Here is a 56,167-nt window from a genome sequence, read left to right on the forward strand (position 1 = left end):
CTCCAGCACGTGGACGACGGCGCTGGCGACCGTCCCGCCCGCGTTGTGGGTGAGCCCGACCGTCGCGTCGGGGACGGCGTCGCTGTTCGGATGATCGCCGCGGAGTAGGCGCGTCATCTCGGCGATCTGCGAGCCGCCGGTCGCGCCGACCGGGTGACCCTTCGCCTTCAGGCCGCCCGAGAGGTTCACCGGGAGGTCGCCGTCGCGGGTGGTGTCGCCGCGGCGCGCGGCGCCGATCCCCTCGCCGGGGTCGAAGAAGTCCAGCGCCTCAAGCGCCATCACCTCCGCGATGGTGAAGCAGTCGTGCACCTCCGCGAGATCGACCTCGTCGCTGGCGACGCCGGCGTCGCCGTACGCCTCGGCGGCCGCGTCGGCGGCCGCGGGCGTCCGGGCCATGTCGGTGCGGTCCTGCAGCGCCGCGCGGTCGCCGCCCTGTCCGGTTCCGGTGATCGCGACCGGCGCGTCCAGGTCGTGCTCCGCGGCGTACTCCTCGGAGACGAGCACGACCGCGCTCGCGCCGTCGGTGATCGGACAGGCGTCGAACAGGTGCAGCGGCGAGGCCACCGGCGGCGAGTCCATCGCCTGTTCGACGGTGATCTCCCGCTGATACTGCGCGTACTCGTTGTTCACGGCGTTGGCGTGGTTCTTCGCCGCGACGTGGGCCAGGTCCTCGCGGTCGCCGCCGTACTCGTCGAAGTAGGCGCGCGCCATCAGCGCGTACGCGCCGGGGAAGGTGACGCCGGCGCGAACCTCGAACAGCTCGTCGGCGGCGACCGCCAGCGACTCGGTCACCTCCGCCGTCGAGAGGTTCGTCATCCGCTCCATCCCGCCGGCGAGCATCACGTCGTTTTCCCCGGAACGGACCGCGCGAACGGCCTCCCGGACGGCGACGCCCGCCGACGCGCACGCTTCCTCGTAGCGCGTACCGGCACACCGCAGGCCCGCCGCTTCGGTCACGATCGGCGCCTGGTGCCCCTGGCGCTCGGCGAGCGCGCCCATGAAGTTGCCGTAGTTGAGATGCTCCACGTCGTCGCCGGCGACGCCGGCGTCGGAAAGCGCCGCGAGCGCCGCCTCCGCGAACAGGTCCCGACCGGTCCGCCCGGCGTGCTCGCCGAACGGCGTCAGCCCGACCCCCGCGACTCGTACTCCGGTCATGTTCGTGGGTGCTCGCCCGCGGGGCAAAGACCTGCCGGAGTTTCGCGTCGTCGCCGTCGCTTGGCGGTGTTTTCACTCGGATACGGGTTGTCGTTTCGACGGAAGGCGGGCGTCGCGGTCGGCGGCGACACAGCTGTCGCTCGCGGGCGTGAGAACGGTGAGAACGGGGCGGAGCGTTCCGACCGCGGAGCGTCCGGGTTACCGAACGAGCAGGTCCTCGCCCGTCTCCACGACGACGCGGAACGGCGGGGACATCTTGTTGTACGCGCGACGGAACGCCTCCTTCACGGCGTCGGCCTGGTCGACGTCGACGTAGGCGGTGAAGACGGTCTCGCCGGCGTTCATGCGGGCGGCGGTCCCCACGGGCTTGCCGAACGCCTGGCGCATCCCGTCGGAGACGCGGTCCGCGCCCGCGCCGGTCGCCTGCTTGTTCTCGCGCAGGATCTGGTGCGGGAACTTGCGGAGGACCATCTTGTAGTTCCCCTCGCCGAGTTCACGGATGAGGTGACGGTTGGCCGACAGACGCGCCGACTCCAGCGAGTCGTGTCGGATCTGGACGTCCTCCTCGGTGACCAGCGAGATGTGGACCGGGTAGTCCCCGGGGTCCTTGGTCAGGTCGCCCATGTTGTGCTGTGCGATCTTCGAGCCCGGAATGCCGGTGACGTAGTCCCGCCGCGTGTACGACGGTTTGTCGATCTTCCGGTACATGGAGGCCGGTTTGTCGGACATGGTTACTTGTCCGAGTCGACGGCGGTGGCGTGGTTAAAGCCTACGTTTCGCCGGTCCGACGTGCTCGGGCCTCACAGGCCGCGTCACTCGTCGGCCGCGGGGCGGTCCGCCGTCCCCTCCGGCGGGTCGGCGGCGACGTGCTCGAGTCCCTCCTCCGCGAGCAGGTCGCGGGCGCGGTCGGTGATCGACGGCGCGAGGAGGATTCCGCGGACCGCCGTTCCGTCGGGCTCCTCGCGTTCGACGGCGCTGACGTACCGGGCGAGCTGGCCCGCCGCGTCGGGGCCGACCCGCCGCCGCTTCAGCTCGACGACGACCGGGCGTCCCTCGGCGTCGCGGCCGAACACGTCGATCGGGCCGGCGTCGGACTCGCGCTCGGTCGCCAGCGGCTCGAAGCCCGGCTCCACGAGCCCCGGGTCGGCGACCACGCGCTCCTTGAGGTCGGCCTCGCTGCCGACGACCTCGACCGACCGGCCGCCGGTGACGCCGTAGGCGGCGAGCTGATCAACCGCGGAGAACCACACGTCGAGCGTCTCCGCGGGCGACGTGCGCACGCTGCGCACGCGCAGGCGCCCGTCCCGCACCGCCGCGCGGTGTTCGCTCCCCGGCGGCTGCCAGTTCACGGGAGTGCGTCCCTCGTCGGTGTGTACCAGCGCCGAGCCGTCCGGCTTGAGCACGAGCAGCCGCGCGCCCGGTCCCAACGAGGAGGCGGCGCGGCCGTCGTACTCGACCGTACAGGTGCCGAACAGCGTGACCAAGTCGCCGCGGTCGAACGCCGACTCCAGCTCCCACAGCGCCTCGCGGTGTGCCGGCTCGTGGAGCGTCGTCGCCGTCACCCCGACCACCGCCGTCTCGTGTTCACGTTGGAGGATCCGACACGGGCGAAAATAAGCGACGCGCTGACGACCGCTGCACCACACGTCGTGCGGGTCGACGCGCCGGGGTCGCCGCCGGGGTTGTCGCTGTCGCTATCGTCCGCGCCGTCGCTGACGAGCGACCGAAGTCCCGTCGCGTTCGGACGGACCGAACGGCACGGCGGTCGCTCGCTGTCGGGTGAAAAACGGTGAAAACTGCGGTACGGTCTCTCGACCGACTCGTCGGAACCTTACAGGCGCTGCAGGTTCTTCGCGCGGGGGCCCTTCTCGGCCTCCTCGATGTCGAACTCGACTTCCTGCCCTTCCTCAAGGTCAGGACCGCCAACGTCCTCCATGTGGAAGAACACGTCCTCGTCCGCGTCCTCAGTCTCGATGAATCCGTAGCCGCCGGTGTCGTTGAAGAAGTCGACCTTCCCAGTTGCCATACACGGTACGAGCGGCGGGCAACGGTTAACCCTTCCGAGTCATCGGTGCGCGTGTGAACGACCCACTCGCGTCGGCGAATTCGCGTCCGTGCGGGACACGAACAGCCCGTTCGTTGCGATTCGGCCGGTGCCGACCCCGCGATCAGTCGACGACGACGTCCTCCTCGAGGACGACGCGCTCGGCGGCGTCCATGTCGGCGAACGTCTCGGCGTCGGCGGCGACCTCGCGGCCGAGGTCGGAGTCGAACGCCGCCGCCATCGTCTCGTCGTCCGGGAAGTACAGCTCCGCGAGCGCGTCGTACGACGCCGACTCCGGATCCGCCGGGAACGAGACGGTGTACCGCTCCAGTCCGGGGAGATCCGCTGCAAGCGACGCGTGCTCATCGCGGTAGTACTGCCGGAACTCCTCGAACGACCGGTCCGCGCTCCGACTGAGCGTGATCGCGAGCTTCGTCATAGTCCGGTTCGGCTTCGCCGAGCGGGGGCATAAGATCCGCGGGAAAAACGACTTTTCCCGACAATTAGTCCGAGACTACCGGAATCCACGAGCGGTGTCCCTTCCGAGGGGGTCGCTCGAACCGAGCTGTAGTCGGGTAACGTGGTGACTACTAAAGTCGGAACCCCGAGTACCGCCGACAGCTTGAGCCGTCGTATCCGTCGGTCGTCCGCCGACCGAGCCGACCCGTCCGCAGGCGACCCGGCCCGATCGAACGGTCGGGAGTCGGACCAGCGATCCGCTTCCGATCCCGCAACCCTGACGCTGAGCATGGAGATCGAGCTCGGCTGGGGCGTTCACGACCTCCAGGGTCACGACCACCTGTCGCCCGACGGCTCCGAGGAGCGGCGCTACCTCCGAAAGCTCCTCGCGAAAGCCGACGAGTGTGGCGTCCCCATCTCGTTCAACATCGTCGGCCATCTCCTGCTGGAGGAGTGTGACGGATACCACGCCGGCCCGTACGACGACGGGTGGTTCGCCGCGGACCCCGGCACCGACGCGGAGACCGACCCGCTGTACTACGCGCCCGACATGGCCCGCGAGGTCCGTGCCGCCGAGGTCGACCACGAGCTGTGCACCCACACCTTCTCGCATGTCCTGTGTGGAACCGAACCGCGCGAACTGGTGGACCACGAGCTCGAAACCTCGATAGCGCTCCACGAACGGCTGGGCGAGCCGGTCCGGTCCCTCGTCCCGCCGCGGCACTCGCGACCGCCGAACGGGCTCCTGTGCGAACACGGGGTTCGAGTCGCGCGGTACGCGATCCCGACCGACGACGGAAGTCGTGTGAGTCGCTTCCGAGAACTCACCGTCGGGCCCCACCCGCTCTGGGACACCGCCGTCGTCGACGGGGTCGTCGAAACGTACTGTACGACGTACCCGTCGCTGACAGCGTCGTCGTTGCCGTCGGGCCGGACCCCTGCGCCGCGACTGTTTCGCGCGTTCCCGCTGGCGGTCAGAAAGCGCGTCCACCAGTACTACCTCCGACGAAGTACCGAGCGCGCGATCGCCACCGGCGGCTCGCTCCACCTCTGGTGTCACCTTTACGATCTGAGCAACGAACACCAGTGGGCGGTAGTGTCGACGTATCTCGAGTACCTCGGATCGCTGCCGAGCGACGCCCTGGAGATCCGGCCGATGAACGCGCTCGCGGACCGAGCCGAGGCCTCCGTGCGGGTGTCTTGACGCTCGGTCCGCTCGCGATCGACCGACCCCGTACCGGGCGGGAGACCACCCAGTCAGGTCCGAGTACGCGACACCGGACGGGCACCCGCCAGGGACGGTCTCTGAACCCCGGTGTCACTCGGCGTCTTCGGGGTCGGCCCGCGCGTACCACCACGCCCACGCGATCAGCAGTCCCTGTAGCGGGAGTCGAAGCCACAGCGCCGCGTCGTAGAGTCCCTCGGCGCGCTCGGGGAGCGGGTTCCCGCCCGCGTCGCGGACGGCCATATTGACGTTCGCCGGGAACACTGCAAGCAGTAGCAGGACCAAGCCTTTCGCGGAGCGTCGGCGCGTCCGCGGAACCAGGACCCCGACACCGAGCGCGATCTCCGCCAGACCGGAGAGGTAGACGAGCGCCCGCGGAGCGGGCAACTCTCGGGGAACGATCCGTTCGAACGGCTTCGGTGCGAGGAAGTGCAGTACGCCGGCGGCGACGTAGAGAAGACTCATCAGGGGCAGGAGCGGGCGTTTGAAGCGAGCGAATCGGGACTCGGGTACGTCGGTCATTCGGATCGACGCTCGGGCACCAGTCAGATAGCGTTGGCCCTCGGCACCGGACGAGTTGCCGTGTGGAAGTCGCTACGACGTTCGGAGTGTCGTCGACGGGACGGATTCCGCCTCGCAGCATCTGAACATATCCCGCGTGAAACCAGATGGCGTTGGACAATCTATTTCCAGAGACCCGTCGTTTTCCCGCGACTGCATCCGCGTCATTTGAATATATAATTTGCACCAAATTATTTGAGCTGTCGGATCCAAGAGCCAGTACGGATGGCTCAACCTAATTCGGGGTCGTGGACGGAGCGTCTGAGCGGGCGTGAGCGCGTTCGGCACGTCGTGGAGCTGCTGGACAAGCCAACGCCGGTGCAGGAGATCGCAGATCAGGCGGACGTCTCGCGCGCGACAGCCGACGATGAACTCCAGCGACTGCAGAGTGACGACTGGGTCACGGAAACGACGGTCGACGGGACGAAAGCCTACGACCTGAACCCCGTCCGGATGCTCTTCGACGAAGTGACGGACCTGATCGAGGCTCACTCACGTGACGAACTGGAGAGCCAGCTCACGGAGCTGAAGGAGGAACAGGAAGAGCTGGCGACGGAGTACGACGTTAGTTCACTTGACGAGTTCCGGGAGCAACTCGCTGACGAGGAACTCTCGGCTGCGGAGCTTCGTGAGCGTCGCAACGTGATCGCCACGTGGGAAGCGATCAATACGGAACTCGGGCTCGTGAAACACGCCCTCCAACTGTATGATGATGTTATCGAGCTCTCTTCACCGCGGACCGACTCTCCCTCGACACTCGCCTAATGGTTGTCTTCCTCGCTAATCGAGCGAACGTGCAGAGCAAGCGGCTCCACGACCGCATCCGGAACCGACTCAGCTGTACGTTCGAGAACGTTCGACGGCGGCGTGTCGAACCCCGCGAAGCCGGCTCGTACCGGGTCGTCGCCGACGTGAACCCGCGGCAGTTCTTGGACGACGACGACGAGTACCCGGTGACGGCTGCGCGGATCGAGATCGGGTTTCAACTACAGACTGGAGAGCAGCACGAGTACTACTGGTTCAACTGGATCGAGCCAGACCGAAGTCTGCTGGTTGGTTGGCATCAGGACGACACGCACGATGACCTCGGCCCAGTGCATCTGCAAGTCAACGACGGCGCGACGCCCGTCGCCCACGAACCAGCGCAGTTCATCGACTCACATCCGCTGGACGTCGTCGAGCGCAGACCCACCTCGCTTCGAGACGCAGTCCTCGCTGTCGAGTGGGAGCAGGGACGACCCGTCGGACTTGATTCCGCTGCCACGGTACGTGAGTAGGCCCGTATTTTGGTGAGTTCTGAGTGACACCAGAAGCCAGGTAGTCACTCATGTACCTGAGTATGTACACGGGTACGTACCTGAGTACGCATTCGAGATCCACTGCGCAGTACCACCTGTGTGGATCGAAGTGCACCCACAGTCGCAGCTCGCGGTCGGTGAATCGGCTCCAAGAAACCCTGGAAAATTGCCCGCGCAGCGCCGCAGGCATTTGAACTCTGTGTCTAATGCCGCCTCCCCGATTTGAACCTCCGGAAGACGGTCGCGCTCACTTCGTTCGCGCGCTGCGACTTCCGTGCTCAAATCGGCTCGGCGTCGGTTTCTCGACGGTTCGCTCCGCTCGCCGTCTCAAAATATGCCGCCTCCCCGATTTGAACGGGGGACAGCTCGATCTTCAGTCGAGTGCTCTCCCAATCTGAGCTAAGGCGGCGCGTCTCAACGAACCTCGGCGGTATGAAAAAGCGTTTCGAATCGTACGCGGGCCCGCGGTCACAGCACCTGACGACGCTCCTTGAACGTGATCGTCACGTCGTCGGACTCAACGGTGGTGAGGATCGTGATCCACCCGTCGGCCTGCTGGATCTGATACCCCTCGGCGTACGAGAGCTCCACTCTGCTCGTCTCGGTGGTCGAAGCCCCCGGCGCGAGCGATCCCACATCGCGGGTCCCTTCCCACACCATGTCGCCGGAGTCGGTGGAGTTGCCGGCGAAGATCCGCGTGTAGACGCTGACGCCCGTCGCCGTCTCGTTGCGGTTGTTGTCGAGTTGGACGGTCACGTCCCGACAGGTCTGGCCGCACTCCTCGATGCTCTCCACGACGAACGTGTACGGCGGCACCGACTCGACGCTGGTCGTCCCGTCCGAGGTGGTCGTCTCACCGTCGCTCCCGCCGTCACTATCGCCGGACGAGCCGCCGGTATCGCCGTACACTGTCCCGGTCGACGCCGGCGTCTCGGTCACGGCGTCGGACGAGCCACCGCCGGTGTCGCCGAACGGACCGATCCCGGCGAGGAACGCCGCTGCGCCGCCGACCGCGACGGCGAGAACGACGATACCGACGACCGCGACCGCCTTCAGGTTCATCGCGACTTCCCCCCGCGAGTGCGTTCGTACATCGACGGGACGTAGCGTCCCTGTGGACAAAAGGAGACGGTGCCGTTCGTCCGGCTCGACCCGGGGTACCCCGAGTTCGGCGACTCGGGGACCGTCGGGCGTCAAGACGAGCGGACAGCGGGCACGGATCGACTATCCGAGAACGACGGGAGCCGCGAGGATCCCCGCTTTTACGAGCAGCGACTGGATCCCGAGCAACAGCGTCCCCCAGATGGCGACCGGGATCACGATCCGTATCCACCACAGCCAGACCGCCGAGAAGCCGCTCCCGAACGAGCTCCCGAGGTTCAGCTCCGCGGCCAACTGGTCGTCGGCGACCCAGCCGACGAACAGCGAGATGAACAGCACCGCAAGCGGCAACAGGAGATTGAACACGACGTCGTTGTACCAGCCGAGGGCCCCGGTGTCGAGCGCGGTCGGCACGCCGACGAGCGCGACGAACACGCCGAGGCCCACGGCCGTCGGGATCCGGTCGTATCCGGTTCGGTCGGCGAGGAACGACGTGGGAACCTCGAGGAGGCTGATCGAACTGGAGAGCGCGGCCAACAGGAGTACGACGAAGAAGCCGAGGCCGATGACCTGGCCGCCGGGAATCTGACTGAACGCGCCGGCGAGAGCCGTGAAGGCCGTGCCCGCCCCGCCGGAGGCGGGAATCGAGCCCTCGATCGCGAACAGGACCGGGAAGACGACGAAGCCCGCCAGCAGCGCGACGAACGTATTCACGACGACGATCGCCGACCCGTCGGCCGGGAGGCTGTCGTCGCGTCCGAGGTACGACGAGTAGGCGATCATCGCGCCGAACCCGAGCGAGAGGGTGAAGAACGCCTGCCCGACGGCCGGGGGTACGATCCCGGCGAGGTCGCCCGTGATCGCGCCCACGTCCGGCGAGAGGTAGTACGCGTACCCCTCGCTCGCGCCGTCGAGGGTGCTTACCCAGACGGCGAGCCCGCCCAGAAGGACGAATATCGCGGGCACCATCAGCTTCGTCGCGCGCTCGATGCCGTCGGTGACGCCGAGCGCGACGATCCCGATGGTCAGGGCCATGAACACCGCGTGGGCGGCGACCGCGATCGGACCCGCGGAGACGGTCCCGAAGTAGGCGCCGGCGTCGCCGAGGTATCCGCCGGTGACGCTGCCGACGATGTAGCTCAACACCCATCCCCCGACGACGCTGTAGAACGCGAGCGTCACGAACGACGAGAGGACACCCAGGCCACCCACGAACGACCACTCGCCGAAGCCGAGCGCCCGGAACGCCTCGACGGCGTTGCGCTCGCTTCGCCGCCCGATGACGAACTCGCCGAGCATCACGGGGAACCCGATCAGAAACACCGCCACTAGGTAGACGACGAGAAACGCGGCCCCGCCGTTGGATGCCGTCTGAAAGGGGAACGACCAGATGTTTCCGAGCCCCACCGCGCTGCCGACGGCGGCGAGAATAAAGCCGACTCGTGACGTCCACGTCTCTCGCTCACGCATGGTTCGTCCGGACGAATTCCGCTGACGCTGATGATATCCTTCGGACCGTTGTACGTCGTGTCGTAGACGAAATATGACGGAACAGCTAGCGGTTCGTGCGCAACGATCGAGAGAGCAATAACGGACGCAAAGAAGATGAGTTATTTGCTTTCGGTGTCGCAGTCGACATAGCACCCACCACAATGTCCGACACGTACGACCTCGTTATCGTCGGCGGAGGTATCAGCGGTGCCTCGCTGTTGTACACGACGGCGAAGTTCACCGACATCGAGTCGATCGCGCTGATCGAGAAAGAGCCGGAGATCGCCGCGATCAACTCCCACCACACGAACAACTCCCAGACCCTGCACTTCGGGGACATCGAGACCAACTACACCCTCGAGAAGGCGGAGGAGGTGAAGGAGGGCGCCGAGCTGCTCGCCGGCTACCTCGAGAACCACGACGCGGACCGAGAGATGCACGCCAAGCGCAGCAAGATGGTGCTCGGCGTCGGTGACGATGAAGTCGCGAAGCTGGAGCAGCGCTACCACGACAACGGGTTCGGGGACCTCTTCCCGAAGCTCCGACCGATCGGCCGCGACGAGATCGACGAGATCGAGCCGAAGGTCGTCGAGGGACGCGATCCGGACACGGAGATGCTCGCGCTGCAGACGCCCGACGGCTACGTCGTCGACTACGGGAAAACGACGAAGTCGTTTGTCGAGCAGGCCCGCGAGGAGGCGACCGTCGACGTGAAGACCGGGACCGAGGTCACTTCCGTCGAGCCGACACCCGACGGCTACACGTTCGAGACGTCCGGCGGTCGGGTCGACTCGCAGGTGGCCGTCGTCGCCGCCGGCTCGCACAGCCTCCAGATGGCGAAACGGCTCGGGTACGGCCAGAACAAGGTCCTGTTGCCCGTCGCCGGCAGCTTCTTCCTCGCCGACGACCTCCTGAACGGAAAGGTGTACACGCTGCAGATGAAGAAGCTCCCCTTCGCGGCCGTCCACGGCGACGCGGACGTGCACGACCCGAGCGTGACGCGGTTCGGTCCGACCGCGAAGCTCGTCCCCGCACTCGAACGCGGGCGCCTCTCGACGGTGTCGGACTTCCTCGACGTGTTCGGCCTCAACGCGGCGTCGTTCCTCAGCTACGCCAACATCCTCGCGGACCGGATCCTCCTGCCGTACGTGCTCCAGAACCTCGTGTACGACCTCCCGGTCGTGGGGACGAAGCAGTTCCTCCCGGAGGTCCAGAAGGTCGTCCCGAGCGTCGAACTCGACGACATCGAGCGCGCCAAGGGGTACGGCGGGGTCCGCCCGCAGATCGTCGACACCGAGAAACGGTCCCTCGACATGGGCGAGGCGAAGATCGTCGGCAAGGACATCGTCTTTAACATCACGCCGTCGCCGGGTGCCTCGACGTGCCTGAAGAACGCGATGCGTGACACCCACACGCTGATGGACTTCTTCGACGGCGAGTACTCCTTCGACGAGGAGGCGTTCCGCGAGGAGACGATCGGGAACTTCCCGTACGCGGACGCCGCTCCCGCGGAGTAACTCCTCGCTCGGTACCTCGTCGGCGACGGTCCGGAACTGACGAAGTGGGCTCGGACGGGTTGGACGCGGTCACTGTCGTTCCCTGCTCACGAGTTCGCTTCGTTCCTCTCGTGTCGGCGGCAGAACTGGGCTCGGGCGGAGTTGAACCACGCCGAGACGTTCCGGGTCGCTCGCGACGCTCACGGGTCACTTCGTTCCCCGTTCGCATCGAGGTCTCGCTTCGCTCGACCTCGTACCGCTCGCTTCCCGGGCTGCGACTCGTCTGGTTCAACACCGCTGACGCCATGCACGCGGCCACGGCTCCTCGCTTCGCTCGTCGCGGTGTGGCCGCGAGAACTGGGCTCGGGCGGAGTTGAACCACGGTCGTTCCGCTCGCGGCGCTCGCTTCACTCCCTGCTTCAGACTCCGCCTCGCAGAACGTCCCGGCCCTCGCTCCGCTCGGCACTCGACTGGGCTCGGGCGGAGTTGAACCACCGATCTCTTCCTTGTAAGGGAAGCGTCATAACCACTAGACCACGAGCCCGTACCCGGACACACCGGCCGCGCTCGAATAACGCTTACCTTTTGCCCGATACGCTTTCCAGTTCCGCGCTCGACAGTACCCGTATGACCGTCCGTCGCCGCGTCGCCCCCGCGCTCCTCGCGCTGCTGGTCGTGCTCGCCGGCTGCACCGGCACCGTCGCGAACGTCGCGAACGACGGCGAGTACGAGCGCACGACCGTCACCGTCGTCGACGGGAGCGGCACCGAACTCGGCAGCGTGGACGCGCGCGTCGCCGACACCTTCGACAAGCGCTACACCGGACTCTCCGACACCGAGTCGCTCGGGCCCGACGAGGGAATGCTGTTCGTCCACGACACCGAGGACCGGCACGCGTACGTGATGCGCGACATGGCGTTCCCGATCGACATCGTGTTCGTCGCCGCCAACGGCACGATCACCCGGATCCACCACGCGGAACTCCCGCCCGAGGGAACGAGCGGGTCCGACCTCGCGCGCTACCGCGGAACCGGGAAGTACGTGCTCGAAGTGCCGTACGGCTGGACGAACGACCACGGCGTGTGTGAGGGCGATACCGTCGAGATCGCCGGCGACTACTGAGCGTCGCCGCCGCGGGGCGTGGCGGAGGCGACCGCGCCGGACCCGGCTATGTTTCGGTTCGAAGCGAACCGTTTAGGGTGTTGGTGTCGCTGTGAATACGTAATGAGTCATCCCTCCGACGAGGACGACCCCTTCGAGGATATCCGTGAGAAGACGGATAATCCGATGAAGCGGTTGTTCTCGGAGTACGGGTCCAGGAACCTCCGGCACTTCGGGCTGGGCTTTTTCGGTAGCGTCGCCGCACGTGTGCTCGATCTGCTCCCGCCGCTTCTCCTCGGGATCGCGATCGACGCCGTGTTCGAGCAGAACATCCCGTTCGACCTCCCGTTGGTGCCCGCGAGCGTCATCCCGACGGGCCCTCGGGACCAACTGCTGTTCACCGTGGGTATCATCGCGTTCGCGTTCTTCGGCGGGTCGGTGTTCCACTGGATCCGCAACTACGGCTGGAACTCCTTCGCGCAGAACATTCAACACGACATCCGGACGGACACCTACGACAAGATGCAGCGGCTGAACATGGACTTCTTCGCCGAGAAGCAGACCGGCGAGATGATGTCCGTGCTCTCGAACGACGTGAATCGACTGGAGCGGTTCCTCAACGACGGCATGAACTCCGCGTTCCGGCTGTCGGTGATGGTGCTCGGGATCGCGGGAATCATGTTCTGGCTCAACCCCCGGCTGGCGATCATCTCGCTGCTTCCGGTACCCGTCATCGCCGTCGTGACCTGGAAGTTCATCGACGTGATCCAGCCGAAATACGCCGACGTGCGCAAGACGGTCGGCCACCTCAACTCCCGGCTGGAGAACAACCTCGGCGGCATCAAGGTGATCAAGACGTTCAACACCGAGGGGTTCGAGTCCGAGCGCGTCGACGACGTCTCGTACGACTACTACGACGCCAACTGGGACGCGATCACCACTCGGATCAAGTTCTTCCCCGCGCTGCGTGTCATCGCCGGGATCGGGTTCGTCATCACCTTCGGCGTCGGCGGCCTCTGGGTGCTCGGCGAGGCGCCGTTCTGGCTGACTGGCGGCGACGAGTTGACCGTCGGCGTGTTCACCACGTTCATCCTCTACACCCAGCGGTTCATCTGGCCGATGGCGCAGTTCGGCTCCATCATCAACATGTACCAGCGCGCCCGCGCGTCCAGCGCCCGCCTGTTCGGCCTGATGGACACGCCCTCGCGCATCGTCGAGGACCCGGCCGCCGAGGACCTCGTCGTCGACGACGGCGAGGTCGTCTACGACGACGTGACGTTCGGCTACGACGAGGAGGAGACGATCGTCGACGACATCAGCTTCGAGGTGGACGGCGGCGACACCCTCGCGCTCGTCGGCCCGACCGGGGCCGGCAAGTCGACCGTCCTCAAGCTCCTCCTCCGGATGTACGACGTGAACGAGGGCTCGATCACGATCGACGGCCAGGACATCCGCGACGTGACGATCCCGAGCCTGCGGCAGTCGCTCGGCTACGTGAGCCAGGACACGTTCATGTTCTACGGGACGGTCCGCGACAACATCGCCTACGGCACCTTCGAGGCGGACGAGGAAGCGATCGTCGAGGCCGCGAAGGCGGCGGAGGCGCACAAGTTCATCACGAACCTCCCGGAGGGGTACGACACCGAGATCGGCGAGCGCGGCGTGAAGCTCTCCGGCGGGCAGCGCCAGCGGCTCTCCATCGCCCGTGCGATGTTGAAGGACCCGGATATCCTCGTGCTCGACGAGGCGACCTCCGACGTGGACACGGAGACGGAAATGCTCATCCAGCGCTCCATCGACAAACTCACCGAGGACCGGACGACGTTCGCCATCGCCCACCGCCTCTCGACGATCAAGGACGCGGACCAGATCATCGTGCTGGAGGACGGCCGGATCGCCGAGCGCGGCAGCCACGAGGAGCTGTTGAGCGAGGACGGCCTCTACGGGCACCTGTGGGGCGTGCAGGCCGGCGAGATCGACGAACTCCCGCAGGAGTTCATCGACCGCGCGGCGGAGCGGACCTCGCGGACCGAGGCGGAAGCCAGCGACGACTGAGGCGAGGTCGAGGGAGCGGGCGCAGCGAGCGACCGAGACCTCGGAGGAACGGCGTTTACAAATCGCTCTGCGATTTGTGAGCTCACGAGACCACAGGTCTCGTGAACGGCGAGGTGTGCGCGGCGAAGCCGCGTGGCCCGAGCCGCCCACGATCGAGGCGAGGCTGACCCGCGAACCGAGCGAAGCAAGCGGGTGAACCTTCTTCAGCGATACCGCACCAGCACCGCCGATGCGCTAACCGAGACGGCGCGCCGGGACGCGGTTGCGTGGCCCGACGGCGCGTTCTGACGACCGATCCGGCATCCACACCGGCTCCGTCCCGCCCCGAGCACGGCCACCTGTTCGCCACCGTTCGAGCGACTGCGCTGGCGTCATCCGCGCCTTCTAAGTCGATCACCGTCGACGTCCCGGGTGATGAGTTCCTTCCGCACCCTCGACGACCTCCCCGCCGAGCAGCGCGTCCTCGTCCGCCTCGACCTCAACTCCCCGGTCGAGAACGGCGTCGTCCAGGACAACCGTCGGTTCTCCCGCCACGCCGAGACCGTCGCGGAACTCGCCGAGGCCGGCCACCGCGTCGCGCTCATGGCGCATCAGGGTCGCCCCGGGAGGGACACCTTCGTCTCGCTGGAGCAGCACGCCGACATCCTCGCCGATCACGCCGGCGTCCACGTGGAGTTCGTCGCCGACACCTTCCGCGATGAGGCGGTCGCCGCCGTCCGAGATCTGGACGCCGGTGACGTGCTCCTGCTGGAGAACACCCGAATGACCGACGACGAGCTGCCGGAGAAGGACCCCGAGGAACACGCCGCGAGCGACTTCGTCGGGACGCTCGCGCCCGAGTTCGACGCGTACGTCAACGACGCCTACTCGGCGGCGCACCGCAAGCACGCCTCGCTCGTCGGGTTCCCGCTGACGCTCCCGAGCTATGCGGGTCGCGTCATGGAGACGGAGTACGAAGCAAACACCGCCATCGCGGAACGGGAGTTCGACGGGAGCGTGACGATGGTCGTCGGGGGGACGAAGGCGACCGACGTGATCGGCGTGATGGAGGCGCTCGACGGGAAAGTCGACGAATTCCTCCTCGGGGGCGTCGCCGGCGAGTTGTTCCTCCGCGCGGCGGGCTACCCCGTCGGCGAGGACGTGGACACCGAGCTGTTCGACGAGCAGTGGGACGCCAACGAGGAGACGATCTGCACGGTACTCGATGAGCGCCGCGACCAGGTGATGCTCGCGTCGGATCTCGCCTACGAGGACGACGACGGCGAGCGCGCCGAGATCGCAGTCGACGATATCGTCGAGAAGACACAGTCGTTCCTCGACGTCGGCAGCGACACCGTCGCCGACTACGAGGCGATCGTCCGCGACTCCGAGGCTGTGTTCGTGAAGGGTGCGCTGGGCGTCTTCGAGGACGAGCGCTTCAGCGTCGGTACGGTGGGCGTGCTGGAGGCGATCGCCGAGACGGACTGCTTCTCGGTCGTCGGCGGCGGCGACACCTCCCGCGCCATCGGGATGTACGGAATGGACGAGGACGACTTCTCGCACGTGTCCATCGCCGGCGGCGCGTACATCCGCGCGCTCACCGGCGAGCCGTTGCCCGCGGTGGAACTGTTGATCCGAAGCGCGGAGCGCGACGCGTAGCCACGCCGAGCTCCCGCTGCGGTCGCGTCGGCGCAGGCAGATGATTGATTACGTGGCGTCGCGATCCGACGGTCATGCTCGTCGGCGTCGTCTCCGACACCCACGACAACGCACGGTACGTCGAAGCGGCGATCGAGACGTTCGAGACCGCCGGCGTCGACGCGGTGATCCACTGCGGCGACGTGGTCGCGCCGTTCTCGGCGACCCCGTTCGATCCGGATGCGGTCGACGGCTCGGACGCCGACTGGGAGTTTCACGCCGTCCGCGGCAACAACGACGGCGAGTGGGCGCTCGCCGACGTCGTCGAGACGTTCGGAACCTACCACGGCGAGTTCGCGGAGCTGACGCTCGGCGGCACCGAGTTCGCCGTCTACCACGGAACCAGCGAGCCGATCGTCGACGCCCTGCTCGCGAGCGGGAGCTACGACTACGTCTGTCGCGGGCACACCCACGAGCGCGTCCACGAGGAGCGCGACGAGACGACCCATCTCAACCCGGGCGGCGTGCCGATCCCCGGCCGGGAGGAGGAGCCCGCGGCGATGCTCGTCGACACTGCGTCCGGGGACGTGACCGTCCACAATCTGGGGTAGACAACCGCGGCACGGGGACCGCTCCGCCGTTCTTCCGTCGCCTCGTTTCGCCCGCGTCCCGCGCGTTCGTGGACGGCGGACCCCGGAGAGTCCGCCGCCGTATTCCCGAGGCCTCCACGTCGGTCGGCTTCGCTTTGTTCGTGGGCGGCTCGGCCCGCAGACCTCGCCTCAGTCGTCGCTGTTGCTTTTCGGGACCACTCGCTGCCGCTGCCCGTCGAACAGCGATTCGAGCCCGACGCCGAGCGTCTCGTCGGTCGTCGCCATGCTCGTCTCGCGGTCCTCCCAGTCGAGGAGCGCCCGGATCGCGTCGATGTTCTCCGGGATCACGTCCGACTCCTGGTGGATGGACTGGAACAGGTACAGGTCGCGGCCCTCCATCGACACCGAGTGTTCCCAGATGCAGTTCTCCCAGAGGTCGCCCCGCGGGCGGCCGGTGTCCATCGCGAACTCCTTCAGCTTCCCCGTCCCGTCGATCCCCGTCTCCTCGGGGACGAGAAACAGCCGCGGCTCCGCCGAGAGCAGGTCGCGCACCTCGTCGGCCGAGGGCGCCTCCTCGAGCGTCACGTTCACTGAGTGGAGATGCATCAGCGTCGCCGGTACCTTCACGCCGAGCGTGTCGATGTCGACGTCGGGGATGATGGTGTTCACGTCCGGTCCGTGGTGAGAGGGGATCGTCACCGGGTCCGGGAGGATGTCGTTGATCGGGCCGCGGGAGGTTTGCCCGGGGTCGCCGCCGCGACGGACCAGCGTGACGCGCGATTTCTCGACGCCGTACGACTCGACCAGCGGCGTGAGCAGCCGCGAGAGTCCGGTCGTGTTACAGGAGACGACGCGGGCGGTGTCGACGTCGTCACTCCTCGCGAGGTCGTAGTTCGAGCGGGCGTTGAAGCTCACGTCCGCCACGTCGGCGTCCTCGCCGCCCTGGAAGATGGCGGGCGTGTCGTAGCGCTCGTAGAGTTCGCGGTTGTCGGCGCCGATGCCGGAGGGTGTCGTGTCGACGATCACGTCGGCGGTCATCACCATGTCCTCGACCTCGCCGGCGAGGTCGATGCCGGCATCGTGGAACAGGTCCGCTCGCTCCGGGATCGCGGCGTACAGCGGGTACCCCTTCCGGACTGCCGCCTCCGCCTCGTAGTTCGGGCGCGTCTTCGCGACGCCCGTCAGCGCCATGTCGGGCTGTGCGGCCACCGCGTCGGCGACGCGCTTCCCGATCGTGCCGTACCCGTTGACGCCAACCTGGATCATTGTCGGATGGTCCCTCGTGGCCGAGGTTAATCGTTACGGGTCGAGTAATCAGAAAACTACTACAGAGCGAGTAAGCGCCGGAAATTCGGGGAACCGTCCGCCCTCGTGGCCGACGCCGGGTGCGGGGAGCAGCGGCTGGTGCGCCGGTCCGATCGCCGCTCCGACAGGTCCAAATCGGATCGGAGCACAGCGTCGGTATGGACGACGACCTCCGTTCCGCGGCAGAAACGGCGATCCACCAGTGTCTCGATCTGGGGGACGACGAGTCGCTCGCTGTCCTCACCGACGACAAGCGCGAATCGATCGGCGAGGCGCTGTATGCGGTCGCCAGCGACGTGACCGCCGACGCGAGTATCGTCCGCTACCCGCCCGCCGCCCAACACGGTGAGGAGCCGCCGGCTCCCGTGGCCGCCGCGATGCGGGACGCGGACGCCTTTCTCGCGCCGACGACGAAGAGCCTCAGCCACACCCGCGCCCGCGGCGCCGCCTGCGACGCCGGCGCCCGCGGCGCGACGCTGCCGGGGATCACCCGCGACGTGTTCGTCGCCGGCCTCGACGCCGATTACGAGGCTATCGCACAGCACTGCGCCGACGTGCGCGCGCAGGTCGACGGCGCCGACGAGATCCGCGTCACGACGGAGGCGGGAACGGACATCACCTTCGAACCCGGAGACCGCGAGTTCCTGTCGGACACCGGCGACGTGAGCGAGCCGGGGTCGTTCTCGAACCTCCCGGCGGGGGAGGTGTTCGTCAGTCCAGAGGACGCGAACGGAACCTACGTCGTCGACGGGACGATGATGCCCCACGGGCTGCTTGACGGGCGGGAACTCCGCTTCGAGGTCGAGGACGGCTTCGTCACCGAGATATCCGACGGCGAGGTCCGCGAGCAGGTCGATGCGGCCGCCGAGGAGGTCGGCGAGGACGCGTACAACCTCGCGGAACTGGGCATCGGAACGAACGTCGGCGTCACGGATCTGGTTGGCTCTGTGTTGCTCGACGAGAAGGCCGCCGGCACGGTACACATCGCCATCGGCGACGACGCGGGGATCGGCGGCGACACCGATGCGCCGCTGCACCTCGACGGGATCGTGACCGAGCCGACCGTGTACGCGGACGGCGAGGAAGTGGAACTTCCTCGGTGAGCGAGCGGGGCGTGGCCGACCGAAGGGAGGCCACGAGAGGCGAACGGGGAACGGAGTGACCCGTGAGCGGCGCAGCCGCGAGCAGGGGAGGCCGTAGACCTCCCGAACGTCGAGCGGTGAAACCGCAAGACGGGGAGGAAGTGGAACTTCCTCGGTGAGTGAGCGGTAGGGCTCGCGCCGAGGGAGGTCGCTGTCGACGGTGTGGACGGACGGACGCTCAGTCGTCGCGCACCCCGGCTCGCCGTCTCGCGTCGCGCCGGGCGATCCCGAGGACGAACGCGAGTTTCAGCGCCATCGAGACGGCGCCGGCGATGGTAGCTCGGACCGGCTGACGCCGGTAGGCAGCGTATACGGCGTAGGCGAACGGCGCCGCCGAGAGGCCGTTGAGCCGCTTCCACGGGCCGGGGTCGAGATCGTCGCGGAGCCAGGCGCGCTCGGCGTCGACGCCGCGGGTCATGACCGAGGGTCGGTCGGTCCCGCGGTCGACCCTCGGGAAGGCCACCGAGTTCACCACCGTCCAGCCGAGTGCAACGGCGAGGAGCCGCCCGCTTCGGCGGTACACCGCGAGAAGGATCAGCGGAGTCGCGAGCAGCCGCGACCAGCCGCTCCTCGGATCGGCGTGGCGCTCCCAGACGGCGTCGATGTCGGCGAACCGTCGTCGGAGGGTCATACTCGCCGATACGCGGGGGTGAGAAATCTGCGTATCGCGGACCGACGGCCCCAGCCGGTCAGCTGATCCGCCGGACCGCATCGAACAGTCCCTGCACCGTGGAGACCGTCCGCTCGTCGTGCGCCTTCGGGTCGAGGTAGAACTGCGCGCGGGCGCCGGCGCGGTGGACACCGGTGACGAGCGTGTGGAGGAACCGGTAGGCCACGCCGAGGTCGACGTACTGGAGGAGCGCGGTCACCGAGTCGAACGCGACGAACAGGTTCCCCCGGCCGTTGGCCTCCTCCAGCGCGTCCTGCCACTTCATGCACAGTCCGGTGAGGTCCTGCGGGTGGGCTCCCTCGACGGCGAAGGAGCCGCCGTCGGCGGCGACCCGTGGCCCGGGAACCTCGCCCGTTCCGGACGCGTCGACGACCATGTGACACGGCGGGGCGCCGACCTCGGCGCGCCAGCGTTCGTGCAGCGTGGCGGGGTCCGTGTCGTACGTGAACTCCACGACCGTGGGATGCTCGACGTACCCCGCGACCGCCTGTCGCTTCGCCGTCGTCCGTCGCTCCGGCCCCGGCGGCGTCAACACCAGCTCGGCCTTCGACGATCGCTCCCGCTCGTCCTCCCGGGGTCCCACTCCCTGTTGTGTCCCGCTCCGGCTCATCTGCGTATCCGAGGCGATGCGGAGGGAGTATTTAATCGGTCCGTCGAAGTTTTCAACACGTAGAATCGCGTGCGGGTGGAGCCGTATCGTGTCGACCGCGATCGGGGAGACAGTTCGGTTCGTTCGCGATCGCGGGTCCGAACACGGGATTGATACCCTTCGCCCCCGAGCGTTGGAGCGATGACCGGGGAGATCCGCGCGCTCGACGACCGTACCGTCCGCGAGATCGCCGCGGGCGAGGTCGTCGAGCGCCCCGCCTCCGTCGTGAAGGAACTCGTCGAGAACGCCCTCGACGCCGGCGCGTCCAGGGTCGCCGTCGCCGTCGAGAACGGCGGCATCGACGGGATCCGCGTGCGCGACGACGGCGCGGGGATCCCCCCCGAGGAGATACCGATGGCCGTGGCGAAACACGCCACCAGCAAGCTCGACGGGATGGACGACCTCGATTCGGGCGTCGCCACGCTCGGGTTCCGCGGCGAGGCGCTCTACTCCGTCGGCGCGGTCGCGGAGCTGACCGTGCGCTCGCGGACCCCGGACGCCACCACCGGTGCCGAGCTGGTCGTCGACCACGGCGACGACGGCGAGGTGAGGCCGGCGGGCTGTCCCGTTGGCACGACCGTCGAAGTCCGTGATCTGTTCGGGCGCACGCCCGCGCGTCGGAAGTTCCTCAGGACGCCGGCCACGGAGTTCGACCGCGTCAGCGCCGTCGTCTCGGCGTACGCGCTCGCGAACCCCGACGTCGCGGTGTCGCTGGAGCACGACGGCCGCGAGGTGTTCGCCTCGCCCGGCGACGGGAACCGTCGCTCGGCTGTGCTCGCGGTGTACGGCCGCGAGGTCGCCGAGTCGATGGTGGACGTGGCGTACGAGTCCGACTCCGGGGAGGTGGCCGTCTCGGGGCTCGTCTCGCACCCCGAGACCACCCGCGCGGGCCGGGAGTACCTCACCACGTACGTGAACGACCGCTGGGTGCGCGACGGCGACCTCCGCGGCGCCGTCGTCGACGCCTACGGCGGCCAACTCGCCACCGACCGCTACCCCTTCGCCGTCCTGTTCGTCGACGTGCCGGCCGTCGCCGTCGACGTGAACGTCCACCCGCGGAAGACGGAGGTGCGCTTCGACGACGACGCCGACGTTGTCGCGACCGTCCGCGAGGCCGTTCGGGCCGCGCTGCTGGAGCACGGCCTCGTTCGATCGTCGGCGCCGCGCGGGCGCTCGGCGCCCGACGAGGCCGCCGTCGACCCCGAAGTCGTCGGCGGCGCCGGCACCGACCACGAGCGCGCCGCGAGCGACCGACGGGAGGCGGACGGCACCGACGACCCGACCGACGCCGGCAACGCTGCCGACTCCGGCGACAGCCGCGACGACGGTGAAGCCGCCGACGCGACGAGCGCCGGCGCGGAGACTACCTCCTCCGTGCTCGACGCGTGGGGCGGGTCCGACGCCGCTGGTTCCGAGGATCCGGCCGACGCGCCGACCGACGGCGTGACGCCCGCCGCCGACGGCGCGGACGCCCCGAGCGACGCGGGTTCGAACGCGTCGGCCGACACGAGCGGAGCCGAGCCGACCGACACGGATACCACGGCCGACGACGACGACGCGGCGTGGCGAGTCGACATCGGCGGCGACGCGACCGACCGACCGACGGACCACCCCGAGCGCGGGCGGACGGACGCGACCGCGGGCGGGGCGCCGTCGCCGCGCGCGTGGCAGTCCGACGGCGACGAGGCGGACGACGGCGACGGAGGGGACAACGACGGGCCGACGGACGGCGTGACCGTCGACACCGGTTCCGACTCCGCGGCGTCGACGGCGCCGGACCGGAACCGGAGCCGAACGTGGGGTGCGCCCTCGCAGGCGACGCTCGCGGGCGGCACCACCGACGAGCGGACCGAACACGACCGGCTGCCGGCGATGCGCGTGCTCGGCCAGTACGACGACACCTACGTCGTCTGTGAGACCGACGCCGGCCTCGTCCTGCTCGACCAGCACGCGGCCGACGAGCGCGTCAACTACGAGCGACTCCGGGGCGCCGTCGGCGACGGGGCGCCGACACAGACGCTCGCGACGCCCGTCGAGTTGGAGCTGACCGCCCGGGAGTCGGAGCTGTTCGAGACGTTCCGCGAGGCGCTGCGCGAGGTCGGGTTCCGCGCGGAGCGGCAGAAGGGCGACGCCGACGATGGAGACGGCGCCGACGTGGGTGACCGCAGCGGGAACGACCACGCCGCTGCCCCCCCGAGCCACGCCGTCGCGGTGACGGCGGTCCCGGCGGTGTTCGACGCGACGCTGGACCCGGACCTGCTGCGGGACGTGCTCGCCGCCTTCGCCGACGAGGTAACCGCCGGCGACCGCCCCGTCTCGGAGGTCGCGGACGCGTTGCTGGCTGATCTGGCGTGTTACCCGTCGGTTACCGGCAATACCTCGCTCACCGAGGGCAGCGTGGCCGACCTGCTCGACGCGCTCGACGACTGCGAAAACCCCTACGCGTGCCCGCACGGCCGTCCGGTGATCGTGGAGTTCGGGCGCGAGGAGATCGAGGAGCGGTTCGAGCGCGACTACCCCGGCCACGGCGAACGACGCGCGGAGTAGACCCGAACGGGTCGGACCACCGCGACCGCGACGTCGACGCCGACGGCCGAACGGGGACGATTCGCGGCGAAGCGCTTCCAGACCCTTCTTGGTGGCCCCGGCCGTCGCCTCGCGCATGACCGATCTCGTCACGTTCGGGGAGACGATGCTGCGGCTCTCACCGCCGCAGGGGACCAGACTGGAGACGACCGAGGAGTTCGACGTGCGCGTCGGCGGCGCCGAGAGCAACGTCGCCGTCGCGGGCGCGTCGCTGGGGCTGGATTCGGTGTGGCTCTCGAAGCTCCCGCGGTCCCCGTTGGGACGCCGCGTCGTCGGCGCGCTACGGGCCCACGGCGTCCGCACGGGCGTCGCCTGGGACGACGACGCGCGCCTCGGTACGTACTACCTCGAACACGGCGGCGAGCCCCGCGGCACGAACGTCGTCTACGACCGCGCCGACTCGGCGGTGACGACGGTGACGCCCGAGGAGCTCCCGTTAGGCGTCCTCGACGACACGACCGCGTTCCACACCACGGGGATCACGCCGGCGCTGTCCGAGGCCGCCGCCGAGACGACGCGGGCGGTGCTCGAACGCGCGGAGACCGCGGGGGCCACGACGAGCCTCGATCTGAACTACCGGAGCAAGCTGTGGAGCCACGCGGAGGCCCGAGCGACGCTGACGGGCCTGTTCGAGCACGTCGACGCGCTGTTCGTCGCGAAGCGGGACGCCGAGACGGTGCTCGACCGCGACGGCGAGGCCGTCGAGATCGCCCACGGGCTGGCGACCGACTTCGACCTCGAGACGGTCGTCGTCACTCGGGGCGACAGCGGCGCGCTCGCGCTCCGCGACGACGAGGTGTTCGAACAACCGGTGTACGAGGCCGACACGCTCGACGCCATCGGCACCGGCGACGCGTTCGTCGGCGGCTTCCTCTCGAAGCGCTGCGATGGCGGAAGCGTCGACGAGGCGCTGGAGTGGGGCGCCGCGACCGCGTCGCTCAAGCGGACGATCGCCGGCGATCTCGCGGTCGTCACTCCGGCGGAGGTCGAGCGAGTGATCGACGAGAGGGACGGCGGCATCTCGCGGTGAAACCGACGGTCCGATCCCGGGGAGCGGACGACCGGACGGGGACTCCGACGCTCACGGGCGTCGGGAGCCGCGGCCGCGCGTCGACCGGCGTCGTGGTGCGCCCTCGGCGTCGGTCGTGCCGTCGTCGCTCGCGTGCTCCAACGCGGTCGCGTACGCCTCCCTGACCGCCGAGAACGCCTCCCGACTCCCGCCCTGGTCCGGGTGGGTCTCCTTCACCTTCTCGCGGTAGGCCCCTTCGACGGCCTCCTGGTCGGCGGTCGTCGGCAACTCGAGGGTGTCGAACGCGGCGGCGACCGCGCTCGACGCCGCCGGTTCGGGTCCGAGGTGAACGTCGGCTACCTCGAACGGGAGCCGGCGACCGAGGTGGCGCCCGGGCATCTCGTGTTCACAGAGGATCACGCGATCGGTGCGCTCCTCGTCGTCCCGGATCGTGAAGTACGCGTGCACGTCGAAGGTGAGGGCCACGTTCCGCTCGGGCAGATAGAAGGCGACACGGGTTCCGTCGAGTTCGACGTCCTCAAGGAACCGCTCGTCGATCCGGCGGAGGTACTCGCGGATCTCGGCCGCTCGGCGGAGCGACCCCTGGTCGGGGCCGCCGGAACGCGCCGGCGGATCGGGGAACAGTCGGTTCGCCGCGAGGAAGACACTCGCGACGCCGGCGGAGGCGACCACGCCGGCAGCGACGCCCCACACGAGCCACCCCGGCAGCGCCGCGAGCCACTCACCGAACACACCCGCGATTGGCGACGACCGCTATTGAACCCCTCGCCGCCGGCCGGGTCGAGCGGTCCGTCACGACCGCGATCGGACTGGACCTGGCGGATCGACCAGCTATCGCTCGGGGGACGAGCAGCGCGATCGAGAAGGGAGCGACCGGTCGTGTCGACGCGGCCGGCTTCAGATCATCCCGTTGTCCTTCAGCCCCTCGATGACGTCGTCGACGAGCGTCTCGACGTCCTCGTAAGGGAACTCCTGACTGGAGCCCAGCTTCGCGGCCAGCTCCATCGCGGTGACCGAGAAGTCGCCGGACTCGAACTTCGTCCCCGGGCCCTGCGGCAGCGCGGGCACGAGGTCCATCTGGCTCGACACCGGGAAGTCGGCGCCGGAGAACGCGTCTGTGAACTGCTCGCGGAGGTCGGCCTCGACGTCGTCGGACATACGCATACAGCGGGGCGATGGCCGCAAAAACGTTCCGGAACCACGGAGAACTCCGGGAGAGTTTTCACAGCCGGCGGTCCGGGCCGGAACCCCGGCGATTAATCCAGACCGGGCCGAACGTGCGTCCATGGCGTTCGATTTCGACTTCGACCTGCTTCGCGAGTTGACCGAGGCCAGCGGCGTGCCCGGCTACGAGGACCGCGTCCGCGACCGCGTTCGCACGGTGTTCGAGGACGCCGTCGACGAGGTCCGCACCGACGCGATGGGCAACGTGATCGGCACCGTCGAGGGCAGCGGCGACTACGAGGTCGCCGTCGCCGCCCACATGGACGAGATCGGGTTCATGGTGAAGCACGTCACCGACGACGGCTTCCTCAAGGTCGACGCGCTCGGCGGCTGGGACCCCCGCGTGCTGCGCGCCCAGCGCGTCCGCGTCCACACCCAGCAGGGCGACCTCACGGGAGTCATCGGCTCGGTGCCGCCGCACACGCTCTCCGAGGAGGAGCGCGAGAAGGACGACGCCGTCGAGGACGTCGTCATCGATCTCGGGCGCGAGGCCGAGGTGGTCGAGGAGATCGTCTCGGTCGGCGACCTCGTGACGATGGAGCAGTCGACGGTGCAGATGGGCGACACGGTCACCGGGAAGGCGCTCGACGACCGCGTGTGCCTGTTCGCGATGCTGGAGTCCGCCCGCGAGCTGGAGGACCCGGAGGCGACGGTCCACTTCTGCGCGACGGTGCAGGAGGAGGTCGGCCTGCGCGGCGCGCAGGCGCTGGGCGTCGACGTGGACCCGGACCTGGCGGTCGCGCTCGACGTGACGATCGCCTCGGACACCGCCGGCGTCGCCGAGGACAAGCAGGTGACCCGGCTGGGCGACGGCGCGGCAGTGAAACTGAAGGACAGCTCGGTGATCACGAACCCGAAGGTGACACGGCGCCTGCGCGACGTGGCCGAGGCCGAAGGGATCGAGCACCAACTCGAGGTGCTTCCCGCGGGGGGCACCGACACCGCCGCCTTCCAGAAGGCGAACGGCGCGAAGCCGGTCGGCGCCGTGTCGATCCCGACGCGGTACCTCCACACCGTCACCGAGACCGCCCACGGCGAGGACGTCCGCTCGACGATCGACCTGTTGACGGCGTTCCTCGCCAGCGAGGACGGCAGCCACGACTACTCGCTGTGAGTCGACGGCAAAGCTCGCGGTGAGACGGCTGTCGAAGGGACCAGCCCGAGGACCCGCCCGATCACGACGCGAGTTCGGAGCGGTCCCCCCTGAGGGAGCCGCTCCCGGTCGGAGAACCGACCGTCGTGTGCCTCTCGTTCCCTCCCGCTCCCCGCCTCCGAATTCGGTGTCCCGGTGTTGTATCTATCGGAACGCCGACACTATATGCCAGACGGCTATCCGGTAGATCTCGGATACCGACACGGTTCGTGTTGACCCTCCGCCGTCCCGCGAACACGCGTCGATGGTGTCGGCCCGCCGGCAGCGACGGCGAGACGCCGGTGAGAACACGGGAGGTGTCGTGGCAGTTACTTGCGAGGTGGAGCGGAACGCAACGGGGACCGAACCGGGCGCAAGCGCGAGGCGCTACTCCTCGGGCGGCTCGTAGTCGCCGCCGTACTTCGTGAAGAAGAACGCGAGGCCGAGCGTCGACACCATCGCGATGAAGGAGGCGATGCCGAGGCTCTTCGCGGAGTCGGGCACCTCCGGGGGGCCGGCGGCCGTCGGCTCGGGGGTCGGGAGCTGTTCGACGACCTCGACGGTGCCGACCATTCCGAGCGACTGGTGGGGCGCGCAGTAGTACTCGTAGGTGCCGGTCGTCTCGAAGGTGAACTCCGTCGAGAAGCCCTCGTCCTCCAGCGGCTCGTGGCCGCCCCACGAGGCGCCCTCGGGCTGGCTGTCGACGATGATGTTGTGGCCGTTCGACACCCAGTCGAACGTGACGGTCGTTCCCGGAGTCACGTACAGGGGTTCGTTAGTTCCGGGCGTGTACAGCAGCCCGTCGCTCCCGGCGCCGACCTCGACGGTTCCCTCGCCGTCCGCGGTCGCCTGTGCGGCTGCGGTTCCGGCGCCCGCCGCGACCGCGCCCGCGGCGGCGGTCGCGCCCGCCGCCCCCCGGATGAAGCTCCGGCGGCTGAGCGTGTCGTCTTCCATGCTCGCGGCTAGGCGTGTCCCGAACCTATATCCGTCGATCGAATCCGTGTCGGCGGACGGCGCGGCGGCGGTGCGGATGCGGTCGCGGGAGCGGTACAGAAGCGGTCGCTGAAGCGGTGCGGAAGTCACTGGCAGTTGTTCCGCGAGCGAGGCCGAAGGCCGAGCGAGCGGCCCTTTTGGCATGAACGGGTTTTAGGGGGGTTCGACGAGCGAGCGAACGGAGTGAGCGAGGAGGACCCCCCTAAAAGAGGTTCAGAGCCAGCCGTACCCGTCGATCGCCGCCTCGTAGCAGTCCACCCACTCGTCGAGCACCTCGTCGTGGTCGAAGCCGGCGAACCCGTCGTTCCGTTCCCACTCCGGGAGGTCGCCACAGGCGACGATCTCGTCGGCCAGTTCCTGCGGCGAGGTGACCAGCCGACCGCGGTCGAGCCCCTCGACGAGCTCGTGTGCCGAGGAGCCTGCCTGGTACTCCACGATGCCGACGCAGCCGCACGCCAACGCCCACAGCAGCTCGGTCGCGAACGGCTCGTAGGTGGCCGTCTGCGCGAACACGTGCGAGCCCTTGAGCACCGGGACGAACTCTTCGTCGTCGAGATCGCCGAGGAAGTGCACGCGGTCGTCGATCCGGAGGTCCGCGGCCATCCGCTCGGCGTCGCCGCGGGCGGGACCGTCGCCGACGACCGCCGCGCGCCAGTCGCGGTCGCGCAGCTCCGCCAGCGCGAGGAGGAACTCGCCGACGTTCGCGTCGTCGTCGAGAGCGCGCGCCCACACCATGTCGAAGCGATCGTCGGCGTCGGCCGAGCGAACCAGATCGACGTCGATGCTCTCGGGGATCACGCGGACGTTCACGTCGCTGGCGCCGTGCTCGCGAACGGCCGTGCGAACCGTCTCGGAGGGAGCGATCACGTGGTCCGCGCGCGTCGCCGCCTTTCGGTACCTGCGGCCGGAGCCGCGCTCGGGGTCCCGCTCCCACCAGTCGAGGACGAGCGGGACCCGCAGCATCGCGGCGGTCGTCTTCGCGGTCGTCGCGTGTCCCGGCGGGACGGAGACGGCGTGGACCAGATCCGGGTCGACGCGGCGGAGGACGAACGGGAGCTTCGACCGGAAGCGCCCCGGCGAGGGGCGCTCGGTGACCGCGTGGTGCTCGATCCCGTCCTGTTCGAACTGGCCGATCTCGCCGCCCCACCACTGCGCGCACAGCCAGTGGACGTCGTGGCCGCGGGCGGCGAGGTCGGCGGCGACGCGACGCGTCCGACGGACCGCGGGTGTGTCCCGCGTTGCGACCGTGTCCATCGAAACCACCGCGACGCGCATGTGCGATGGGCTACCGGTTGGTGAATAAAAAGGGAGGCGATACTCCCCGGGGTCATCGATCGCCGGCGGTGGTCGTCTCCCGGCGCGCCGCTCGCCCGTCCGAACCCCTTCGCCGACCCGAACGTTTTCGATGCGCGCCCGGGACTACTACGTCATGACCGACCCGACGTACGACATCGAGCGGTACCTGAACGTTCGCTCGGCCCACAGCGCCGCGTTCGCCCCGGACGGCACCCTCGCGTTCCTGATGGACACCACCGGCACGCCGCAGGTGTGGAGCCTCGAGGAGCCGGGCGCCTGGCCCGAGCAGCACACCTTCGACGAGGAGCGCGTCACGTTCGTGGACTGGTCGCCCGAGCGCCGCGAACTCGCCTTCGGGATGGACGAGGGCGGGAACGAACGAATGCAGTTGTTCCGGCTCGATCCCGACAGCGGAGTCGTCACCGAGCTGACCGGGATGCCCGAGGCGAAACACCGCTGGGGCGGCTGGTCCGACGACGGCGAGCGGTTCGCGTTCGCCTCGAACCGCCGCGACGAGTCCGTCTTCGACGTGTACGTACAGGAACGCGACGAGACCGGGGACGAGGCCGAGTTGGTGTACGAGGGCGACGGGTGGCTCTCGGTGGCGGGGTGGTCGCCCGACGACACGCGGCTGCTCGTCCACGAGGCTCGCGGGAGCTTCGATCACGACCTGCACGTGCTCGACATCGGGACCGGCGAACTCACCCACCTCACCCCCCACACGACCGACGCGCGCTTCCAGAGCCCGGAGTGGGCGCCCGACGGCGACAGCGTGTACGTGTGCACGGATCACGCCTCGGACACGCTCCGGCTGGAGCGCATCTCCCTCGGGAGCGGGGGCGATGGCGACGGGGACGGACCCGACGGCGACGGCGAGACGCTGGGCGACCTGTTCGTCGTCGAGGACGGCGGCGAGTGGAACGTCGACGGCGTCGTCGTCGACGAGGACACCAATCGCGTCGCCTACTCGCGCAACGTCGACGGCTACACGGAGATCACGGTCGGCGAGTTCACCGCGCGCGACCGGATCGACCCGTTCGTCGAGCCGGAGCTCCCGAAGTGCGTCGCCGGCGGCGCATCCTTCGGCCCCGACGCCGACCGACTGGCCGTCACCGTCACCGGCAGCACCGTCAACACGAACACGTACGTCGTGGACGTGACGTCCGGCGAAGCGGCGCGGTGGACCCACGCCGCGACCGCGGGGATCCCCGAGGAGACGTTCGTCGAGCCGGAGTTGGTCCACTACCCCACCTTCGACGGCCGCGAGATCCCCGCGTTCTTCTCGACCCCCGACGACGCGCCCGCGGGCGACACACCCGTCGTCGTCGACATCCACGGCGGCCCCGAAAGCCAGCGCCGCCCGTCGTTCAACGCCGTCAAGCAGTACTTCCTCAACAACGGCTACGCCGTGTTCGAGCCCAACGTCCGCGGATCCTCGGGGTACGGGAAGGCGTACGCCCACCTCGACGACGTGGAGAGCCGGATGGACTCGGTCGCGGACATCGAGGCGGCCGTCGAGTGGCTCCACGACCACCCCGCGGTCGATCCCGAGCGGATCGTCGCGATGGGCGGCAGCTACGGCGGCTTCATGGTGCTCTCGGCGATGACCGAGTACCCGGAGCTGTGGGCCGCCGGGATCGACATCGTCGGCATCGCCAGCTTCGTGACGTTCCTCGAGAACACCGGCGACTGGCGCCGCGAACTGCGCGAGGCCGAGTACGGCAGCCTGGAGGACGACCGGGAGTTCCTCGAGTCCGTCTCGCCGATCAACCACGCCCACGAGATCGCCGCGCCGCTGTTCGTCCTCCACGGCGCGAACGACCCGCGGGTTCCCGTCGGCGAGGCCGAGCAGATCGTCGAGGAGGCGAGCGAACACGTCCCCACACGGAAGCTGATCTTCGAGGACGAGGGGCACGGCTTCTCGAAGCTGGAAAACAGGATCGAGGCGTACCGCGCGATCGTCGAGTTCCTCCAGGAACACGTGTGAGCTCGACGGTGCGGGGACGTGGCAGCGACTGCGGTACGCGCAACCGGAGAGCGTCGACCGATCCGGGTCCCTTCGGGCTGTCAAACCATCGCAGGCATGCAGACGAATGAGTTATCTCTTTGCGATCCATCAGATGACTTGAACGATCGATGTCCTCCACGCACGACGCCCGCGTACTCGTTGCGGTGTCGGATCAGACGCCGAGTGACTACGGCGCGGACGTCGTCGAGGCCATCGAATCGGCGCTGAGCGCGACGGTTCTGCACAAACGCGGCGCCGTCGCCACGGAGTTCCTCCGCGAGCTCGGGCCGACGCTCGACTGCGTCGTCGTCGCCAGCCGAACGAACTGTGTGGAGACTCTCGCCGCCGCGGCGGGGGAGGTGCCGTTGATCGTCTACGGGGACGAGGTGCCGTCGGTGCCCGTGGACGAGGTCGTCGCCACCGACGGCGGGACGGACCTGCTCGCGCGCCGCGTTTCCGAGTGCATCGAGCGCGAGCGCGAGCGCAACGCCCTCACGGAGGCGAACGCGAAGCTGTCGGCGCTCAACACCTACACTCGCGAGTTGACCGGCTGTGAGACCGTCCGCGAGGTGAGCGACACGGTGGTCGAGGCCGTCACGAACGCCCTCGGCCACGAGGAGGTCGTCCTCGCCATGCTCGACGACGGGACGTTCTTCCCGTACGGTCATACGCTCCCGAACGATTACGACGTCGAGGCCGACACCGACGAGGGGGTCATCGGACGCACGTACCGGACGGAGGAGACGCAGGTCGTCAACGAGTACGGCGCCGACCCCGACAAGATCCGCGACGCGGATGACGTGGCCTCGGTGCTGAGTACCCCCGTCGGCGACCACGGCGTTCTCCAGGTGACGACCGATCGGAAGGGAGCGTTCGACCAGCAGGACGCCGAGTTCCTCGAGATCGTCGCCTCCCACGCGGCCGAGGCGCTCGCGCGGCTCGAACGGGAGTCGGAGCTCCGCGTCGAGCGCGACCGACTGCACTACTTCTTCGACGGGATCCGGTCGCCGGCGGTGTACGTGGAGTCGAGAGACGGGAGCGAGCCGGTACTCGTGGAGGTCAACACGGCCTACGAGGCGCTGTTCGGCGCCGACGGCCTCGGCGAACCCGTATCGAACGCGTTTCCGACGGAGACGGAACGCGAACTGTTCGGCGCCGAGGGACCCGATACGGTCGTTCATCGCGACATCACCCGCGAGACGGTCGACGGCTCGGCAGACCTCGTCGTGGGTGTGGTCCCGGTTCCGCTCTCTGGGGTCGAAACAGGGGCGTTCGGACTGTATGCGACCGATGTCGAGTTCCCGTAGCAGGGTTCGGTCCGAACGCCGGCGAGTTCGGCGAGCCCGAGCGGACTCGGCGAGGCATCACGGACGTCCGTTAAAGTCAACACCGGCGCCGTCCAACTGAGAGCCATGAGTACACAAGAGCGCGAGGAGGGGCGGCAGATCCGCTGTCTCATCGCGAAGGTCGGTCTGGACGGTCACGACCGCGGCGCGCACGTCATCTCGCGGGCGTTTCGCGACGCCGGCTTCGAGGTCATCTACTCGGGATTGCACCGCGCGCCCGACGAGATCGTGCAGGCGGCCGTCCAGGAGGACGTTGACGTCCTCGGCATCTCGATCCTCTCGGGGGCGCACAACACGCTCGTCCCGAAGATCGTCGAGGGCCTGAAGGAGTACGACGCCTTCGAGGACACGCTGATCCTCGTCGGCGGGATCGTCCCCGACGACGACCGCGACGAGATGCTCGAAATGGGCGTCGGCGCCGTCTTCGGCCCGGGCACCCCGATGGAGGAGACGATCGAGTTCGTCCGCGAGAACGTCCACGATCGCGAGTGATGACGGCCACAGGGACGGAGTCTGCGCTGGTCGACGACCTGCTCGACGGGAAACACCGGGCGCTCGCGCGCGTCATCACGAAGATCGAGAACCGCTCGCCGGGGTACCGCGACATCGTCTCCGCGCTCCACACGCACACCGGGACCGCGGACGTGATCGGGATCACGGGCAGCCCCGGCGCCGGCAAGTCGACGCTGGTCGACAAGCTGGCGAAAACGTACCGCGACCGCGGCGAGACGGTCGGCGTCATCGCGGTCGACCCCTCCTCGCCGTACACCGGCGGGGCGGTGCTGGGCGACCGCATCCGGATGGCCTCGAACGTCGGCGACATGGACGTGTTCTTCCGGTCGATGTCCGCCCGCGGCACGCTCGGCGGGCTCTCGACGGCCACGTCGGACACGGTGAAGGCGCTCGACGCGTTCGGCAAGGACAAGGTGATCATCGAGACGGTCGGCGCCGGACAAAACGAGGTCGACATCGTGAAGACCGCGGACACGGTGTGCGTGCTCGTCCAGCCGGGGTCGGGCGACGACGTACAGATGCTGAAGGCGGGAATCCTCGAGATCGGCGACGTGTTCGTCGTCAACAAGGCCGACATGGACGGTGCCGAGCGCACCGTCGCCGAGCTGGAGGAGATGATACATATGCGCGAGAACCCCGCCGCGGGGCTGAACACCGGCCACCACGGCCCCGTCGACGACGAGGAGATGGAGCAGGTCGCCCTCGACGACCCCGACGAGGAGGTGTGGGACCCGCGGGTCATCGAGACGATCGCCACCGACGCCACCGGCGTCGAGGAGCTGATCGACACGCTCGCCGACCATGCCGCGTGGCTCCGCGAGACCGGGCAGATCGACGACCGGGCGCGCACGCGCTACACCGAGGAGATCCGACAGTTGATCCGCGCCGACACCGCGCGGCTGCTGGAGGAGGTGATCGAGGCCCGCGGCGGGATCGACGCGTTCGTCGAGGACGTGCTCGCGAAGGAGACGGACCCGTACAGCGTGGCCGACGAGTTGGTCGGGCCGGTGCGGGAGTGTGTGGACGGGGAGTTGGAGCGGTGAGCCGCCCCGTTCGTCCGTAGCGACGGGCGAGGGCAGTCTCTTCGCGCGGCCCGTTCCGCTGGCCGGTCGTCGGGTGGACGGAACGGAGCGACGGAGACCTTCGAACCGGGACGGACCGAACTACCCCGTCAGAGGTACGCGAACCACTCCTCGTGGTCGTCGGTGCGACGCTCCACGAGGTCGAAGAACGCGGTCTGCAGTTCCTCGGTGACCGGCCCGCGCGAGCCGTTGCCGATCTCGACGTTGTCCACCTGCCGGATCGGCGTGACCTCCGCCGCCGAGCCGGTGAAGAACAGCTCGTCGGCCGTGTTCAGCTCGCCCCGCGAGATGCTCACGTTGTCGTGGACGGTGTAGCCGCGCTCGCGCGCCAGTTCTATCACCGTGTTACGGGTAATTCCGTCGAGGATCGACTCCGAGAGCCCGGGCGTGAAGATCTCGCCGTCGCGCACGAGGAAGATGTTCTCGCCGGGACCCTCCGCGACGTTGCCCTCCTTGTTGAGGACGATCGCCTCCTTGTAGCCGTTACGGCGGGCCTCCTCGCCCGCGAGCAAGGAGTTGACGTACAGCCCCGTCGTCTTCGCGTTCGTCGGGATCTGCGAGGAGGAGTGCTTGCGCCACGAGGACACCATCGCCTTGATGCCGTTCTCCAGCGCGTCGTCGCCGAGGTAGGTCCCCCACGGCCACGCCGCGATGGCGACCTCGGTGGGACAGTCGCCGGGCGAGACGCCCAGGCTGTGGTAGCCGTAGTAGGCGATGGGGCGCACGTACGCCGACTCGAGGTCGTTGCGGCGGATGACCTCCATCGTCGCCTCGGTCAGCTCTTCCCGGGAGTAGGGGATCTCCATGTCGTACGGCTTCGTCGACTCGTAGAAGCGGTCGAGGTGCTCCTCCCAACGGAACACCGCCGTCCCCTCCTCGGTGTCGTACGCGCGCACGCCCTCGAAGACGCCCGTGCCGTAGTGCAGTCCGTGTGTGAGGACGTGCGTCGTCGCGTCCTCCCAGTCGACGTACTCGCCGTTGTGCCAGATGGTGTCGACGTCCATCTCCGCGAAGCCAGCCATACGCGAGCGCAGGATTTGCCGGACAATAAATACCACAGAAACGCCCGGCGGGTCTCTCCGTTCGCGGCCACCATCGGGACTGCCGGACCGCATTTACGACCATGAATAATAAACTCGTGTGGTTTAATTACCTCAAAGAATTACTCGTCGGCGATGAATACGCAACCGCCACGCGCCGACGGAGCCGACGGCGACGCACGGCGGCCGACGCTCGGGGAGGCGTTCGTGCCGCTGGCGGTCGTCGTCGCCTCGTTGGGCGTGGGCTCGGGGCTGCTCGGACTCGCCCCGCACGGACCGCTGCTGTGGAGCATCGCCTTCGCCGGACTGTTCGCGCGCTACCGGCTCGGCTACGACTGGGACGGCGTGTACGACGCCGCCGAGGGCGGCCTGCGGATGGGGATGCAGGCGATCCTCATTCTGTTCGTCATCTACGGACTGATCGCGACGTGGACCAGCGCGGGAACGATCCCCGGGCTGATGTACTACGGGCTGGGACTGCTGTCGCCGCAGGTGTTCCTCCCGGTGACGGCCGTGCTCGCGGCCGTCGTCGCCTTCGCGATCGGCTCGTCGTGGACGACCGTCGGGACGCTCGGCGTCGCCTTCATCGGGATCGGGAGCGGGCTGGGGGTGTCGGCGCCGATGACCGCCGGCGCGATCGTCTCCGGCGCCTACGCCGGCGACAAACAGAGCCCGCTGTCGGACACCACCAACCTCGCGGCGGCGGTGACGAACACCGACCTGTACGACCACATCAACGCCATGCGCCTCGGCACCGCCGTCGCGCTCGGGCTCTCGGTGGTCGGCTACGCGGTCCTCGGCGCCTTCGTCGTGAGCGGGTCGGGCGGCGACACCGCCGCGATCACCGAGCCGCTGGCGTCGACGTACGCGCTGGGCCCGCTGGTGTTTCTCCCCCTGGTGGTCACGTTCGGCCTCGCGATCCGCGGGTACCCGGCGCTCCCGTCGCTGGTCGCCGGCGTGTTCGCGGGCGCCGGGACGACCGTCCTCGCGCAGGGTCGCTCGTTCACCGCCTCATGGGACGCATTCCTGAACGGCACCGCCCCGGAGACCGGAAGCGAACTCGTCAACGGACTGCTGACGACGGGCGGGCTCGCGGGCTCAGGGTGGACGATCGCCGTCGTCGTCGCGGCGCTCGCGCTGGGCGGCCTGCTGGAGGGCACCGACGTGCTCGCCGTCGTCGCCGACCGCCTGGCTGGCGTGGTGTGGTCGCGCAACTCCCTCGTCGTCGGCACCGGCGGCGCCGCGCTCCTCACGAACGCGTTCACCGCCCAGCAGTACATGAGCATCGTCGTCCCCGGCGTGAGCCTCCGGGAGCTGTACGACGAGTACGGCCTCGAGTCGCGGGACCTCTCGCGGGCCGTCGAGGCCGCCGGCACCCCAACCGGGCCGCTGTTCCCGTGGCACGCGGGCGCCGTCTTCATGGCGGCGGCGCTCGGCTTCGAGTCGTCGTGGGCGTTCGTTCCGTACTACTTCTTCGGGCCGCTGTCGGTGCTGGCGCTGGTCGGGATGGCGCTGGCGGGCCGGGCGACGACGCCGACGGAGGCGCCGACGGGGGCCGCACCCGCGGACGACTGACGCGGGACGCCGACGGAGGCGCCGACGGAGTTCCGAGATCGGCTCACGACGCCAGGAGGACGACGGCGACGCCGGCGAGGACGATCCCGAGCGCCTTCCTGATCGTGACCGGCTCGCCCAGAACGACGATGCCGAGGATCGCACCCACGACCAGGAACAGCCCGAACACCGGAACCACGACGCTGACGGGACCCGTCGAGAGCGCGCGGAAGTACCCGACGACGGCGCCGGCCAGACACACCCCGGCCGCCAGCGAGAACTGAACCGACCGGCTCGTCAGCGACGCCGCCGACCACTCGCCGAACAGCGCCGCGACGACCGTCGAGCCGACCGCCAACGTGACGATCGCGATCGGCATGACCGTGAACGGCGGGAGGTCGTTCGTCGCGATCTTGATGAACAGAAACGAGAAGGCGTACGAGATCATCGCCGCCACGGTCCACAGGAGGTAGCTCACGGGTTCTCTCCCTCAGCATGCGTGCGTGTCGTCGGTCCGATCCACTGTCCCATGCAGTAGCCCACCCGCTCGATGGCTGATAAAAACAGGCGCCCGCCGGCTCAGCGACGGGGACGGGAGGACGCGGAGAACGGCTGCCGGGATTCGACCGCCGGCCTATCGCAGCGCCTCGACCAGTTCCTCGCCCTCGACGTAGGGGAAGCCGTGGCGCTCGGCGTACTCCCGCGCGGCCGCCGGCGACAGCGCCCCGCCGGTCTCGTCGTCGAGCATCTCGCAGACGACGACCGCGGGCGGCCGGTCCGTCTCGGCGGCCATCGCGAGCCCCAGCTCCGTGTGTCCCAAGCGATCCGAGAGGCCGTCGGGCGCGCCGCGGAGCACGTGAACGTGGCCGGGCGTGCGGAACTCCGCGGCGAACGCCTCCGGATCGTAGTCGACGCCGGCGTCGACGGCCGAGGCCATCGAGGCCAACTCCGTGATCGTCAGCGCCCGGTCGTCGTCGGTGATCCCGGTGAAGGTGTCGCGGTGGTTCACCGGCAGCGAGAACGACGATCGGTCGTCGTACGCGAGGTCGTGGCTCGCGGCCGCCGGGTGGTCGATCCGGTCCTCGAGGAACGGGAGGCCCGCGGCGTCGGCGACGGAATCGGAGACGGCGACGCAGATCAGCCCGCCGGCGTCGTTGCGCATGCGCGCCACGTCCGCCGGGGCGACGGCGTTCGCGGGGTACACCAGATCCGTCTCCCCCTCGCGGTCGTCGAAGTCGTGGACGAGCACCGGACCGCCCGCGCGAAACGCCGCGAGCGCGCGGTCCAGCCGGCCGGCCTGACTGCTCACGCCGACCCCCCGGACTCCGCGGCTCCGGTCGGCCGCCCCGTCCCGTCGGCCCGCTCGGCGTCGGTGACACGGACGTGCACCTCGTCGCCGTCGTCGAGTCCCAGCTCCTCGCGCAGCTTGGCGGGCGCGATGACCTCCAGTTGGTCCTCGTCGTGGTGGGTGCGATCGGGGACGATGACGTGGACCGGCTCGAACGCCTCGCCGTCGGCGACCACCTCGGCGGCGTAACACGTCGCGGGGCCGAACGTCCGCTCGTCGTCCTCCCAGCCGTCGATGGGGACGCCCTCGACGGAGTCCAGTCCCGCGCGGGCGCGGACGGCCGCCTCCGACAGCGAGACGTTCAGCGTGCCCGGAAACGGCTCGTAGCCGAGGCGCTCGACGAACTGCTCGTGGTAGCCCGGCAGCTGGATGTAGTGGCGCCCCTCCCCCATCCCGGAGGTGACCGTCCCCGCGAGACTGAGTCCCGCATCCCCCTCGAACAGGCGGCGATAGTCCGTGTACTCAGCGCGCAGCCGTCGTTCCCCCGCGTCGGTCACCGTGACCCACTGTCCGTCGCCCACGACGTCGCGGTCGAGCAGCCCCGCGGCCTCGAGCCGCTGGAGCCGCCGGGACGCCGTCTGACTGGAGGCGTCCAGTCGCTCGCCCAGCGTCGAACAGGAGACCTTCACCGACTCGCGAACTCCCCCTCGGAGCGCGACCGTCTTCAGCGCCGCCACCTCGTCGTGGCCGACGGTCGTCGTGGAAGTACTCATTACCCGCACGTCGGTTCCCGCGGCCCAAAAGCATACCGAATACGATATGCATAACAGAATCGTTACGTGGCATCACGCGACCACGCGTCGTACCGGAACTCTGGCCGCGACATACCAAAAGGCGTCGGTGTCGACGGGTCGGTCGTCTCCGAGAGAAACGCGGACGCCGGCGGCGACGCCGTCGCCGGGGCGGTTCGGAAACCCATTTATCGGCGGCGGGGGAAGCCACGCGCATGTTCAGACAGTTCCGGTCGGCCGTGGCGGCGGCGCTGACGGACGCGCTCGCCGACCTCGGCTACCCGACCGACGACCTCGGCATCGAGGACCCGCCCGACGGCGTCGACGCGACGCTGGCCTCCAGCGTCGCGTTCCGGCTGGCGAGCGAGGCGGGCGCACCCCCGCCGCAGGTCGCCGCCGAGGTCGCCGAGGCGGTCGACGTGGCCGGCACGGAGTACCTCGCGCGCGTCGACACGAACGGCCCGTACGTGAACTTCCTCGTGGACGACGCGTACCTCGCGGACACGCTCGACGCCGCCCGCGACGCCGAGTACGGCCGGCTCCCGCCGAACGGCGAGTCGGTCGTCGTGGAACACACCTCGGCGAACCCGACGGGGCCGGTCCACGTCGGGCGGGCGCGCAACCCGATCATCGGCGACGCGATCGCCAACGCCGTGGACTACGCCGGCTACGACGTGGACCGTCACTACTACGTCAACGACGCCGGGCGACAGATGGCGATCTTCACGTGGGCCTACGAGACGTTCGACGAGTCGGAACTGCCCGAGCCGGCCCGCGAGAAGGACGACTACGACCTCGTCCGCTACTACCGCAAGGGCAACGAGGTACTGGAGGAGGGCGACGAGGAGGCGGTCGAGGCCGCCGAGGCGGAGATCTCCTCGATCCTGCAGGGGCTGGAGTCGGGCGACGAGGAGACGTACGAGCGCGTCGGCGAGGTCGTCGACACCGTGCTCGCGGGGATGGAGGAGTCGCTCGCGCGGTTGCCCGCGGAGTTCGACGAGTTCGTCAAGGAGACGCGCTTCATCCGCGACGGCTCCAGTGACGAGGTCGCCGAGCGCCTGAAGGAGCTCGACGAGTCCGTCCTCGAGGAGGGCGCCTGGCAGGTCGACCTGACCGAGTACGGCTACGAGAAGAAGCTCGTGTTCCTCCGCTCGGACGGCACCTCGCTGTACACCACCCGCGACCTCGCACACCACGAGTGGAAGTTCGAGCACTACGACCGCGCGGTGACAGTGCTCGGGGAGGACCACAAGCTGCAGGCCGGCCAGCTGGGGGCCGCGCTCGATCTCCTCGGCAACGACACCGACCGGCTGCGGTCGACGTTCTACTCGTACGTGAACCTCCCCGAGGGGAAGATGTCCACGCGCGCGGGGACGGCAGTCAACCTCGACGACCTGCTCGACGAGGCGATCGACCGCGCCCGCGAGGAGGTCGAGTCCCGCATGGACGACCGCATCCGCGACGACGACCTCACCGAGGCGGACGTCGAGCGCATCGCCCGACAGGTCGGCATCGGCGCCGTTCGCTACGATATCGTCAGCAAGCAGCCGACCAAGTCGATCACCTTCGAGTGGGACCGCGCGCTCGACTTCGAGGCGCAGTCGGCGCCGTACGTGCAGTACGTCCACGCGCGGTGTTGCGGCATCGTCGCGGAGGCGGGGGGGACGGAGTCCCCGGACGGCGAGCGGCTCGCCCCCGACGCCGCCGTCGATCCCGAGACGCTGTCGACGCCCGAGGAGCGCGACCTGCTGAAGGTCGTCGCGCGCTTCCCCGCCGTCGTCGAGCAGGCGGCAGAGGACTTGGAGCCACACCGCGTCGCCACCTACACCCGCGAGTTCGCCGAGACGTTCAACGCCTTCTACCGGGAGTGTCCCGTGCTCACCGCCGACGACGAGGCGACCCGTGAGGCCCGCCTCGCGCTCGTCGCCGCCGCGCGACACACCGTCGCGAACGCGCTCGACGTGCTCGGCGTCGAAGCGCCCGAATCGATGTAAGAAGGGAGAACGCCGCAGCCGCTACTTTCGTCCCCGTCCTCGGATCGGTTGGCTACGCCAGCGCCGGCAACAGCGTGGCCGGCGTGATCAGACTCCCGCCGACCGAGAGCACCGCGATAGCGCCCAGCCCGAGCGCGAGGACGATGAAGACGAGGATCCACCAGATCGGCACGGAGTCGTTGCCTGCTTCGCTCATACTCGTGAGAGGCGGGGGCGACGAAAAGAAACTCCCGATTCGAGTCCCGGGGACGGCTACGACGACCGGAACAGCCGGCCGAAGAAGCTGCCCTTGGTACGGTCGTCGTCCTCGTCGTCCTCGTCGTCCTCCGACTCTTGCTGTTTCGCCTGCTCGGTTCGCTCCGTGCTCTGTTGCGCGAACGGGATCACGTCCTCGCCGATCTCCGCGGACTCGCCCGACTCGGCGTCCTCGACCGTCGGCGTTCCGGCCTGATCGCCCCGGTGCGGCCCGTACTCGTCGTCCTCGAGCACCGTGCTTCGGGCCGCCGTCGCGGCGTCGTCCTCCGCGTCGTCGCCGTCGTCGTCGAGAATGACCGCGTCGTCGACCGTCGGCTCCGACTCCGTCTCGGCCTCGGCGTCCGCATCGGCCTCGGCGTCCGCATCGGCCTCGGCGTCCGCATCGGCCTCGGCGTCGACCTCGGATTCGGCGTCCACGTCGGCGGCGTCCGTGTCCGTCTCGGAATCCCTGTCCGGCTCGGCCTCCGCCGCGGTGGCCTCCGCTGCGGCGTTCGCCGCGTCGGGCTCGGCGGGGTCGTCGGCCCCCCTCTCTGACTCGGCCGGTTCCGCTTCGTCTGTCGCCTCCGACCCCTCGTCCACGTCCGGCAGATCGAGCGCGGCCTCGGGGTGCTCGTCGGTCGCGGCCGCCGCCCCGTACTCGGGGTCCTCGGGTGCGTCCTCGGCGTTGTCGGGGGTGACCGCCGGGCGGATCGGCTCGCCGGTGAGCGAGGAGGCGAGCGACCGGTACGCCGCCGCCGCGTCGCTGTCGGGCGCGTACGCCGAGAGGGGGCTGCCGGCCGCCTGCGCCTCGGCGACCAGCGGGTCGTCCGGGATCGCGCCCAGCACCGGCACGTCGATGTCGCCGGTGTCCTCGTCGCCTTCGGCCTCGTTGAGCGCGAGGCCGACGACCTCGCCGCCCAGCTTCGCGGTGAGGTCCTGGGTCTTGCGGGTGTTGGCGAGTCCGTCCCGCGTCGGCGTCGACACGAGGAGGACGCCGTCGGCGACCGACAGCGGGAGCGCCGTCTGGTGGGTCAGGCCGGCGCCCGTGTCGACGATCACGTAGTCGACGCCCGTGATCGCCTCGAGCACGTCGACGATCTCCTCCGGCTCGGCCTTCCGGAAGTGGTCGAGGCTGTCGCCCCCCGGAAGCACCGCGAGGCCGTGCGGTCCCTCGCGGGTCGCCTCGGCGGGGTCGGCCTCGCCCGCGAGCACGTCGTGCAGCGTCACCGCCCCGGGGTCGACCCCGAGCGACGGGCCGAGGCTGGCCGACCCGAGGTCGGCGTCGACGGCGACCGTCTCGTAGCCGGCGGCCGCGAGCGTGGCCGCGAGGTTGGCGGCCGTGGTCGTCTTGCCGACGCCCCCCTTGACGCTCGCGACGGCGTAGATCTTCGGCATTTACCGTGGCTACGGCGGTCACACGTGATAAATGTGGGCCCCCTCACTCGGGTATTCAACAGGTACTTACCCCGCGGCGGGCCTAGTAGCCCGTAATGAGTAGCGACGCCCAAGAGGGCCAACCGAGCGAGGACCGGCGGAAGTACGAGTTCCGAAAGGTCCTCGACGAACTCGACGACTTCGAGGGCTCGGGGACCCAACTCGTCACGATCTACATCCCCGACGACAAGCAGATATCGGACGTCGTCGCCCACGTCACCCAGGAGCACAGCGAGGCGTCCAACATCAAGTCCAAACAGACGCGGACGGCCGTCCAGGACGCGCTCACCAGCATCAAGGACCGCCTCCGCTACTACGACACGTACCCGCCCGAGAACGGGATCGTCATCTTCTCCGGCGCGGTCGACTCCGGCGGCGGCCAGACCGACATGGTGACGAAGGTGCTGGAGTCGCCGCCCGAGCAGATCCAGTCGTTCCGCTACCACTGCGACTCGAACTTCCTGACCGGGCCGCTGGAGGACATGATGACCGACAAGGGCCTGTTCGGGCTCATCGTCCTCGACCGGCGGGAGGCGAACGTCGGTTGGCTCAAGGGGAAGCGCGTCGAGCCCGTCAAGTCGGCCTCCTCGCTGGTTCCCGGCAAGCAGCGGAAGGGTGGCCAGTCCGCTCAGCGGTTCGCCCGCCTGCGTCTGGAGGCCATCGACAACTTCTATCAGGAGGTCGCGGGGATGGCGAACGACCTGATGGTCGACAAACGTCACGACCTCGAGGGCATCCTCGTGGGCGGTCCGTCGCCGACGAAAGACGAGTTCCTCGACGGCGACTACCTTCACCACGAGCTACAGGACCTCGTGCTCGGGAAGTTCGACGTGGCCTACACCGACGAGTCGGGCCTGTACGACCTGGTCGACTCCGCGAGCGAGGTGCTCGCCGACCAGGAGGTGATGAAGGACAAGCGGGAGATGGAGGAGTTCTTCGAGAACCTCCACACCGGCGACAAGGCGACCTACGGCTTCGAGCAGACCCGCCGCAACCTCATCATGGGCTCGGTCGAGCGCCTGCTCCTGTCGGAGGACCTCCAGGACGACGTCGTCACCTACACCTGTCCGAACGGCCACGAGGAGCGGGAGGTCGTCGAGCGGCGCCACTCCACGCCCGACCACGAGTGCGAGGAGTGCGGGGAGACGGTCCCCGCGAGCGACGCCGGCGAGCGCGAGGACGTCGTCGAGCACCTCATCGACATCGCCGAACAGCGCGGCACGGACACGAAGTTCATCTCCACCGACTTCGAGAAGGGCGACCAGCTCATGGACGCCTTCGGCGGCGTCGCCGGCATTCTCCGCTACTCCACGGGCGTGTAAGCCGATCCGTCGGTTCGATCGTCGCCCGACCGTTCTCCGTCCCCCGCGCGTCCTCCCTCCGCCCTCCTCTCCCGGGCGTCACTCGCCGCCCGTCTGAACCAGCACGACGCCGACGACCACCAACATGCCGCCGGCGATCATGGGCGGCGTCACCGACTCGCCGAGGAACGCGGCGCCCAACGCGACCGCCACCGCCGGCTCCGCCGTCGAGAGCACGCCCGCCCGGCCGGCGCCGACGCGCGCCAGTCCAGCGAAGAACGCGACCATCGCGAACGCGGTCGCGACGACGCCGAGCGCGACGACCGCCCCCCAGCCGGCGGCCGTCGACGGGAGCGTGATCGCGTCGGTGAGCGCGGCCACGATCGCCAGCGACACGGCGGCCGCGGGGGCGACGTAGGCGGTGAGCACGCGCTCGTCGGTCGTCTCCAGCGTCACCCGCGAGACGACGATGTACGCCGCGTACAGTCCGGCGGCCGCAATGGTCGCGGCGGCGCCTATCGGGTCGAACGCGCTCGCTCCGGTCCAGGAGATGAGGACCACGCCCCCGAGGGTCAGCCCCGCGGCGATGACAGTCCTGCTCCCCACCCGCTCGTCGAGGAACGCCGCCGCGAGCGCGACGACGAACAGCGGGTACGTGTACAGGAGCACGGCCGCGAGCCCGGCACTCATGCGCTCGACGCCGACGAAGAACCCGTAGCTGACGCCCGCGTAGCCGACCGCGCCCAACGCGATCGCGGTGAGCGTCTCACGAGCCGGCAACCCGAGCGCGGGAGCGGTGCTCCCGGTCGCCGCTCGAAAGCCGAGCGATCCGGCCCAGAGGACGAGTGACCCGACCGCAAACCGGAGCGCGAGCGCCGACGGCACGGACAGCCCCGCCCGGAACGCCACCTCGCCGAGCACGCCGAGCGTGCCGAAGGCGGCCGCCGACGCGAGCACGAGGAGGCCGCCGGTCGTCTCGCTGTCCATCGGTTCTCGTTCGGGCCGGAGGTCGACCGCCGGGATACGTCTTGTCGTTCGCTCCGCCGGTCAGTGACCGTCCAACAGGGAGTCGAGCTGGCGAACCCGCCGGTCGAGATCGAAGTCGGGGACGAGCTCCGCCTCGCGGACCGCCTCGACCAACCGGTCGAACGCGAGGGCGGTGTCGACGCCCTCGCGCTCGGCGTGGTCGCGAAGCGCACGCGCGGACGCCTTGTGCAGCGCGATGGACGGCAGCGTGCCGATCAGCAGTGCGAACGCCGCGCCGCCGTCGCCGCCGGGGAACGACTCGTGGACGCGCTCGAACTCCGGGGCGTCGCCGCCCGTCGCCTTGCTCCCGTCGGTGTCTGCGGCTTCGGTACCCTCGACGGCGTCGACCGCGAGACAGCGGGGACAGATGCTCGCCGCCGCGGCTTCCTCGGGCGCGTGTGCACGGAGAGCCTCGGGAACGGGGAACGTGACGACGACGGTGTCGCAGCGAGGACAGGTCATACGCGGCGTCGCGGGCGAGCCGACATAAAATCCGGGGCGGCGTCGATCGAGACGGCGGCGGTCGGCGGGGCGGCGGCGTCAGTCGTCGCTCTCGGCGACGCCCGCCTCGATCGCTTCCGCCTCGGCCTCCGCGGCCGCCTCGGCCTCCTCCTCTTCCTTCTCCTCTTCTTCTTTCTTCGCTTTGATCTTCTTGAGCCGGAAGATCTCCTCGCGTTCCTGCTCCTCGAGCTTCTGTTCGATGTACTCCTTGTTTTCGTTGAGGTCGGGCAGGAGCTTGAACTCCAGGGCGTTCACGCGGCGCTTGGTGGTCTCGATCTCCTCGAGCATCTTCTTCATCGCCGTCTCGACTTCCGCCGCGAGGATGATCGACTCCAGCAGCTCCTCGTAGGCGTCGGCCGCCTCGTCGATGCGGGCCGAGGAACCGAGCACGCCGTAGCCGCGCTCGTCGAGGTCCTTGCGCACCTTCGAGGACTCTATCTGCGGGACGACCACGCCCATGATGTTCTTCGACTGAGTGGTGATCTCTGGATGCTCCTTCAGCGCCGCGGCGGCGCCGCGGACGGCCACGTCGCCCTCCATCGCGCGCGCCTTGTTGATCTTCTCTTGGGCGATGTCGTAGTCGCCCTCGAGCTTGTCGCGGACGTCCTGTGCCTGATCGAGGATGTCCATGAACTCCATGATGAGGCCGTCGCGCTTCTGTTCGAGCGTGTCGTGGCCCCGCTCGGAGAGGTCGATCCGGTCCTCGATCTCCATGAGGTTCTTCCGGGTCGGTTTGACGTCGTTCGCCATAGTCTTACGCGAGCGTTGCGCGGCGAGGGTGTTAATCCTTGTTAGTCGGCGTGCGCGCGCGACGGGCGGATCCGTTCATCACTCGACCGCGGGTTCGGCCTGCAACGTGGCGACTGGCCGTTGTGAGGGTCGATCCGTACGGTCCGAAAAACGACGGAGCGGCGGCGCGCTCAGTCCGCGGAGACTTCCTCGGCCTCGGCGTCCGACGCGGCCGCGTCCTCGCGGTAGTGCTCCTCGATGAGGTCCTCGTCGACGCGGTTCAGCTCCGTCCGCGGCAGCGTCGACAGCAGGTCCCAGCCGAGTTCGATCGTCTCGTCGATCGTCCGGTTGGTGTCGAAGCCCTGCTCGACGAACTCCTCCTCGAAGGCGTCCGCGAAGTCGAGGTACTTGTTGTCGCGCTCGGAGAGCGCCTCGCGGCCGACGATGTTCACGAGGTCGCGGAGGTCCTCACCTTCCGCGTACGCCGCGTACATCTGGTCGGACACGTCGGCGTGGTCGGCGCGGGTGAGACCCTCGCCGATACCGTCGTCCATCAGCCGCGACAGGCTGGGGAGGACGTTCACCGGCGGCTCGATCCCCTGGCTGTGCAGCGGGCGGTCCATCATGATCTGCCCCTCGGTGATGTACCCCGTCAGGTCGGGGATCGGGTGCGTGTCGTCGTCACCCGGCATCGTGAGGATGGGGATCTGCGTGACCGAGCCCTCGCGGTCCTTGAGACGACCCGCGCGCTCGTACAGCTGCGCCAGGTCGGTGTACATGTAGCCGGGGTAGCCACGCCGACCGGGGACCTCCTCGCGGGCTGCGCCGATCTCGCGCAGCGCCTCACAGTAGTTGGTCATGTCCGTCAGGACGACGAGCACGTGGTACCCCTTGTCGAAGGCGAGGTACTCGGCGGTCGTCAGCGCGAGCCGCGGCGTGACCGTCCGCTCGACTGCGGGGTCGTCCGCGAGGTTCATGAAGACGACCGAGCGCTCCAGCGCGCCCGTCCGCTCGAAGTCCTGCATGAACTCGTTGGCCTCCTCCTGCGTGATGCCCATCGCGCCGAAGATCACCGCGAACTCCGAGTCGTCGTCCTCGCCCTCGCCCGCTTCCTCCGGAACGGTCGCTTGGCGGGCGATCTGGAGCGCGAGGTCGTTGTGCGGCAGGCCCGAGCCCGAGAAGATCGGGAGCTTCTGGCCGCGCACGAGCGTGTTCATCCCGTCGATGGCGGACACGCCCGTCTGGATGAAGTCCTCGGGGTACTCCCGACTGTACGGGTTGATCGCGGCGCCGACGATGTCGCGGCGCTCGTCCGGGACGATCTCCGGGCCGCCGTCGATCGGGTTGCCGGAGCCGTCCATCACCCGACCGAGGAGGTCCTCGGTGACGGGCATCTTCAGCGTCTCGCCCAGGAACCGGACCGAGGCGTTGCGGTCGATGCCGGTCGTTCCCTCGAACACCTGGATGGCGACGATGCCGTCCTCGCTTTCGAGGACCTGGCCGCGCTTCGTCTCGCCGCTCGGCGTCTCGATCTCGACCATCTCGTCGTAGCCGATGGGCTCGTCGACCTCGGCGAACACCAGCGGGCCGCTGACTTCCGTGATTGTTTGGTACTCTTTCATGGTTCAGTAGAGCGAGCGGATCTGCTCGGTGATATCCGATTTCAGTTCGTCGACGAACGCCTCCCAGTCCTCCTGGGTGGCGATCCGGTTGAGCTTCGGCGCCGCGTCGATGGCGGTGATGTCCTCGATGGGGACGCCCGCGTCGAGCGCGTCGAACGCCTCGTCGTTGTACGTCTGGATCGCCGTGAGGATGGCGTACGTTTTCTCGGGCGGACAGTACATGTCCACGTCGATGAAGGCGTTCTGCTGGAGGTACCCCTCACGTAGGTACCGCGCCACCTCGAGGATGAGCCGCTGGTCCTCCGGCAGGGCGTCCTTCCCGACGAGCTGGACGATCTCTTGGAGTTCGCCCTCCTCGTCGAGCGTGTCGACGGCCCACTGCCGCCGCTCGGCCCAGTCCTCCGCGACGTTCTCCTGGAACCACGGGTCGAGCTGGTCCTGGTACAGCGAGTACGACTCGTTCCAGTTGATCGCCGGGAAGTGCCGGCGCTCGGCGAGGTCGGCGTCCAGCGCCCAGAACGTCTTCACGATACGCAGCGTGTTCTGGGTGACCGGCTCCGAGAAGTCGCCGCCGGGCGGGCTGACCGCGCCGATCGCGGAGACCGACCCCTCGGTGCCGTTGAGGTTCTCGAAGTAGCCGGCGCGCTCGTAGAACTCCGCCAGGCGGGCGGCGAGGTACGCGGGGTACCCCTCCTCGCCGGGCATCTCCTCCAGGCGCGAGGAGATCTCGCGCATTGCCTCCGCCCACCGCGAGGTGGAGTCGGCCATCAGCGCCACGTCGTACCCCATGTCGCGGTAGTACTCGGCGATGGTGATGCCGGTGTACACGCACGACTCGCGGGCGGCGACGGGCATGTTCGAGGTGTTCGCGATGAGCGAGGTGCGGGCCATCAGGGAGTTCCCGTTCTTCGGGTCTTCCAGTTCGGGGAAGTCCTCGATGACCTCGGTCATCTCGTTGCCGCGCTCGCCGCAGCCGACGTAGACGACGATGTCGGCGTCGGCGAACTTGGCGAGGCTGTGTTGCGTGACCGTCTTCCCGGAGCCGAACGGCCCCGGGATCGCCGCGGTACCGCCCTTGGCGATCGGGAAGAGGCCGTCGAGGATGCGCTGGCCCGACACGAGCGGCTCGCGGGGCGTTCGCTTCTCGATGGTCGGTCGCTTCTCGCGGACCGGCCACTCCTGGTGCATCGTGATCTCCTCGCCGTTCTCGAGCGTGACGACGGGCTCGTCCACGGTGAACTCGCCCTCCTCGACGCTCTCGACGACGCCGCCCTCGTAATCCGGCGGCACCATGACCTTGTGGTCGATGGTGACCGTCTCGGGGACGACGCCGACGATGTCGCCGGCCTCCACGCTGTCGCCGGCCTCGACCTCGGGAGTGAACTCCCACTCCTTCTCGAGGTCGATGCCGGGCGCGTCGACCCCGCGGTCGAGGAACGCGCTGTCCATCTTCTCCTCCAGCACGTCGAGCGGGCGCTGCACGCCGTCGTAGATGGCGTCCAGCATCCCCGGCCCCAGGTCGACGGAGAGGGGTTCGCCCGTGTTCTCGACTGGCTCCTGGGGCGCGACCCCGGAAGTCTCCTCGTACACCTGAATGGTCGTGACGTCGCCCTCGATCTCGATTACCTCGCCCATCAGTCCTTCGTCGCCGACGTAGACGACGTCGTTCATTCGGGCGTCGAGGTCGACAGCTTTCACGACCGGGCCGCTCACGCTCTTGATGCGTCCGGTTCCTTCGGTCGTCTCGGTTTCGCTTGCCTGACTCATGTGTTCACTCCTCCTCGTCCATCAGGTCGATCCCGATGGCTCGCTTGATCTGTTCGCGTAGGCCGCTCCCGGCGCCGCCGCCGAGGGTGACCAACACCGGTTCCACGCTCCCCTCGACGTCCCGGCGGACGGTCCGCGAGAGGTGTTCGAGGTCCTCGTCGAGCATCACGACGATCCCGACGCCGTCGTCCGCGAGCGTCTCCTCGACCGCCTCGTCGAGCCGCTCGTCCTTCTCGTCGTCGGGGACGTTCTCGCACTTCCGGACGCCGGCGAGCCGGAACCCGGTGGTGAACTCGGGACTGCCGATCACCGCGATCTCCTGGCTCATATAATCACCAACTCGGACTCGATCTCCTCGGGGCCGAGTCCGGCCTCCTTCCCGCGCGCGATGGCGCGGATGTTGTCGACCTCGCGCTCCTTCGCGAGCACGTACGACACGACGGGCGTCACCGACAGCGGATGGATCAGCCCGAGCGAGTCCGCGTACTCGAGCAGTGCCGCCTCCAGCGCGTGCTCGAACGCGATGAGGCTCTCGGCCCCCTCGAGTTCGGTGAGCGCGTCGGAGAGCCGGTCACCGTACCGCGACTCGCGGACGCGACCGATCAGCTCGTCGGTGTTCGACGCCAGCTGCTGGAGCTCCGCGGCCGAGAACAGGACGCCGCCCTCGATGAAGTACTCCGACGAGTCGATGTCGGCCCCCGAGCGCGCCAGCCGCAGCGCGTTGATCGCGTTTCGGAAATCGATCTCCGCCTCGAGGAACTCGCGGTACTCCGACAGCGCCTCGCCGGAGAGATCGTCGGTTCGAAGCAGATCGTAGTACGCGCGATCGACCGCGTTCTCCAGCGGCACCAGCACGCCCTCCGACTCGTAGTCGTCGAGGGCGTCCGCGAGCGCGTCGCCGAACACCGTCGACGACAGCGCCTCGACGGCCTCCTCGATGCTGCCCGCGTCGAGCAGCCGGTCGAGCAGGCGGTCGTCGAACTCGCCGGCGCGGATGAGGTCGTCCGCGACGGCCTCGCGCCCGGTGTCCGAGTAGATGCCGCGCAGCACGGTTTTCACGTTCCACACGTCGAACTTTCGAAGGTAGCGGGCGACCTGCCCGTACAGCGTCCCCTCACACCAGCGGAGGATGTCCTCGAAGTCCTCGGCGAGGCTCGCGTTCAGCGCGTACTCGATGAGGTCGACGCCCGAGAACCGCGACCCGAGCGCGTTGATCTCCGCCTCGTACGCCGGCGATTCCTCCATGAACCGGGCGATCTCCGCCGGGCTCATCCTGACCAGTTTCCGGTAGTCGTCCTCCTCGAACAGCGACGCCCGCCGCGATCGGACGCGGGCGTTCACGTACTCGGGGTTCGACGTGCCGGCGTAACTACTCATCGTCGAACAGTCGGTCGCTCAGCTCCTTGAGGTTGTCCTCCCAGACGGCCTCGAGAACCGAGTCGAACGTATTGTTCACACGGACGCGCGACTCCTCGCTCTCGACGACCACGCCGCCGAGACAGTCGCGCTCGCCGGCGAACGACCACCCGTCGTAGTCGGAGAGGACGTCCGTCAGCAGGTCCTCGTCGTCGGCGCGCCCGTAGACGGACACCGTCTCGCCGTCGTCGAACTCGGGGGCCGCCGCGTCGAGCAGAGCGCGGGTCAGCTCCTCACGCTCGTCGCCCTCGAGGTCGACGATGGCCGCCTCGGTCCGCTCGCGCACGTCGGCGAGCACGTCGCGGCGCGCCTCGAGTCGCTGCTGTTTCGCCTCCAGTTTCGCCGCCGAGAGCGTCTGTTCGCGCTCCTGTTCGATCTGCCGCTCGACCTGCTGTTCTCGTTCCTGGACGATTCGTTCGGCCTCCTCCTCGGCCTCCGAAACGACCTCCGCGGCGCGCTCCTCGCCCTCTTCGCGGATGTCCTCCGCACGCGCGCGGGCTTCGTCACGGATGTCTTCGACGACAGTCTCCAAACTCATGATGAAAGGGAGGAAGCGGTTTAGACCAGGAAGATGGTGACCAGTGCGAGAATGACGAGTGTCTCCGGGAGGACCGTGAAGATCAGCCCGGACACGAACAGGTCCTCGTCCTCGGCGACGGCCCCGATCGCGGCCGAACCGATGCCGCGCTCCGCGTAGCCCGCGCCGAACGCGGCGAGGCCCACCGCGAGCGCCGCCGCCGCGTTGGCGGTGAGGGCGGGGGAGCTGGATCCGGTCTCCTGCAGTACAACGTTGCCGACTTCGGATGCGATTTCGAGCATGGTATTCGGTAGGCGGATTGCCTAACTCCGGACAGGTCTCTTTGCACCTGTGGAGTGCATAAAGGTTCCCAAAGAGAGCGACGAGAGTCCGAAATACGGACGTGTGACGCGTCGCTGGGCGTGTGAACTACCCACACTGTCTCGCGACGGTCGCGGCGAAAAACGGGCCGGAATCGGGCCGACAGATCGCTCCGTTTACTCGTCGGCGGTGAACCGACGGACGCGACCGAACGGCTCGTACTCCGTGCCGCCGCCGTCGAAGAACTTCGAGAAGAACTCGTAGTACTCCAGACGGACGGCCTGCAGGCCGGCGGAGGTCACCCCGAGCGCGAGCACGAGCACGTGCCCGATCACCAGGATGAGCAGTCCGCCGACGAGCGCCGCCACGCCGCCGTGGGCGAGCCCGGGGAACAGGATCGCCTCGGCGCCGTACTCGGCGGCGTAGTACTCGGGCCCGTGCGAGAGCATGTAGTGGTACTCGCCTTCGGTCTCGTACACGCCGAAGAACAGGAGGTTGACGACGAACGCCATCCCCGCCTTGGCGAGCAGCACCGCGGCGATCCGGGTGTAGCTCAGCACGTTCACGAGCACGTCGAAGATCTCCAGGATCTCGGCGGGCGCGCCCAGCAGGAGCAGCAGCGCGCCGACGAGGAACATCGCGAATCCGGCGTAGCCGACGACGGCCGGGAAGCCGGTGAAGCCGAGCGCGAACGCCGCGGGGGCGTCCGAGCTGACGCCGTCGAACACCGTGTAGATGAACTCGGGCGCGGTGCCGGCCGCGGCATCGCTGAACACGAGCAGCCAGAGGCCGTTCATGCCCAGCAGCCACGAGGCCTTCTCTGTGATCGCCGCCTTCGCCCCGTGGAACTCGAGTTCCTCGAGGAAGCCGAAGACGTAGCCGACGTTGAGGTGAACGAGCGCGACGAGCGTCGAGACGACGAGCCACGCCTGTGCCCAGTAGAGGTCGGCCGGCTGGAGTCCCTTGTGTATCGGGGCGCTGTGGAGGCCGACCACGCCCTCCCAGAAGTACGTCGAGATGAGGTGGAGCCCGAAGAGCTCGCCGTACAGGACGCCGAATATCGCGGTGAAGATACCGGCCGCGATGGTGACGCCGCCCATGGACTTGAACGCCGGCGAGTCGAAGTTCGAGTACAGGTAGTAGCCGATGAGCCCGTAGAGGATACCGTATCCGAGGTCACCGATCATGAACCCGAAGAACGCCGGGAACGTGAGAAACAGGACGATCGTCGGGTCGAACTCGCGGTAGTTCGGGCGCCCGACCGCCTGCACGAGCACCTCGAACGGCGAGACGAGCCCGGGGTTGTCCTGTACGACCGGGGGGTCGTCGTCACGCATGACGACCGAACCGCCCGATCCGTCGGCGACCGCGCGTCGCTGCTCGGCTTCGTCCTCGTCGCTCGCCTCGACACCCTCGTCGGGGCCGGCGTTCTCGACCGTCGGCGGCACGTCCTCGCGGACCTGTACCTCGCCGTCGGCGCCGAAGGCGGCGCGTTCGATCTCCTCGACCTCGACGTGGCTGCCGACGGCGTCCTGCACCGCCGACTTGAATTCGGTGTAGCGTTCGGTCGGGATCCACCCCTCGGAGACGAACGCGTTGCGCGTCGTCGCGTACGACAGCGGGGCCTCGGATTTCTGCACTTCGATCGCGAGTTTCTCCTCGGCGGCCAGCAGGAAGCCGGACGCGTCCGCCCGCATCGAATCGAGTTCGCTCTCGACGGACTCGAGATCCGACTCCAGCGACTGGCGCTCGCGTTCGAGGTCGCGGACGTACGCCTCGGGAGAGACGCTGTCGCCCTCGACGTCGGGGACGTCGAGGGCGGCGAACTCGGCGTTCACCAGCGCGTCCGCGAGCGCGTTCTCGTCTGCGTCGCGCTCGGGGTGCGCGAAGACGGCGAGGACGCCGTCGCCGAACACCCGATACTCGGTGAGCGCGGACGCGTCGAGAACGGCTCGCTCGACGGTCTCCCGGTCGCCCTCGCCGACCGCGACCTGCACGGAGTCGTACCCCTGCAGCAGGTCGAGGTCGATACCCAGCTCCGCGAACGGCTCGATCGCCTCGACGCGCTCCTCGACGGAGCGGAGCTCCGAGCGGATCTCGTTGCGTCGGTCGTCGAGCGCGTTGACCTCCTCGCGAAGCTCCTCGAGCTCTCCGGTCAGCTCGTCGTCGAGGACGCGGGTCGGCCCCGCGTCGTCGCTTTCGACGCCGAGGATGGACTTCAACGAACGAACGGTGACCAGCTTCTGGGCCGCGTCCTCCGCGCCCGACTGGGGGTTGCCCTGAACGAACCCCTCCCAGCCGCCGCCGTACTCGGTGACGTGTAGAAGGTTCAGCTCGTGAACCGCCTCGACGACCTGCTCCATGTACGCCTTGGAGCCGGTCACCGAGACCTTGCTCATCCGCTCAGGCCTGAGCATCTACCGCCTCCTCGAACCGTTCCACCGCGAACTCGACGACATCGTCGACCCGGTCGCTCGCCTCGTCGACGAGTTCGTTCCGCTCGCGGCGGCCCGCCGCGATAGTCTCCTCCCGGTTCTCCTCGATCTGTTCGCGTGCCTCGTCGAGGCGCTCCTGCTCGATGCGGTCAGCCTCGGCTTCGGCCTCGGCGACGATCTCGTCGGCCTCCGATCGGGCCTCCGAGATCCGCGCCTCACGGTCGGCCTCAGCCTCGGCGACGATCTCCTCGGCATCGGCTTCGGCCTCCTTCACGCGTTCGAGAACTTCGGGTCTCGGCATGGATACTCGTCGTCTGTGGGTTATCCCACGTCGATATAAGGTGTTTGCGGAACGCAGGCGTCGGCGGCGTTGTCGAGGGAGCGAGCGTGCGCGGTCGAGCGAGTCGAGGCCGACCGAAGGGAGGCCTCGATGCGAGCGGGGAGTGGAACGACCCGCGAGCGAGACCGCGACGGCGAACGGGGAACGGAGTGACCCGTGAGCGAAGCGAGCGACGGAGACAACGAACCACGACGGCGAGGTCCCTGTGCCGAGCCGTCCAGTAGCAAGGTTGCCGAGCGAGACCGCGACGGCGAACGCGGCGAACCGGTAATAAAGGCGACTCCGGTCGAGGGCGATTCAGCGAGCGCGAACGTCCCGGGCCGCCTTGCGAACGCCGCGTCCGATCGCTTCGCGCGCGGCGAAGGCCTCGCCGAACGCCCAGCCGAGGAGAACGATCAGCCCGGCCACGGCGCCCGCGAACTGCCACGACCCCATCCAGACCGGCCGGATCCACGGCGTCACGCCCGACCAGGTGTCCGCGAACGCGACCGCGGGGCCGGCGAGGACCGTTCCGGCGAAGGTGTTCTGGACGGCGGCGGCGAACGTGAGCGAGTCCCCCGTTCCCTCGATGAGTCCCGCGGAGCCGTAGATCTGGTAGCTGCCGGTCACGCCCTGGTCGGCCATCGTCGGGCCGTTCGACTCGTCGCCGGTGCCGATCCGCTCGGCCTCGTAGGGACCCCACGTGGCGTAGTACTCCCAGACGATCTCGCCGCGCGGCGTCACTTCGATGACACGGTGGTTCAGCGAGTCGGTGATGAGCGTGTTCCCGTTCGGCAGCCGATCGGCGTCGCGAGGCCAATCCAGTTGGCCGGTGCCGACCTCCCAGGTCTCGACCCACTCGCCGTCGCGGCGCTCGTACTCGACGACCCGGTCGTTTTCGGAGTCGGCGACGAGGATCGTGGGGTTGCCGTCCTCGCTGACGAGCCAGTCCGGGTTGTGCTGCTCGTGCATCACGTCGTAGTTGTCGTCCTCGCCGAGTCGGTAGTCGATCTCCTTGGTGGATCGGTTCACCACGATCGCCTGATCGAAGTTACGCGGGGAGACGAGGTACTGTCCCTCCGCGATACGGTCCACGTCGTTGACGTGCGTCCAGTCCTCGTTGAACCCGCCGTCCGTGGAGTTCGGGTAGTGGTTCCTGAACGTCCACTCCCAGACGATCTCGTCGGTCGACCGGTTGTACACGAGGATACGGTCGTCCGAGCGCTGTGCCTCCTCGTTCCACTCGCGCATGTTCGCGATGAGGAGGTTCCCGTTCGGCAGCATGTCCACGTCGTGGGTGTCCTTGAAGTCGAAGCGCTCGGTCCACACCGGCTCGCGCGTCTCGCGGTCGATCTCCGCGACGGTCGTGCCGCCTGGATTGGTGCCGACGACGAGGAGGTTCCCGTTCGGGAGGGGGTCGACGTCGTAGAACCACCGCGCGTTCTGGTTCGACCCGTCGTACACCCAGTCGGTCGACCCGTTGGGCGTCACCTGTACGAGGCGAGCGGGCTTCTTCTGATTGCCCTGGCCCTGGAAGTGAAAGCCCTGGATCGCGACGACGGTGGAGCCGTTCGCCTCAGAGGAGACCGTGCCGGCCTCGAGCCCGACGGTGCCGGGCGTCCCGGTGTCGCTCGGCGAGATCGCCTGCACGGCGGCGGGGGCGAACAGCCCCAGCACGACCAGCGCGACGAGCGCGCGGGCGGCCGTCCGCCTGGAGACGGGGAGGGAGGAAGCCATACCCCGAACGGCGGGATGTGGGATGGAAACTCTTGTGCTCCGGTCCGGCGGCGTGAGAACGGTACGTCGTCGCGGGGAAGTCGACCGGCCCCGAACCCGGGCGGTGGCCTCAGACTGCGCCAGCGAGGACGCCGCTCGTCCGGACGAAGAAGTACACGACGAACGCGCCCGCGAGCACCCAGTGGCCCGGCCGTGTCTCGTCGACGCGGCCGGCTGCGAGCTTCACGAGCGGGTAGGTGACGATGCCGGCGGCGATCCCGTACGCGATCGAGTAGGTGAACGGCATGACGAGCACTGTCATCCCGGCGGGGATGGCAGCCGTCAGGTCGTCCCACCCGACCTCGACGACGTTGCGCAGCATCACGACGCCGATGACGACCAGCGCGATGTGGCTGGCGTACAGCGGGATGGCCGCCGCGAGGGGGACGACTGCCAGCGCCGCGAGGAACAGCAGCGCGACGACGAGCGCGGTCATCCCGGAGCGACCGCCCTCCTCGACGCCGACGGCCGACTCGATGTAGGTGGTCACCGTCGAGGTTCCGAGCATCCCGCCGACGGTGGTGCCGACGGCGTCGGCCATCAGCGGCTTGTCGATGTCGGGCAGGTCGCCCTCCTCGTCGAGGAAGCCCGCGACCTGCGAGACGCCGACGAGCGTGCCGGCGGTGTCGAAGAAGTCGACGAAGAAGAACGTGAACACGATCAGCGAGAAGACGAACGCGTCGACGTCCTGCAGACCGGTGACGAACGCCCCCGCCAACGGCGAGATGTCGTACGTCGCCTGCGCCGAGAGGTTGCCGACGAGCGCGTCGGCCGAGCCGAAGCCGAACTGCGCCGCGAGGTAGCCGAGCACGGTCGTGAACAGGATACCGACGACGACCGAACCGGTGACGCCGCGGGCGTACAGCCCGAACGTGAGGAACAGCCCGAGGATGGAGACGATCGCGACGGGGTCGGAGGCGACCGACCCCAGCG

The 56,167-nt window shown here is 68.7% G+C and carries 53 protein-coding genes and 2 tRNA genes (2 of these 55 cut by a window edge); 19 read left to right on the forward strand and 36 right to left on the reverse strand.

Annotated elements, in window-relative coordinates:
- From K6T25_RS03215 to K6T25_RS03235, 5 genes are all read right to left on the reverse strand, one after another.
- On the reverse strand, window positions 1–1,155 hold the 5' portion of the coding sequence (locus K6T25_RS03215) for a thiolase domain-containing protein (protein ID WP_222916454.1). 12 nt of this gene lie to the left of the window's left edge; the window shows 1,155 of its 1,167 coding nt (coding positions 1–1,155); it begins with the start codon at window positions 1,153–1,155; its stop codon lies off the left edge, out of view.
- A gap of 198 nt (window positions 1,156–1,353) precedes the next feature.
- Window positions 1,354–1,884 carry a 50S ribosomal protein L16 gene (locus K6T25_RS03220; protein WP_222916456.1) on the reverse strand — a complete coding sequence of 177 codons (531 nt, stop codon included), beginning with the start codon at window positions 1,882–1,884 and terminating at the stop codon, window positions 1,354–1,356.
- 83 nt (window positions 1,885–1,967) lie between these two features.
- Complete coding sequence (gene nucS / locus K6T25_RS03225; RefSeq protein WP_222917832.1) at window positions 1,968–2,717, reverse strand: endonuclease NucS; 750 nt, start codon at window positions 2,715–2,717, stop codon at window positions 1,968–1,970.
- A 269-nt stretch (window positions 2,718–2,986) separates the two neighbouring features.
- Complete coding sequence (locus K6T25_RS03230; protein WP_073307057.1) at window positions 2,987–3,181, reverse strand: cold-shock protein; 195 nt, start codon at window positions 3,179–3,181, stop codon at window positions 2,987–2,989.
- A 142-nt stretch (window positions 3,182–3,323) separates the two neighbouring features.
- Window positions 3,324–3,638, reverse strand: coding sequence for an EthD family reductase (locus tag K6T25_RS03235; protein ID WP_222916458.1), 315 nt, complete (start codon window positions 3,636–3,638; stop codon window positions 3,324–3,326).
- A gap of 309 nt (window positions 3,639–3,947) precedes the next feature.
- Here K6T25_RS03235 and K6T25_RS03240 point away from each other — a divergent pair, with 309 nt between their 5' ends.
- Entirely contained in the window at window positions 3,948–4,862 is a 915-nt protein-coding gene (locus tag K6T25_RS03240; RefSeq protein WP_222916459.1) for a polysaccharide deacetylase family protein, read from the forward strand.
- A 114-nt stretch (window positions 4,863–4,976) separates the two neighbouring features.
- On the opposite strand, the gene K6T25_RS03245 is transcribed toward K6T25_RS03240, so the two are convergent.
- A complete protein-coding gene (locus K6T25_RS03245; RefSeq protein WP_321170889.1) occupies window positions 4,977–5,348 on the reverse strand; it encodes a DoxX family protein in 372 nt (123 codons plus the stop codon).
- Window positions 5,349–5,669: 321 nt separating this feature from the next.
- Here K6T25_RS03245 and K6T25_RS03250 point away from each other — a divergent pair, with 321 nt between their 5' ends.
- Together K6T25_RS03250 and K6T25_RS03255 are read left to right on the forward strand one after the other, a co-directional pair.
- Window positions 5,670–6,209, forward strand: coding sequence for a winged helix-turn-helix domain-containing protein (locus K6T25_RS03250; protein ID WP_222916462.1), 540 nt, complete (start codon window positions 5,670–5,672; stop codon window positions 6,207–6,209).
- On the forward strand, window positions 6,209–6,721 hold the full coding sequence (locus tag K6T25_RS03255; RefSeq protein WP_222916464.1) for a hypothetical protein: 513 nt from the start codon (window positions 6,209–6,211) through the stop codon (window positions 6,719–6,721). Before K6T25_RS03250 ends, K6T25_RS03255 begins: the two co-directional genes overlap by 1 nt.
- A 356-nt stretch (window positions 6,722–7,077) precedes the next feature.
- Here the strand turns inward: K6T25_RS03255 and K6T25_RS03260 are convergent.
- The 3 genes from K6T25_RS03260 to K6T25_RS03270 all read right to left on the reverse strand — a co-directional run bounded on the left by K6T25_RS03260 (window position 7,078) and on the right by K6T25_RS03270 (window position 9,313).
- Window positions 7,078–7,151, reverse strand: a tRNA-Phe gene (locus K6T25_RS03260).
- A 59-nt stretch (window positions 7,152–7,210) separates the two neighbouring features.
- Window positions 7,211–7,804: a hypothetical protein gene (locus K6T25_RS03265; RefSeq protein ID WP_222916465.1), complete on the reverse strand. Its 594-nt coding sequence runs from the start codon at window positions 7,802–7,804 to the stop codon at window positions 7,211–7,213.
- 162 nt (window positions 7,805–7,966) lie between these two features.
- Entirely contained in the window at window positions 7,967–9,313 is a 1,347-nt protein-coding gene (locus K6T25_RS03270; protein ID WP_222916466.1) for a sodium-dependent transporter, read from the reverse strand.
- Between the two features lie 182 nt (window positions 9,314–9,495).
- Between K6T25_RS03270 and K6T25_RS03275 the strand changes: the two genes are divergently transcribed.
- Window positions 9,496–10,851 carry an FAD-dependent oxidoreductase gene (locus tag K6T25_RS03275; RefSeq protein ID WP_222916468.1) on the forward strand — a complete coding sequence of 452 codons (1,356 nt, stop codon included), beginning with the start codon at window positions 9,496–9,498 and terminating at the stop codon, window positions 10,849–10,851.
- A 450-nt stretch (window positions 10,852–11,301) separates the two neighbouring features.
- On the opposite strand, the gene K6T25_RS03280 is transcribed toward K6T25_RS03275, so the two are convergent.
- Window positions 11,302–11,374: transfer RNA gene (locus K6T25_RS03280), tRNA-Val, on the reverse strand.
- Window positions 11,375–11,457: 83 nt separating this feature from the next.
- Here K6T25_RS03280 and K6T25_RS03285 point away from each other — a divergent pair.
- The 4 genes from K6T25_RS03285 to K6T25_RS03300 all read left to right on the forward strand — a co-directional run bounded on the left by K6T25_RS03285 (window position 11,458) and on the right by K6T25_RS03300 (window position 16,214).
- Window positions 11,458–11,952, forward strand: coding sequence for a DUF192 domain-containing protein (locus K6T25_RS03285; RefSeq protein WP_222916470.1), 495 nt, complete (start codon window positions 11,458–11,460; stop codon window positions 11,950–11,952).
- Window positions 11,953–12,054: 102 nt separating this feature from the next.
- Window positions 12,055–13,986: an ABC transporter ATP-binding protein gene (locus tag K6T25_RS03290; RefSeq protein WP_222916471.1), complete on the forward strand. Its 1,932-nt coding sequence runs from the start codon at window positions 12,055–12,057 to the stop codon at window positions 13,984–13,986.
- A gap of 414 nt (window positions 13,987–14,400) precedes the next feature.
- A complete protein-coding gene (locus K6T25_RS03295; protein ID WP_222916472.1) occupies window positions 14,401–15,624 on the forward strand; it encodes a phosphoglycerate kinase in 1,224 nt (407 codons plus the stop codon).
- Window positions 15,625–15,698: 74 nt separating this feature from the next.
- Window positions 15,699–16,214: a metallophosphoesterase gene (locus K6T25_RS03300; protein WP_222916474.1), complete on the forward strand. Its 516-nt coding sequence runs from the start codon at window positions 15,699–15,701 to the stop codon at window positions 16,212–16,214.
- A gap of 168 nt (window positions 16,215–16,382) precedes the next feature.
- Here the strand turns inward: K6T25_RS03300 and K6T25_RS03305 are convergent, their stop codons facing one another.
- Window positions 16,383–17,459: a type II glyceraldehyde-3-phosphate dehydrogenase gene (locus tag K6T25_RS03305; RefSeq protein WP_222916475.1), complete on the reverse strand. Its 1,077-nt coding sequence runs from the start codon at window positions 17,457–17,459 to the stop codon at window positions 16,383–16,385.
- A gap of 197 nt (window positions 17,460–17,656) precedes the next feature.
- Between K6T25_RS03305 and K6T25_RS03310 the strand changes: the two genes are divergently transcribed.
- Entirely contained in the window at window positions 17,657–18,601 is a 945-nt protein-coding gene (locus tag K6T25_RS03310) for an aminopeptidase (RefSeq protein ID WP_222916477.1), read from the forward strand.
- A 217-nt stretch (window positions 18,602–18,818) separates the two neighbouring features.
- Here the strand turns inward: K6T25_RS03310 and K6T25_RS03315 are convergent, their stop codons facing one another.
- Window positions 18,819–19,271 (reverse strand): DUF6653 family protein, encoded by a 453-nt coding sequence (locus K6T25_RS03315; RefSeq protein WP_222916478.1) that lies wholly within the window; start codon window positions 19,269–19,271, stop codon window positions 18,819–18,821.
- A gap of 58 nt (window positions 19,272–19,329) precedes the next feature.
- Complete coding sequence (locus tag K6T25_RS03320; RefSeq protein ID WP_222916480.1) at window positions 19,330–19,920, reverse strand: DUF7504 family protein; 591 nt, start codon at window positions 19,918–19,920, stop codon at window positions 19,330–19,332.
- Window positions 19,921–20,100: 180 nt separating this feature from the next.
- Between K6T25_RS03320 and mutL the strand changes: the two genes are divergently transcribed.
- Both mutL and kdgK1 read left to right on the forward strand, forming a co-directional pair.
- Complete coding sequence (gene mutL, locus K6T25_RS03325) at window positions 20,101–22,506, forward strand: DNA mismatch repair endonuclease MutL (protein ID WP_222916481.1); 2,406 nt, start codon at window positions 20,101–20,103, stop codon at window positions 22,504–22,506.
- Window positions 22,507–22,621: 115 nt separating this feature from the next.
- The gene (kdgK1, locus tag K6T25_RS03330; protein ID WP_222916483.1) at window positions 22,622–23,575 is read left to right on the forward strand and encodes a bifunctional 2-dehydro-3-deoxygluconokinase/2-dehydro-3-deoxygalactonokinase; all 954 of its coding nucleotides are present in this window, start codon (window positions 22,622–22,624) and stop codon (window positions 23,573–23,575) included.
- A gap of 51 nt (window positions 23,576–23,626) precedes the next feature.
- Here kdgK1 and K6T25_RS03335 read toward each other — a convergent pair whose 3' ends face one another.
- On the reverse strand, window positions 23,627–24,307 hold the full coding sequence (locus K6T25_RS03335; RefSeq protein ID WP_222916484.1) for a J domain-containing protein: 681 nt from the start codon (window positions 24,305–24,307) through the stop codon (window positions 23,627–23,629).
- A gap of 165 nt (window positions 24,308–24,472) precedes the next feature.
- Window positions 24,473–24,733 (reverse strand): MTH865 family protein, encoded by a 261-nt coding sequence (locus tag K6T25_RS03340; protein ID WP_222916486.1) that lies wholly within the window; start codon window positions 24,731–24,733, stop codon window positions 24,473–24,475.
- Between the two features lie 127 nt (window positions 24,734–24,860).
- On the opposite strand from K6T25_RS03340, the gene K6T25_RS03345 reads away from it, so the two are divergent.
- Window positions 24,861–25,913, forward strand: coding sequence for a M42 family metallopeptidase (locus K6T25_RS03345; protein WP_222916487.1), 1,053 nt, complete (start codon window positions 24,861–24,863; stop codon window positions 25,911–25,913).
- Window positions 25,914–26,318: 405 nt separating this feature from the next.
- On the opposite strand, the gene K6T25_RS03350 is transcribed toward K6T25_RS03345, so the two are convergent.
- Window positions 26,319–26,885: a plastocyanin/azurin family copper-binding protein gene (locus tag K6T25_RS03350; RefSeq protein ID WP_222916489.1), complete on the reverse strand. Its 567-nt coding sequence runs from the start codon at window positions 26,883–26,885 to the stop codon at window positions 26,319–26,321.
- A gap of 252 nt (window positions 26,886–27,137) precedes the next feature.
- Window positions 27,138–28,199, reverse strand: a complete 1,062-nt coding sequence (locus K6T25_RS03355) for a glycosyltransferase family 4 protein (protein ID WP_222916490.1) — start codon at window positions 28,197–28,199, stop codon at window positions 27,138–27,140.
- A 154-nt stretch (window positions 28,200–28,353) separates the two neighbouring features.
- Here K6T25_RS03355 and K6T25_RS03360 point away from each other — a divergent pair, with 154 nt between their 5' ends.
- From K6T25_RS03360 to meaB, 4 genes are all read left to right on the forward strand, one after another.
- Window positions 28,354–30,207 carry a S9 family peptidase gene (locus tag K6T25_RS03360; protein WP_222916491.1) on the forward strand — a complete coding sequence of 618 codons (1,854 nt, stop codon included), beginning with the start codon at window positions 28,354–28,356 and terminating at the stop codon, window positions 30,205–30,207.
- Between the two features lie 149 nt (window positions 30,208–30,356).
- Window positions 30,357–31,535 carry a GAF domain-containing protein gene (locus tag K6T25_RS03365; RefSeq protein ID WP_222916493.1) on the forward strand — a complete coding sequence of 393 codons (1,179 nt, stop codon included), beginning with the start codon at window positions 30,357–30,359 and terminating at the stop codon, window positions 31,533–31,535.
- A 105-nt stretch (window positions 31,536–31,640) separates the two neighbouring features.
- Entirely contained in the window at window positions 31,641–32,066 is a 426-nt protein-coding gene (locus tag K6T25_RS03370) for a cobalamin B12-binding domain-containing protein (RefSeq protein WP_222916494.1), read from the forward strand.
- On the forward strand, window positions 32,066–33,130 hold the full coding sequence (gene meaB / locus K6T25_RS03375) for a methylmalonyl Co-A mutase-associated GTPase MeaB (RefSeq protein WP_222916495.1): 1,065 nt from the start codon (window positions 32,066–32,068) through the stop codon (window positions 33,128–33,130). The genes K6T25_RS03370 and meaB overlap by 1 nt, the downstream gene beginning before the upstream one ends.
- 128 nt (window positions 33,131–33,258) lie before the next feature.
- Here meaB and K6T25_RS03380 read toward each other — a convergent pair whose 3' ends face one another.
- Window positions 33,259–34,191, reverse strand: coding sequence for a branched-chain amino acid transaminase (locus K6T25_RS03380; protein ID WP_222916496.1), 933 nt, complete (start codon window positions 34,189–34,191; stop codon window positions 33,259–33,261).
- 153 nt (window positions 34,192–34,344) lie between these two features.
- Between K6T25_RS03380 and arcD the strand changes: the two genes are divergently transcribed.
- On the forward strand, window positions 34,345–35,784 hold the full coding sequence (arcD, locus tag K6T25_RS03385) for an arginine/ornithine antiporter ArcD (protein WP_222916497.1): 1,440 nt from the start codon (window positions 34,345–34,347) through the stop codon (window positions 35,782–35,784).
- 43 nt (window positions 35,785–35,827) lie between these two features.
- Here arcD and K6T25_RS03390 read toward each other — a convergent pair whose 3' ends face one another.
- The 3 genes from K6T25_RS03390 to K6T25_RS03400 all read right to left on the reverse strand — a co-directional run bounded on the left by K6T25_RS03390 (window position 35,828) and on the right by K6T25_RS03400 (window position 37,824).
- Window positions 35,828–36,241, reverse strand: a complete 414-nt coding sequence (locus tag K6T25_RS03390; RefSeq protein ID WP_222916498.1) for an EamA family transporter — start codon at window positions 36,239–36,241, stop codon at window positions 35,828–35,830.
- Between the two features lie 156 nt (window positions 36,242–36,397).
- Window positions 36,398–37,072 (reverse strand): 3,4-dihydroxy-2-butanone-4-phosphate synthase, encoded by a 675-nt coding sequence (ribB, locus tag K6T25_RS03395; RefSeq protein ID WP_222916499.1) that lies wholly within the window; start codon window positions 37,070–37,072, stop codon window positions 36,398–36,400.
- The gene (locus tag K6T25_RS03400; protein ID WP_222916500.1) at window positions 37,069–37,824 is read right to left on the reverse strand and encodes a CTP-dependent riboflavin kinase; all 756 of its coding nucleotides are present in this window, start codon (window positions 37,822–37,824) and stop codon (window positions 37,069–37,071) included. Before K6T25_RS03400 ends, ribB begins: the two co-directional genes overlap by 4 nt.
- 233 nt (window positions 37,825–38,057) lie before the next feature.
- Here K6T25_RS03400 and argS point away from each other — a divergent pair, with 233 nt between their 5' ends.
- The gene (gene argS / locus K6T25_RS03405; RefSeq protein WP_222916501.1) at window positions 38,058–39,836 is read left to right on the forward strand and encodes an arginine--tRNA ligase; all 1,779 of its coding nucleotides are present in this window, start codon (window positions 38,058–38,060) and stop codon (window positions 39,834–39,836) included.
- Between the two features lie 52 nt (window positions 39,837–39,888).
- On the opposite strand, the gene K6T25_RS03410 is transcribed toward argS, so the two are convergent.
- Together K6T25_RS03410 and K6T25_RS03415 are read right to left on the reverse strand one after the other, a co-directional pair.
- Entirely contained in the window at window positions 39,889–40,032 is a 144-nt protein-coding gene (locus K6T25_RS03410) for a hypothetical protein (protein ID WP_222916503.1), read from the reverse strand.
- Window positions 40,033–40,088: 56 nt separating this feature from the next.
- Complete coding sequence (locus K6T25_RS03415; RefSeq protein WP_222916504.1) at window positions 40,089–41,465, reverse strand: P-loop NTPase; 1,377 nt, start codon at window positions 41,463–41,465, stop codon at window positions 40,089–40,091.
- Between the two features lie 95 nt (window positions 41,466–41,560).
- Between K6T25_RS03415 and prf1 the strand changes: the two genes are divergently transcribed.
- On the forward strand, window positions 41,561–42,826 hold the full coding sequence (prf1, locus tag K6T25_RS03420) for a peptide chain release factor aRF-1 (protein ID WP_222916506.1): 1,266 nt from the start codon (window positions 41,561–41,563) through the stop codon (window positions 42,824–42,826).
- A 78-nt stretch (window positions 42,827–42,904) separates the two neighbouring features.
- Here prf1 and K6T25_RS03425 read toward each other — a convergent pair whose 3' ends face one another.
- The 13 genes from K6T25_RS03425 to K6T25_RS03485 form a co-directional block, all read right to left on the reverse strand.
- Window positions 42,905–43,792 (reverse strand): DMT family transporter, encoded by an 888-nt coding sequence (locus K6T25_RS03425; RefSeq protein ID WP_222916508.1) that lies wholly within the window; start codon window positions 43,790–43,792, stop codon window positions 42,905–42,907.
- A 60-nt stretch (window positions 43,793–43,852) separates the two neighbouring features.
- On the reverse strand, window positions 43,853–44,293 hold the full coding sequence (locus K6T25_RS03430; protein ID WP_222916509.1) for a DUF6276 family protein: 441 nt from the start codon (window positions 44,291–44,293) through the stop codon (window positions 43,853–43,855).
- Window positions 44,294–44,371: 78 nt separating this feature from the next.
- The gene (locus K6T25_RS03435) at window positions 44,372–45,082 is read right to left on the reverse strand and encodes a V-type ATP synthase subunit D (protein WP_222916510.1); all 711 of its coding nucleotides are present in this window, start codon (window positions 45,080–45,082) and stop codon (window positions 44,372–44,374) included.
- A 170-nt stretch (window positions 45,083–45,252) separates the two neighbouring features.
- Window positions 45,253–46,683, reverse strand: coding sequence for an ATP synthase subunit B (locus K6T25_RS03440; protein ID WP_222916512.1), 1,431 nt, complete (start codon window positions 46,681–46,683; stop codon window positions 45,253–45,255).
- A gap of 3 nt (window positions 46,684–46,686) precedes the next feature.
- Window positions 46,687–48,450 (reverse strand): ATP synthase subunit A, encoded by a 1,764-nt coding sequence (locus K6T25_RS03445; protein WP_222916513.1) that lies wholly within the window; start codon window positions 48,448–48,450, stop codon window positions 46,687–46,689.
- Between the two features lie 4 nt (window positions 48,451–48,454).
- The gene (locus K6T25_RS03450; RefSeq protein ID WP_222916514.1) at window positions 48,455–48,778 is read right to left on the reverse strand and encodes a V-type ATP synthase subunit F; all 324 of its coding nucleotides are present in this window, start codon (window positions 48,776–48,778) and stop codon (window positions 48,455–48,457) included.
- Window positions 48,775–49,827 carry a V-type ATP synthase subunit C gene (locus K6T25_RS03455; RefSeq protein WP_222916515.1) on the reverse strand — a complete coding sequence of 351 codons (1,053 nt, stop codon included), beginning with the start codon at window positions 49,825–49,827 and terminating at the stop codon, window positions 48,775–48,777. The genes K6T25_RS03450 and K6T25_RS03455 overlap by 4 nt, the downstream gene beginning before the upstream one ends.
- A complete protein-coding gene (locus K6T25_RS03460) occupies window positions 49,820–50,404 on the reverse strand; it encodes a V-type ATP synthase subunit E (protein WP_222916516.1) in 585 nt (194 codons plus the stop codon). The genes K6T25_RS03455 and K6T25_RS03460 overlap by 8 nt, the downstream gene beginning before the upstream one ends.
- A gap of 20 nt (window positions 50,405–50,424) precedes the next feature.
- Window positions 50,425–50,685, reverse strand: coding sequence for a F0F1 ATP synthase subunit C (locus tag K6T25_RS03465; protein ID WP_222916517.1), 261 nt, complete (start codon window positions 50,683–50,685; stop codon window positions 50,425–50,427).
- 195 nt (window positions 50,686–50,880) lie between these two features.
- Complete coding sequence (locus tag K6T25_RS03470; protein ID WP_222916519.1) at window positions 50,881–53,121, reverse strand: V-type ATP synthase subunit I; 2,241 nt, start codon at window positions 53,119–53,121, stop codon at window positions 50,881–50,883.
- The gene (ahaH, locus tag K6T25_RS03475; protein WP_222916520.1) at window positions 53,108–53,440 is read right to left on the reverse strand and encodes an ATP synthase archaeal subunit H; all 333 of its coding nucleotides are present in this window, start codon (window positions 53,438–53,440) and stop codon (window positions 53,108–53,110) included. Before ahaH ends, K6T25_RS03470 begins: the two co-directional genes overlap by 14 nt.
- A gap of 336 nt (window positions 53,441–53,776) precedes the next feature.
- Complete coding sequence (locus K6T25_RS03480; RefSeq protein ID WP_222916522.1) at window positions 53,777–55,195, reverse strand: aryl-sulfate sulfotransferase; 1,419 nt, start codon at window positions 55,193–55,195, stop codon at window positions 53,777–53,779.
- 109 nt (window positions 55,196–55,304) lie between these two features.
- Window positions 55,305–56,167, reverse strand: the 3' portion of a protein-coding gene (locus K6T25_RS03485; RefSeq protein WP_222916524.1) for an NCS2 family permease. The gene runs 544 nt beyond the window's last position; only the last 863 of its 1,407 coding nucleotides appear in the window; the start codon falls outside the window, past its right edge; its stop codon occupies window positions 55,305–55,307.

This window comes from Halobaculum rubrum, from assembly GCF_019880225.1.
GTDB lineage: Archaea > Halobacteriota > Halobacteria > Halobacteriales > Haloferacaceae > Halobaculum > Halobaculum rubrum.

Coding starts and splice junctions, on each gene's coding strand:
- K6T25_RS03220 (WP_222916456.1), bottom strand. CDS start 1,884: ATGTCCGACAAACCGGCCTCCATGTACCGGAAGATCGACAAACCGTCG.
- K6T25_RS03230 (WP_073307057.1), bottom strand. CDS start 3,181: ATGGCAACTGGGAAGGTCGACTTCTTCAACGACACCGGCGGCTACGGA.
- K6T25_RS03235 (WP_222916458.1), bottom strand. CDS start 3,638: ATGACGAAGCTCGCGATCACGCTCAGTCGGAGCGCGGACCGGTCGTTC.
- K6T25_RS03240 (WP_222916459.1), top strand. CDS start 3,948: ATGGAGATCGAGCTCGGCTGGGGCGTTCACGACCTCCAGGGTCACGAC.
- K6T25_RS03245 (WP_321170889.1), bottom strand. CDS start 5,348: ATGAGTCTTCTCTACGTCGCCGCCGGCGTACTGCACTTCCTCGCACCG.
- K6T25_RS03250 (WP_222916462.1), top strand. CDS start 5,670: ATGGCTCAACCTAATTCGGGGTCGTGGACGGAGCGTCTGAGCGGGCGT.
- K6T25_RS03255 (WP_222916464.1), top strand. CDS start 6,209: ATGGTTGTCTTCCTCGCTAATCGAGCGAACGTGCAGAGCAAGCGGCTC.
- K6T25_RS03265 (WP_222916465.1), bottom strand. CDS start 7,804: ATGAACCTGAAGGCGGTCGCGGTCGTCGGTATCGTCGTTCTCGCCGTC.
- K6T25_RS03270 (WP_222916466.1), bottom strand. CDS start 9,313: ATGCGTGAGCGAGAGACGTGGACGTCACGAGTCGGCTTTATTCTCGCC.
- K6T25_RS03275 (WP_222916468.1), top strand. CDS start 9,496: ATGTCCGACACGTACGACCTCGTTATCGTCGGCGGAGGTATCAGCGGT.
- K6T25_RS03285 (WP_222916470.1), top strand. CDS start 11,458: ATGACCGTCCGTCGCCGCGTCGCCCCCGCGCTCCTCGCGCTGCTGGTC.
- K6T25_RS03290 (WP_222916471.1), top strand. CDS start 12,055: ATGAGTCATCCCTCCGACGAGGACGACCCCTTCGAGGATATCCGTGAG.
- K6T25_RS03295 (WP_222916472.1), top strand. CDS start 14,401: ATGAGTTCCTTCCGCACCCTCGACGACCTCCCCGCCGAGCAGCGCGTC.
- K6T25_RS03300 (WP_222916474.1), top strand. CDS start 15,699: ATGCTCGTCGGCGTCGTCTCCGACACCCACGACAACGCACGGTACGTC.
- K6T25_RS03305 (WP_222916475.1), bottom strand. CDS start 17,459: ATGATCCAGGTTGGCGTCAACGGGTACGGCACGATCGGGAAGCGCGTC.
- K6T25_RS03310 (WP_222916477.1), top strand. CDS start 17,657: ATGGACGACGACCTCCGTTCCGCGGCAGAAACGGCGATCCACCAGTGT.
- K6T25_RS03315 (WP_222916478.1), bottom strand. CDS start 19,271: ATGACCCTCCGACGACGGTTCGCCGACATCGACGCCGTCTGGGAGCGC.
- K6T25_RS03320 (WP_222916480.1), bottom strand. CDS start 19,920: ATGAGCCGGAGCGGGACACAACAGGGAGTGGGACCCCGGGAGGACGAG.
- mutL (WP_222916481.1), top strand. CDS start 20,101: ATGACCGGGGAGATCCGCGCGCTCGACGACCGTACCGTCCGCGAGATC.
- kdgK1 (WP_222916483.1), top strand. CDS start 22,622: ATGACCGATCTCGTCACGTTCGGGGAGACGATGCTGCGGCTCTCACCG.
- K6T25_RS03340 (WP_222916486.1), bottom strand. CDS start 24,733: ATGTCCGACGACGTCGAGGCCGACCTCCGCGAGCAGTTCACAGACGCG.
- K6T25_RS03345 (WP_222916487.1), top strand. CDS start 24,861: ATGGCGTTCGATTTCGACTTCGACCTGCTTCGCGAGTTGACCGAGGCC.
- K6T25_RS03350 (WP_222916489.1), bottom strand. CDS start 26,885: ATGGAAGACGACACGCTCAGCCGCCGGAGCTTCATCCGGGGGGCGGCG.
- K6T25_RS03355 (WP_222916490.1), bottom strand. CDS start 28,199: ATGCGCGTCGCGGTGGTTTCGATGGACACGGTCGCAACGCGGGACACA.
- K6T25_RS03360 (WP_222916491.1), top strand. CDS start 28,354: ATGACCGACCCGACGTACGACATCGAGCGGTACCTGAACGTTCGCTCG.
- K6T25_RS03365 (WP_222916493.1), top strand. CDS start 30,357: ATGTCCTCCACGCACGACGCCCGCGTACTCGTTGCGGTGTCGGATCAG.
- K6T25_RS03370 (WP_222916494.1), top strand. CDS start 31,641: ATGAGTACACAAGAGCGCGAGGAGGGGCGGCAGATCCGCTGTCTCATC.
- meaB (WP_222916495.1), top strand. CDS start 32,066: ATGACGGCCACAGGGACGGAGTCTGCGCTGGTCGACGACCTGCTCGAC.
- K6T25_RS03380 (WP_222916496.1), bottom strand. CDS start 34,191: ATGGCTGGCTTCGCGGAGATGGACGTCGACACCATCTGGCACAACGGC.
- arcD (WP_222916497.1), top strand. CDS start 34,345: ATGAATACGCAACCGCCACGCGCCGACGGAGCCGACGGCGACGCACGG.
- K6T25_RS03400 (WP_222916500.1), bottom strand. CDS start 37,824: ATGAGTACTTCCACGACGACCGTCGGCCACGACGAGGTGGCGGCGCTG.
- argS (WP_222916501.1), top strand. CDS start 38,058: ATGTTCAGACAGTTCCGGTCGGCCGTGGCGGCGGCGCTGACGGACGCG.
- K6T25_RS03410 (WP_222916503.1), bottom strand. CDS start 40,032: ATGAGCGAAGCAGGCAACGACTCCGTGCCGATCTGGTGGATCCTCGTC.
- K6T25_RS03415 (WP_222916504.1), bottom strand. CDS start 41,465: ATGCCGAAGATCTACGCCGTCGCGAGCGTCAAGGGGGGCGTCGGCAAG.
- prf1 (WP_222916506.1), top strand. CDS start 41,561: ATGAGTAGCGACGCCCAAGAGGGCCAACCGAGCGAGGACCGGCGGAAG.
- K6T25_RS03425 (WP_222916508.1), bottom strand. CDS start 43,792: ATGGACAGCGAGACGACCGGCGGCCTCCTCGTGCTCGCGTCGGCGGCC.
- K6T25_RS03430 (WP_222916509.1), bottom strand. CDS start 44,293: ATGACCTGTCCTCGCTGCGACACCGTCGTCGTCACGTTCCCCGTTCCC.
- K6T25_RS03435 (WP_222916510.1), bottom strand. CDS start 45,082: ATGGCGAACGACGTCAAACCGACCCGGAAGAACCTCATGGAGATCGAG.
- K6T25_RS03440 (WP_222916512.1), bottom strand. CDS start 46,683: ATGAAAGAGTACCAAACAATCACGGAAGTCAGCGGCCCGCTGGTGTTC.
- K6T25_RS03445 (WP_222916513.1), bottom strand. CDS start 48,450: ATGAGTCAGGCAAGCGAAACCGAGACGACCGAAGGAACCGGACGCATC.
- K6T25_RS03450 (WP_222916514.1), bottom strand. CDS start 48,778: ATGAGCCAGGAGATCGCGGTGATCGGCAGTCCCGAGTTCACCACCGGG.
- K6T25_RS03455 (WP_222916515.1), bottom strand. CDS start 49,827: ATGAGTAGTTACGCCGGCACGTCGAACCCCGAGTACGTGAACGCCCGC.
- K6T25_RS03460 (WP_222916516.1), bottom strand. CDS start 50,404: ATGAGTTTGGAGACTGTCGTCGAAGACATCCGTGACGAAGCCCGCGCG.
- K6T25_RS03465 (WP_222916517.1), bottom strand. CDS start 50,685: ATGCTCGAAATCGCATCCGAAGTCGGCAACGTTGTACTGCAGGAGACC.
- K6T25_RS03470 (WP_222916519.1), bottom strand. CDS start 53,121: ATGCTCAGGCCTGAGCGGATGAGCAAGGTCTCGGTGACCGGCTCCAAG.
- ahaH (WP_222916520.1), bottom strand. CDS start 53,440: ATGCCGAGACCCGAAGTTCTCGAACGCGTGAAGGAGGCCGAAGCCGAT.
- K6T25_RS03480 (WP_222916522.1), bottom strand. CDS start 55,195: ATGGCTTCCTCCCTCCCCGTCTCCAGGCGGACGGCCGCCCGCGCGCTC.